Below are 50,804 nucleotides of genomic sequence, written 5' to 3' on the forward strand. Positions count from 1 at the left end.
AAGTTATTAAAGGAATAATCCTGGCGGCGATAGAGCGGTGGTCCCACCTGACCCCATACCGAACTCAGAAGTGAAACGCCGATGCGCCGATGGTAGTGTGGGGCTTCCCCATGTGAGAGTAGGACACCGCCAGGTACTGAATGTGAACCCCGAGCTGAATGGCTTGGGGTTTTTGTTTTTATATTTGATTTTAATAAAGTAAAAGTGCGGTCAAAATCAGAATAGTTTTATTAAAGATGTTTAAATCTTTTAATGAGAAAATATAGGTGGAATGGTACAATCACCAAAATTTTTTATAGGATAAATAACACAAATGGCTCGTAAAAAGAAAAGTCGTAAAATTAGCGATATTATGCCAATTCGTAAATCGGATAAGAAACCTGAAGCACCAAAGCTATCAGGTAAGAAATTAACACGTTATGAATTAGACGCTAAAGCAAGAGAAGATAAGAAAAAACGTAAACATAAAGGTTTAGCATCCGGTTCTCGTCATAGTAACGCTGAACAAAATAAAAATAATCAAGTCGTTGAACAAAAAGATCCGCGTATTGGTAGCCGTAAAAAGGTTCCACTGATTGTTGAATTTGTGAATAAGCCTGAGAAAGGGATGACAATTCCAGCCGTAAAAGAACCGAAAAAACTTGCGCCTGAAGTTGAGTTAGAACGTTTAGAAAATAATGAAATTCTAAATGAATTGTTGGATGCCTTAGATGAAGGCAAAACGATTAGTAAAGCTGATCAACAATTTGTGGATGAATGCTTAGATCGTATTGCTCAGTTAATGGAAGAATTAGGTATTCAAGATGAAGAAGAGACAGAGGATGACCTCTATCGAACCTTCGAGAAAATTGATATCAACCAATTCAGATAATTGTCATGTGGCCGATTATTTTAAGTATTATTGCTTTGGGAATTATTGCTGGGGTATCATTTTATGCTTTCAAATTACTGAGGAAGTTACGCGAGCAAAACACTCTCATTAAGCAGGCTAAAATAGCACGTACAAAACGCCTAAAAGAGAGTATGGTAATTATCGCTAAAGCGATGCAAAATGGAGATTGCAACCATTCAGAAGGGGTGATTCGTTTATCAATGCTTTTACTCCCTTTGGGACTCTCTTTGCAACCATATCAAGCGATGTATGCACTTTATAACATTGTGAAAGAAATGCCTACGCATGAAGCTAGAAAAGCCTTATTAAAAAAAGAAAGAATGAAACTCGATCTTGAGCGAGAAAGTGCAGAAGCAAAATTTGAAGAAGAAATTATGTTGGAGTTACGTCAGTTTTTAAATGACGTAGATAAATTTGGGGAAGCTTAATGTCTGAAATTATTTGGGATCTTGCGTTAATTCAAAAATATAACCAATCAGGACCTCGTTATACATCTTATCCAACTGCATTAGAATTTAATGAAAGTTACACAAACAAAGATTTTATTGCAGCGGCTAATCGTTATCCGGAAAGACCACTTTCCCTTTACGTACACATTCCGTTTTGTCACAAACTTTGCTACTTCTGTGGCTGTAATAAGGTGATTACTCGTCATCAACATAAGGCGGATATTTATCTTGATTACCTTGAAAAAGAAATCAAAGCGCGTTCAGAATTATTCAAAAATCGTGTTGCGACTCAAGTGCATTGGGGCGGTGGTACACCGACTTATTTGACAGAAGAGCAATCTGCTCGTTTGATGAAGATGCTTAAAGATCATTTTACGATTGCGGATAATGCAGAAGTTAGTATTGAGATGGACCCACGCGAAATTGAGCTCGACATGCTTGATCATTTACGCAATATTGGTTTTAACCGAATTAGCATGGGTGTACAAGATTTCAATAAAGCGGTTCAAAAAGCGGTAAACCGTGAACAAGATGAAGAGTTTGTGAATGCGTTACTTGTTCGTGCTCGTGAGTTAGGTTTTCAATCGACGAACCTTGATTTAATTTATGGATTGCCACTTCAAAACGTCGAAAGCTTTATGTTTACATTAAATAAAGTGATTGAATTAAATCCAGATCGTTTAAGTATCTTTAACTATGCCCATTTGCCAAGTCGATTTGCGGGACAAGCAAAAATTAAAGAAGAACAATTACCGCCACCGGAAACTAAATTAGAGATCTTACAGAAAACTATCGAAACTTTGGGCAATGCAGGCTATAAGTTTATCGGTATGGATCATTTTGCTAAACCAGATGATGAATTAGCGATTGCTCAAGAGAAAGGTGTTCTACATCGAAATTTCCAAGGCTATACTACTCAGGAAGAATGTGATTTGCTTGGTTTAGGTGTGTCAGCTATTAGTTTATTGGGTGATACGTATGCTCAAAACCAAAAAGAATTAAAACATTATTATCATGATGTGGAAAATTCAGGAATCGCATTACATAAAGGTTTAGCGATGACAGAAGAGGATTGCTTACGCCGTGATGTGATTAAGCAGTTGATTTGTAACTTTAAGCTTGATTTTGCACCAATTGAAAAACAATATAATATTGATTTCAAAAAGCACTTTGCTGAAGATTTACAGTTATTAAAACCATTACTTGAAGATGGATTAATTTCTGAGATGGAAACGGGCTTACAAGTTTCGCCTAAAGGTCGATTATTAATTCGTAATATTTGCTTATGCTTTGACACCTATTCAAGAGCTGCAGCAAAACGACAACAATTCTCTCGAATTATTTAGTTATATAAAAAACGGTCAAGATATAAGTCTTGACCGTTTTTATTTATTTAGCGATGCTTTCTAGTGCCCATAATTCGCTGAGATTTTCTCTGCGACGAATTAAGTGAGCTTTGTTTCTATCCACTAACACTTCAGCCGTGCGTGGACGAGAATTGTAGTTTGAGGACATGCTTGCACCATAAGCTCCTGCAGAACGTTGAGCAATATAATCCCCTTCAGCAATAGCGAGCTCACGCTGTTTACCTAAGAAATCAGAGGTTTCGCATACTGGGCCAACAACATCATAAATGGCTTTTTCACGCCCTAAAGTGCGGTCAATTTCAATGATGTTCATATAAGCTTCATAGAGTGCTGGACGAATCATATCGTTCATGCCGGTATCGGTAATCGCAAAGTTTCGGCTTTCATTACTTTTTAAGTATTGAACTTTAGCCACTAAAATTCCCGCATTCGCCGCGATCGCTCGACCTGGTTCTAAAATAATTTCGAGATCTTCATAATCTTTTAATTTATTCAGTAGCGCAGTCGCATAATCACTTGGATGAGGTGGCGTTTCATCAGTATAAGTTACGCCTAAACCGCCACCGAGATCTAAATGTTTTAACGTAATACCATCTTCTTTTAACTGTTCTATTAAACGAATGAGGCGATCCGCTGCATCTAAGAAGGGTTGTAATTCGGTAAGCTGAGAGCCAATATGGCAATCCATACCGGTAATTTTCACATGAGGTAAGGTTGCAGCTAATTTATAGACTTCTCGCGCTTCATCTACGCTCACACCAAATTTATTTTCTTTTAATCCAGTGGAGATGTAAGGGTGGGTATGGGCATCAACATCGGGATTCACGCGTAAAGAAATAGGCGCAACTTTGCCCATTTCACCGGCAATTTGATTGATATGATGTAATTCCGCAATAGATTCCACATTAAAACAACGAATGCCTACTTCTAACGCTCGCATAATTTCGGCATGAGATTTTGCTACACCAGAAAAGACGACTTTTGAAGCCTCTCCGCCAGCTGCTAAGACGCGTTCTAATTCGCCCTGTGAAACAATATCAAAGCCTGAACCTAATTTTGCCATTACATTCAATATACCAATATTGGAATTGGCTTTAACGGCATAACAAATTAAGTGTGGATGCTTTCCTAAAGCAGAATCAAAGGCATGCCAATGGCGTTCAAGTGTGGCACGAGAATAAATATAAAGCGGAGTGCCGAATTCTTCAGCGAGTTGTTTGACGGGCAAATCTTCAACATAAAGTTGCTCGTTTTTATATTGGAAAAAATCCATGACGAATCCTTTAAGTGCGGTCAGTTTTTATTGTGTTTTTTGTGTGTTTTGAGGCTGTTCTTTTTCAGGAAAATATAATGGCCCTTTTACACCACAACCTGTAGCCAAAGTACAGAATGCACTGAGTAATAAAATAGAAAGTAATTTTTTCATTTTTCAATCTCTCTAATAAGTAAAATCTGCCTTTGCCAACGAGGCGAAAGGCTTTATAATTCACGGCATTCTATCAGATTTAATCGGAAAATTTTATGAATGTTGCAGAATTTCACCAAAATATTGAACAGGTTTGGCAAAAAATTGAAGAAGCGTTAGAGAATCAAGATTGTGATGTGGATTGCGAAACGCAAGGTTCGGTATTTACCATTACATTTGATGATCGTTCACAAATTGTTATCAATAAGCAAGAACCACTTCTTGAACTTTGGCTTGCGAGCCGTTTGGGTGGATTCCATTTTGCCTATAAAAATAATGATTGGGTGGCAAATGATGGCAAACGCTTTTGGGATTGTTTAACCGAGGCGGTTGCTGCTCACGGAGAAACGGTAACATTCTAATGGCCGAACTCGCGGAACATACCCCGCAAAAAACAGATTTAAAAACGACCGCACTTAATACGTTGCGGTCTGTTTTTGGTTACCAATCTTTCCGCAAAGGGCAGGAAGAAGTGATTCACGCTGCGTTAAGCGGTCAGGATGCCTTAGTGGTGATGGCCACAGGAAATGGCAAATCCTTGTGTTATCAAATTCCAGCACTTTGTTTTCCTGGTCTCACATTAGTGATTTCACCTTTGATTTCTTTAATGAAAGATCAGGTGGATCAACTACAAGCAAACGGTATTGAAGCCGATTTTCTAAACTCTAGTCAGACGCCAGAACAACAACAGCAAGTTGAAAATAAGCTGATTTCAGGACAATTAAAATTATTATATGTTTCGCCTGAAAAAGTGATGACAAACAGCTTTTTTCAGCTGATTTCTTATGCCCAAATTTCCTTTATCGCTATTGATGAAGCACATTGTATTTCACAGTGGGGGCATGATTTTCGTCCTGAATATACCCAACTTGGTGGCTTAAAAGCGGCGTTTCCAAATGCGCCAATTATGGCATTAACGGCGACAGCGGATTACGCGACGAGACAGGATATTCTCACTCATCTTAAATTAGACAATCCTCACAAATACATTGGAAGTTTTGACCGCCCGAATATTCGTTATACGTTGGAAGAAAAGTTTAAGCCGATGGAACAGCTTACGCGTTTTGTGTTAGCTCAAAAAGGCAAAAGTGGCATTGTATATTGTAATAGTCGTTCGAAGGTGGAACGTATAGCAGAAACCTTACGAAATAAAGGCGTGTCGGCTGCGGCGTATCATGCGGGAATGGAAACTGCACTACGCGAACGTGTCCAACAAGATTTCCAACGAGATAATGTTCAAGTTGTGGTTGCGACGATAGCGTTTGGCATGGGCATTAATAAATCCAATGTGCGTTTTGTCGCCCATTTTGATTTGCCGAGAAGCATTGAATCATATTATCAAGAGACCGGTCGTGCGGGGCGAGATGATTTACCTGCGGAAGCGGTGCTGTTCTACGAACCGGCTGATTATGCTTGGTTACAGAAGATTCTGCTTGAAAAGCCAGAGACGCCACAACGTCAAATTGAGCAACATAAATTGGAAGCCATTGGTGAATTTGCCGAAAGTCAGACTTGTCGCCGCTTGGTATTACTCAATTATTTTGGCGAACATCGTCAAACACCTTGTCAAAATTGCGATATTTGTCTTGATCCGCCAAAGAAATATGATGGCTTAATTGATGCACAAAAAGTGATGTCGACGATTTATCGTGTGGGGCAATGTTTCGGCGTGCAATATGTGATTGCGGTATTGCGAGGGATGCATAACCAAAAAATTGTAGAACGCCAACATGATAAGTTAAGTGTTTATGGCATTGGTAAAGATAAAAGCAAAGAACATTGGCAATCCGTGATTCGCCAGCTTATCCACCTTGGTTTTATTCAACAAGTGATCGGTGAGTTTAATAGTGCAACGCTTCAGCTCACAGAAAGCGCTCGCTCTGTTTTAAAAGGCGAAGTGCCGCTTGAATTGGCAATGCCGCGCATTTCATCCATTAATAAAATTGTGCATACATCCCATAAAAATACAGTGGTAAATTACGATAAAGATCTGTTTGCGCGTTTGCGTTTCCTACGGAAGCAGCTAGCGGATAAGGAAAATATTCCACCTTATATTGTCTTTAATGATGCGACGTTACAAGAAATGGCGCAATATATGCCAACAAGTAATATTGAAATGCTACAAATTAATGGAGTCGGGGCGATCAAATTAGAACGCTTTGGGCAGCCGTTTATGGCATTGATTCGAGAACATAAAGCAATTTTAGAAAAGGCAGAAAAAGAATAAGTGCGGTCAAAAAACAGAAGATTTTTCGACCGCACTTTTTTCTAGCTTGCACTTACATCTTGTTCATCTCGTAATTGACGGTCAAAGACTTGTGCACAATCATCGGTACCAGACCCATACCAAGTAGTATCACGTAATGCCACTTCACCTTTACGGTATTTTTCCACTTCGCTTTTCTTCACCAAATAACCCGTTACACGAATCAAATCGGTATTTTTAAGGTAAGTGGTGATATAGCGGTAACCTTGTGAAAATGAACCATCAATAATATCGACGACGGCATCTAAATGATCCACATAGGTTTGGTCAAAGGCAAACAAATCTCCCGTACCTGATGGGAAGTACTTATGGAATGGCGCCGATTGTTTTAAATGGGCCAGTAATGTAGGTTCTTCACCTACACGAATGCGATGTGCAGGCGCATTACGTTTATCTTCTTCATGATTGCTTGCGCCTACTTGAGCATGTAATAAATAACGATTGCCCGTGCGTTCAGCATACACGCCTTCATGGTTATCCGTGACTTCTTTTAATTTATCCATAATCAAGGTCGCAATTTCATCACCGCGTTGGCTTTTACCAAAGGTTTCGTTTAAGCCTTCTTGTTGCAATAAATGATTTGCCGCATCTGCGAGACCAACAATGGCAAACATTCCCGTAAAATTAGTACGTTTGATAAAACCTTCTTTTTCGAGGAATGAGGTATTGAAGAAGTTGCTTTCTTCCACTACAAATTTATGGCGTTTATCCATTGTGGAAAGTGCACATTTTGCTACACGAGGTAAGAGCTCATTGATCATTTCATCCACGGTTTTACAGGCGCGCGCGATAGTCCCTAAACGCAAACGAGTGAGAGTATAAGCCCCGCCACATTCAGGTAATGCGTTATAGCAGCTTGCAATGCCATATTGTTCGCCTAAGTCAGAAATGTAGTAAGCATCATTGGCAAAAGAGGGTTTAGAAACCAATAAGCACGCTTTTGCCGCTAATTCTGCAAATTCACGACTTGTTTTGCTCTTATCGTAACGAATGGTCATATTGGGTGTTGGCGCTTCCAATTCAATCACCGCTTTTAAAATCAAACGCCCTGCTTTGGTGTCATAAGGTCCAATATTGGCATGACAGAATGAATCCGGCACAGTTTTATCCACATGATTTAAGAAACGTTTAATTTTGATGTAGTCTTGTTCCTCATCGGTAATAAACGGATCAAGTAGCACGTCTAAGCACCCAATGTAAACTGGGAATGTGGTGATGGAGGGTACGTGGGAATATAAAATCAATAAGCCATCTAATGCTTCATCAAGATCTTTTGGCGGCGGTAATTCAAGGAATTCACAGCCTTTTTTAATATACACATTGTAATCCGGCAAAATATAGCGAGGACGATAAATCGCGTAGCCTTCATTTAAATCACAGATCATTTGATTTTGAAGGAATTGCCATTCTTCATCTGTGTAGCCTAATAATTCCCGAGGATCAAATAATCGCTCGGCAATATTGCCTAAACACATGAGTTTTTGTTGATAGGTGAGTGTGTTGGATTTTACGGTATCCAAAATATCTTGAAGAGATGCAAGCATAATCATGTCCTAATTTAGAAGGGTAGCCTATTTTAAGTCAGTGGCTGAGTGATGACAATTTTGACAATGTGATCTACATCACATTTATGATATTTATCAGTCAATTCGGTTATATCATATGACGTTAAAATGTTTTGGTTTTATGGGGTTTCCCATTATGATGTAAGTGTTAAATATACATGGGAATAATATGAAAAAAGCACGGGTGATTCCTCACACCAGTTGGGCCGCAAAATCGCTATGGTCAGTCGAAGGTAAAACGATGTCGATGCTATTATTTGCATTGGCAATACTGGGCATTGGAGATGGCTTAATTGTGCTCGCTAATTTGGGTTCCTCACCTTGGACCGTACTTTCTCAAGGTGTGGCATTACAAGCTGATGTTAGTATTGGTTGGGCATCATTTTGGATTAGCTGTTTGGTGATGTTAGCTTGGATTCCCCTTAAGTTGAGATTTGGGCTTGGTACGATTTTGAATATTATCGTGATTGCTTTTTTTCTTGGTTTAACTGTGAAAATGATGCCTGAACCAACCGCACTTTTTAGCCAAATTTTATTCGGCGGCATTGGGCTTTTGCTTTATGGGTTAGGAACGGCATTGTATTTAACCTGTCATCAGGGGGCGGGGCCTCGAGATGGTTTAATGGTAGGACTTTGTCAACGCTTTCATTTAAAAGTAGGGATTGTAAGAACAAGCCTTGAAGTGTCGGTTTGTGTGTTGGGTTATATTCTCGGCGGCACAGTCGGAATAGGTACTGTTGTTTTTGCCGCCGCAATAGGTTGGATTGTACAGCTATGCTTAAACTCAATTGCTCGCTTGCCACATCTTCCGCACGAAGGGGATAATCTCCATTAAGGCATCATCAATCGAAATTAAGCCTAAATTCATTTCGTCTTTCCCTTTTGGCGGGCAGAAAGCAAGGTGTTTATCTGCATCATTAATTGGTTTCCAACGACGAGGCTGAGATGAGCGACTATTTGGATAGAATCCGATCGTTGGCACATTGAATGCACTGCTTAAATGCAATGGTCCAGTAGAGCCTGCAATGAATAAATCCGCACAAGCCAGAGAATGTGCAAAATCAATCAATCCTTTATTCTTATCGTAAACAATCACATTTTGACTATCGACTTTTGCCGCTAGCTCATGGGCTTTTTCACTTTCACCTGGTCCTGCCGTTAAGATAATCTGACAGTCAAATTCGTTTAATAAACCTTGTATCAATTGAGCATATTGCGACAATGAAAGGCTTGTTGCTGAGCCACCTGTTCCACTATGCACAAAGACCCATTTTTTATCCGCCGATAAACCGAATTGTTCTTGAAGAAAAACACGTTGATTTTTAACCGCACTTTCAGGAAATGAAAGGTAAGGTGGTTTAGGTTCTACAATCGGCATGTTGTGTTTCTTTAAGAACGCCCGAGCCAGATCTTGATTGTATTCTGCTTCCGATTTTTCTGAACGTGAACGTCGTTGTGTTAAACGATGGTTATAAAGGATTTGCACCCATTTTGTCGCGGGTGCAAGACGATAAGGAATCCCACTTTTCCACGCTAATTTACCGTTATGAGTATTGGAAAAGAAGCTAATCATGCCATCAAATTGCTGCTCTTTGATTTCTTTAACAAGACGACTGAAATCCGCTTTGTCGTTCTTGGTACTATCAATGATGACATCATCTAAATAGGGACAAATTTGAGCCAATGGGGCTGTATAAGCAGGCACAAGTGCGGTTAGTTTTAGCTCGGGATTTGAGGCTTTCAACATCGCAAAAGCCGGAAACGCCTGAACAAAATCACCCAGTTTATCGTTACGAATGACTAAAATTTTTTTCATGTTTTCTCTTGTTAAATAAAAAAACCGCACTAGAAAGTGCGGTCTTATTTTAGTCTATTTTTATGGATTATAAAACATCAACGCAGTTTAAGTCTTCGAAAGATTGTTCTAAACGTTTAGACATTGATTCTTCCATTTTACGTAACCAAACACGTGGGTCGTAGTATTTTTTGTTCGGTGCATCAGGACCTTCAGGGTTACCTAATTGACCTTGAAGATAAGCTTCATTTGCTTTATAGAAGTTTAAAATACCATTCCATGCAGCCCATTGAGTATCAGTATCGATATTCATTTTGATTGCACCATAGCTAATTGCTTCGCGGATTTCTTCGCGGCTAGAACCTGAACCACCGTGGAAAACGAAGTTGATTGGTTTAGCAGGAAGATTGCGTTCTTTTGCCACGAACTCTTGTGATGCACCTAAAATAGATGGTTTTAATTTTACGTTACCTGGTTTGTAAACACCGTGTACGTTACCGAATGCAGCAGCAACGGTAAAGTTAGGGCTTACTGGGTTTAATTGGTCGTAAACGTAAAGCACATCAGATGGTTGGGTATATAAACGAGATTCATCTACATCAGAGTTATCCACGCCATCTTCTTCACCACCGGTGATACCGATTTCGATTTCAAGGGTCATGCCTAATTTATCCATACGAGCAAGGTATTCACGGCAGATTGCCATGTTTTCTTCCATTGGCTCTTCAGATAAGTCAAGCATGTGAGAAGAGAATAATGGACGACCAGTTTCTGCAAAGTGTTTTTCACCCGCTTCAAGTAAGCCATCGATCCATGGAAGTAATTTTTTCGCTGCGTGGTCGGTGTGAAGAATAACTGGCACACCGTATTCTTTGGCTAAAGTATGAACGTGTTTCGCCCCTGCGATCGCACCTAAAACGTCTGGACGTGCACCGCTTGTTGGTTTGATACCTTTACCTGCGTAGAAAGCTGCACCACCGTTTGAGAATTGGATAATTACTGGTGCTTTCACACGAGCAGCGGTTTCCAATACTGCGTTTACGGAGTCTGAACCCACGCAGTTTACTGCAGGGATCGCGAAGTTGTTTGCTTTGGCATAAGCAAAGATTTTTTGTACATCTTCACCTGTTACTACGCCAGGTTTTACGATATCTAATAATTTAGCCATAGTTGTGTTTCCTTTTGTTTTGGAGGATTTATCCTCCGTTTGAAGAATCAATATTTATCCCCTCTGTGCAGAGGGGATAGAAGTCATTTAATTAACCGTTCGCACGTTTTTCAAGAATTTCTACTGCTGGTAATACTTTACCTTCAACGAATTCTAAGAATGCGCCACCACCGGTAGAGATGTAAGAGATTTTATCTGCAATACCGAATAAATCGATAGCTGCTAAAGTATCACCACCACCTGCGATAGAGAATGCATCGCTGTTTGCAATCGCGTGAGAAATGATTTCAGTACCTTTACGGAAGTTAGGGAACTCAAACACGCCAACTGGACCATTCCATAAAACGGTTTTTGCATTTTTGATGATTTCAGCTAATTGTTCTGCAGATTTATCACCGATATCGAAGATAGATTCATCGTCTTTCACTTCGGTTACTGATTTTTCTGTTGCAGGTGCAGTTTCAGAGAATTCAGTACCAACACGTACATCAACTGGAACTGGAATATCCGTGCTTGCTGCTAATTCTTTTGCTACAGGGATTAAATCTGCTTCATATAATGATTTACCTACATTGTGGCCTGCTGCTGCGATGAAAGTATTCGCAATACCGCCACCCACGATGATTTGGTCAGCAATTTTTGAAAGAGAGTTTAATACTTCTAATTTAGTGGAAACTTTAGAACCGCCTACGATCGCAACCATCGGACGAGCAGGTTCTTTTAATGCTTTACCTAATGCCTCTAATTCTGCTGCAAGTAATGGACCTGCACAGGCAACTGGTGCAAATTCCGCTACGCCGTAAGTTGATGATTGTGCACGGTGAGCGGTACCGAATGCATCCATTACGAAGACATCGCAAAGTGCGGCATATTTTTTACCTAATTCAGGATCGTTTTTCTTCTCACCTTTGTTTACACGTACGTTTTCTAAAACAACGATTTCGCCTTCTTTAACATCCACACCGTTTAAGTAGTCTTGCACTAAACGCACATTGAAACCTGCGTCTTTTAAGTAATCAACAACCGGTTGTAAAGAGTCTTCAGGTTTTAATTCACCTTCAGTTGGACGACCTAAGTGAGAGGTAACCATCACTTTTGCGCCTTTCTCTAAAGCCAGTTTTAACGTCGGGATAGTCGCACGAATACGCGCATCAGATGTCACTTTGCCATCTTTTACCGGTACGTTTAAGTCCGCGCGAATAAATACACGTTTACCTTTTAAATCTAAGTCGGTCATTTTGATTACTGACATAAGCTTTCCTCTTGGGTTAGTTAAAATTAAACTGGGACATTATACCTAGATCTTACTAGGTTGTAACGATGTAGATCAAATAAAAAAGCGAATTATGCTTATTTCGGGCAATCGATCACTTGCCATTGGCGATCATAGCAAATGAATAATTCATTATGGTTCGCGCCTAAATAAACGCCTTTTAGTTGTGGATTATTCTGCTTCATCCATTGAAATAATTCTTTACGGCTTAATTGTTCGTTTGGCAAGGAGAGTGATTCAAATAATGCTTTCTCTTGTTTGAAATAAGCTTCCGCTGAATCAAACGCACAGCTGCCGTGTTTTTCCCATTCGCCTTGCAATAATTTTGCACCTGGCGAGATTGAAAGATAAGGTTCGAGGGTTTCAACTGGAAGCGGTGCTAAATCACCCTTACAAAAACGTGGATGATCCGTAACAGAACGTGCATTCGCATTTTGTGGCCATAAGCCATGCACCACCCAGCCAAATTGATTTTTTGTACTACATTGATATTGCGCTGAATCAGGTAAATTATTGCCATATTGCGCACGTTGTTTTTCACAAAATGCAGGCGACCAAGATAAGGCCAACATATAGTAATCAACAGGGGCATTTTTATTTTGTCCAATGGCATCATCGCGCATGACGACATCATAATTACCAAAATCTTTGGTATTTTTGACCGCACTTTGGCTTTGTTGCTGTGTGGTTGTTGGGGCGGGTTTGGTGTCTTTTTTGTGTTCAGTGAAATATTGCCAAATGCTAAATGCGGCAAGGGCAATAAGGGAAAGAGTAGAAACCTGTTTTTTCATAAAAATCCTGTTTAAATTTTGTCAATTTTGCTTTTGTCGGCTATAATTCGCCGCTTTCTCATATAAAGGAATGGTATGGCGTTACTGATCACAAACAAATGCACAAACTGCGATATGTGTCTCCCTGAATGCCCGAATGAAGCAATTTCAATCGGCGAGGAGATCTATGTGATCGATCCTGTCCTTTGTACGGAATGTGTTGGTCATTATGACACGCCAACTTGCCAAAAAGTTTGCCCGATTACAAACTGCATTAAGCCAGATCCTGAGCATCAAGAAAGCGAAGAGCAGCTTTGGGAACGTTTTGTGATGATTCACCATTCGGATAAGTTGTAGAATTTACCTGATCTTTTTCTTTTCGTCCAATGACTATGAATAAAACAAAGTTAATTAAAATCGCCATCATTCTGATTTATTTGTTCAGTCCGATTGATATTTTGCCTGAAGCGGTGCTTGGCCCATTAGGTTTGGTGGATGATGCGGCAGCCATTGCCTTATTAATTCGAATTTTATTGAAAAAATAAAAACTTGAATAAAATCAACCGCACTTTGCTTTTCTCATTCTTGCAAAATTCCGTCAATTTCTCTAAACTAGGCGTCGGAAAATTTCTTTCCTCATCATTTCACTTTAAACGCTACCCGTGAGTAGCAAAAGGGACCTCAATCATGACAAACGTCAATCAATATGGCTGGAAAGCCTTGATTGGATCAGCTGTCGGCTACGCGATGGATGGATTCGATCTTCTTATTCTTGGATTTATGCTTAGTGCCATTTCGGCCGATCTTAATTTAACCCCCGCACAATCTGGCTCATTAGTTACCTGGACACTTATTGGTGCTGTGGTGGGCGGTATTGTATTTGGTGCATTAAGCGATCGTTATGGACGTGTACGCGTACTGACTTGGACAATCGTCCTCTTCGCCGTATTTACCGGTTTATGTGCAATCGCACAAGGCTATTGGGATTTATTAATTTATCGCACCATCGCGGGTATCGGTTTAGGCGGTGAATTTGGTATCGGTATGGCATTAGCCATTGAAGCTTGGCCTGCAAAACACCGTGCAAAAGCAGCGTCTTATGTGGCATTAGGTTGGCAAGTGGGTGTGTTAGCGGCTGCGTTACTCACCCCAGTATTGCTTTCACATATCGGCTGGCGCGGTATGTTCGTTGTCGGTATCTTCCCGGCATTTGTGGCTTGGTATTTACGAGTTCGCTTACATGAACCTGAAATTTTCTCACAAAAACAGACCGAACTTTCAGCACAAAAAATATCAAAGCTGGAATCTTTTAAACTTTTAGTGAAAGATAGCGCAACCACAAAAGTGAGCCTTGGCATAGTGGTTTTAACGTCTGTACAAAACTTCGGTTACTACGGCATTATGATTTGGATGCCAAACTTCTTATCTAAACAACTTGGCTTTAGTTTAACGAAATCGGGTTTATGGACTGCCGTTACTGTATGCGGCATGATGGCGGGGATTTGGATTTTTGGTCGCTTAGCCGATAAAATCGGACGTAAACCAAGTTTCTTATTATTCCAACTAGGTGCTGTGATTAGCATCATCACTTACTCTCAATTAACTGATCCAACTGCGATGTTGGTGGCTGGCGCATTCTTAGGGATGTTTGTCAATGGCATGATGGGCGGTTATGGGGCGTTAATGGCAGAAGCCTATCCGACAGAAGCGCGAGCAACAGCACAAAATGTGTTGTTTAACTTAGGTCGTGCCGTAGGTGGTTTTGGACCGGTTGTTGTTGGCGCGATTGTATCCGCGTACTCATTCAGTATTGCGATTGCTTTCTTAGCAGTGATTTATGTGATCGACATGGTGGCGACAGTCTTCTTAGTGCCAGAATTAAAAGGCAAAGAATTAAGCTAAGTGCGGTCAAAAAAATTAATGTTTTTGAAAACATCGGGGTTAAAGCCGATGTTTTTTATTTATGAAAAATCAGCCAATTTCAACCGCACTTTATGCTAAACTATGGACACTTTCCCCAATGTTGAAGAATTATCGTGTACGCTAAACGTTCAGTTTCTACCCGTATTGCTAAATATTTATTTGTGGTCATTATCTTCATGGGCATTATTAGCTCATTGAGTTTGCTCGTGATGGCCAGTAATAAATCGGATGCGGAAGCCATTAATATCTCCGGTTCTTTGCGTATGCAAAGTTATCGACTATTAACAGAAATGGAACGTTCGCCGGATACGGTTGAACAGAATCTGGTGCGTTATCAACGAAGCCTCAATGCTGAGGCCTTGCTTTCTGTGCAGAATCAGCTTTTTGCACCTTCAGGGGTGAGAGAATCCTATCAAAAAATTCTACAACGCTGGGCGGTGATGTCTGATTTCGCCCGTGCGCATCAAATCGAAAAATATCATGCAGAACTGAAAAGTTATGTACAAGATGTCGACGATTTCGTGTTGGAATTACAACGCTTTGCTGAACAAAAATGGATTAGTGCGGTTTCAGTGCTATGCGTGTCGATGTTGTTAATTTTGGCCATGGTGTCTTATGTCATTTGGTATCTAAAGCGCGAAGTAGTGAAGCCTTTAGAGCTGATGACCAAAGCCAGTATGCAAGTGCAAATGGGGCAGTTTAAACATATCCAGCTTGATACAGAAAGTGGTAATGAGCTTGGTGTCTTGGCGAAAGTGTTTACGCAAATGTCCTCGGAATTAGGGCGACTTTATTCACGTTTAGAAGATGCCGTTAATGAGAAAACGCAAAAGTTGCGCCAAACTAACCGCTCTTTAACCACACTTTATCAAAGCTCGCAGTTGCTTACGCCCACAAAGATTAATGATAAAATTCTCAGCCAAGTGCTCAATCATATTCGTGTCAGCGAACATTTACGCTATATTGAGTTAGAAATTTTCGGCTCAGAACATTGGGAAATTTCTTTTGGTCAAAAAGATCCTAAACAATCACTTCAAGTCGAAGAACTTTCTATTGAAAATGAAAACTTGGCTGTGCTCTCATGGCAAGCCGGTTTGCCTTGTCCTGATCCACGCATGATGAAAAACTTAGGGCAAATGGTGGCAAAAGCGTTGTATTCGCACAAAACGCAACGCCAGCAAGAGCAACTCTTATTGATGGAAGAGCGGTCCATTATTGCACGGGAATTACATGACTCGTTGGCACAAGTGCTGTCTTTCTTACAAATTCAATTAACGCTGTTAAAGCATAATTTGAAGAAAGAAGACGAGGAATCAAAAGAGAAAAGCATTGCGATCATTGGCGAATTTGAACAAGCCTTATCAGATGGGTATTCTCAATTACGAGAATTATTAGCGACTTTCCGTTTAACGGTACAAGAAGCCAATCTACAGGTTGCCTTGGAGCAAGTTATCGAAAGTTTACGTTCGCAAACGAAGATGCAAATGACCGTGGACTGCAGTTTGCCATCACAAAGTTTAAATCCACAAGAATTAGTGCACGTTCTACAAATTGTGCGTGAAGCAACGCTGAATGCGATTAAACACTCAAAAGGTACGTTGATTGAGGTAAAAGCACACATCAATGCAGAAGGGGAATACGAAATTCTTGTGCAAGATAATGGCGTAGGGATTCCGACGTTAGACGAGCCAGAAGGGCATTATGGTTTAAATATCATGACTGAACGCAGTCGCCAATTAAATGCTCAGCTTACAATTTTAAAAGGGGAGCAAGGTGGTACGATGGTGAAAATCACGCTCCCTCACACGTTTTTTTAAGGAAAGTTAATGCAAAGTTTACAACCGTTTCACACCTTCAATATTCCAGCAAATGCACGTGAAATTATTGAAGCCACATCGATTGAACAAATCCAACAAGCTTGGCAAAAGGCGAAAGCTGAAAAGCTACCAGTCTTATTTTTAGGTCAAGGCAGCAATATGCTGTTTTTAGAAGATTTCCAAGGTGTTGTAATTGTTAACCGTTTATCGGGTATTCAACATACAGAAGATAGCGATTACCATTATTTGCATGTTAATGGTGGCGAAAATTGGCATCAGTTGGTGGAATGGTCGCTTTCACAAAGAATTAATGGTTTAGAAAATCTTGCACTCATTCCAGGCTGTGCCGGCTCCGCACCAATTCAAAATATCGGTGCGTATGGCGTAGAGTTTAAAGATGTGTGCGATTATGTGGATGTGTTGAATCTTAACACGGGCGAACAATTCCGTTTGCAGGCGAGCGAATGTGAATTTGGTTACCGTGAAAGTATTTTCAAACATCGCTATGCGCAGGGTTATGTGATAACGGCTGTTGGATTGAAATTAGCGAAAAATTGGCAACCGATTTTAAAATATGGCTCATTAGTGAATTTTGATCCTCAAACGGTAACGGCAAAACAAGTGTTTGATGAAGTGTGCCATATTCGCCGTAGCAAATTACCCGATCCAAAAGAATTTGGTAATGCGGGCAGTTTCTTCAAAAATCCTGTGGTGAGTGCAGAACAATTTGTGAAAATCCAAAAACAGGTCGAAAATCTACCGCACTTTCCACAACCGGATGGCTCTGTGAAACTTGCTGCGGGTTGGTTAATCGATCAATGCCATTTAAAAGGTTTTCAAATCGGTGGCGCGGCCGTTCATCAACAACAAGCTTTAGTGCTCATTAATAAAGGCAATGCTACGGGACAGGATGTTGTTAAGCTTGCACATCATATCCGTCAAACCGTAGCAGATAAATTTGGTGTGTATTTACAGCCCGAAGTGCGCTTTATGGGGGGGAATGGCGAAGTAAATTCAGAGCAAGTAATTTCTTAAGCGATGTTTAAAAGATATTCTAATTTAGGGCTGCTACTTTGTCTTTTGACCTTATTCTCACTCTTCGTCGGGGTGCTATGGGGATTAATTTATCTTACTGATACACATTATATACACTCGTATAGTAATCGTACCCTATATTGGTGTATTTTTGTTGCTTATTGTATTGGTATTCCAATAATTCTTTGGTCGAATTCTGATGATTATTATGAATATAGAACCTTGAAATCTTCCATTCGATATAGCTCAGATAAAACAGGGAGATTTTCATGGATTAGAGTAGCATTAGAGTTGATATTAACTCCACCCGTAATAGCTTTTATCTTTCTAGAACCGCTGTTTATGATATGTTACTCAACAGTATTTGGAGAGGAAAAAACTTCTGAAGTTATTATTACGAAATTAGAGTACGAAAAAGGTGGGTATAGACAAAGGCCAAAATATTATGTTTATGTAACCTCAAAAGAATATGGTGATGAGTTATTTAACTCAAAAATAGTTTATCAACAATCGTATCCAAGCATTATTTTAGTTGTGAAGAGGAAAGTATCGAAATTTGGGTACATTGTAAATTATAATGATATAACAGTTAAAAAGTATGTAGGAAAGCAATCATGAACTTTAAAGACATTTTAGAGACTTTACCAAGCATTGATCATCTAACAGGTTTAGACGTATTAAACGGTGAAACGGTGATTCATCATATTCCCGCTGCGCCAGGTAAGTTAGGTTCGCTTCGTCTTTATCATGCGTTAGCAGAAAAATTTAATGGGAAATTAGACCACACTTCTGCACAACAAGGCATTGAGTGGTTTGCTGAACACGTTGAAGATGCGAAGAAAAATCCTGGCAAACACCCGAATATTGATTTATTGTTTAAGGTAACGGCGGAGGATGTCATTTATTCGCTTGTGCCATTAAAATAATTTGAAAATTTTTAGTGATTAATCTGAACTTTCAATCGTTAAAAACTGTCAAATAAAACAAATTGAGGTATAATGACAACAGTTGTTATACAATAACAAATAAGTAATGAGTCGGGGCGTCGCTCCGCATGCTGTGAGGAGAAGAATGAATAAAGAAACTCAAATGATGTTAGTACCTCAAGGTAGCATCGAAGGTTATATTCGAGCAGCAAACGAATATCCGATGCTCACTGCAGAGGAAGAAAAAAGCTTAGCAGAACGTTTGTATTATGACGGTGATATTGAAGCAGCGAAAAAATTAGTTTTATCACACTTACGTTTTGTTATTCATGTTGCGCGTGGTTATTCTGGTTATGGATTGCCACAAGCAGATTTAATTCAAGAAGGTAATATCGGATTAATGAAAGCGGTAAAACGTTTTAATCCGGAAGTAGGCGTTCGCCTTGTATCTTTTGCGGTGCACTGGATCAAAGCTGAAATCCACGAATATGTCCTTCGTAACTGGCGTATTGTGAAAGTCGCGACCACAAAAGCACAACGTAAATTGTTCTTTAACCTACGTAAAACCAAACAACGTTTAGGTTGGTTCAATGAAAACGAAGTGGATATGGTGGCGAATGAGCTTGGCGTGTCAAAAGAAGATGTCATCGAAATGGAATCCCGTATGACAGGGGCTGATGTCGGCTTTGATTTGCCAACAGACGATGACGATGAGGCTTATGTACCTTCTTTATATTTAGAAGATAAAAGCTCAAACTTTGCGGCAGAACTTGAAAGTGAAAACTTTGAAGAACAAGCCACAGAAAAATTAGGTACAGCGTTAGCTAATCTTGATGAACGTAGCCAAGAGATTATCAAAGCACGTTGGTTAGATGATGATAAAGCCACCCTTCACGATCTTGCAGCAAAATATAATGTGTCTGCAGAACGTATTCGTCAGCTTGAAGCCAACGCACTGAAAAAACTTAAAAGTGCGGTTGATTTCTAAGCCGTTTTGATAAAAAGAAAACCTGTCGATAATCGACAGGTTTTTTTATTTATTTCTTTTTAGATTTTCCCCACATTTTATCTTCTTGGCCTCGCCATAAGCGTTGAATATTGTCGTGGTGGCGATAAATTAGTAAGCAACAAACTAAGGCAACGGGGAAGGTAAATTCAGGTTTAAGCCACCAAACATAAAACGGTACAAGAAGTGCAGTGATAACCGCACTTAATGAGGAATAACGGCTAATTAGGAATACTAGCAACCAAGTGCCTAGCGTTGAACCGGCGACGCCCCAAGAGATGGGCGCAATCGCACCGAATGCGGTCGCGACACCTTTCCCGCCTTTAAACTGAAAGAAAATAGGGAAAATATGGCCTAAACATGCGCCTAATGCCACCATGCCTAATTCAAATTGCGTGAGCCCTAAATAATACCCCGCCCAAACCGGTAACATCCCTTTTAAAATATCGCAAATTAATACTGTGAGAGCCGCCCAACGTCCGCCAATACGCAATACATTTGTCGCACCTGGGTTATGAGATCCATTTTTTCGTGGGTCAGGCAAACCTGCTACCTTACAAATCAAAATTGCACTGGAAATCGAACCCAGTAAATAAGCAAAAATCATATAAAAAAGGGCAAATAGGCTCATTTTGTGCTCCATAATCTTGATTGTATTTGAAAAACTTGTTCGTTATTTTAACCAAACTTGGTAGCATAAGCCCACTATATTTTTACAGGAATGAGAGATGGATCGTATTTTTATTGAAGAATTAGTCGTCTTCGCACAAATTGGCGTGTATGACTGGGAACAACAAATTAAACAAAAGATCGTTTTTGATTTGGAAATGGCATGGGATTGTCAAAAAGCCGCAGAAACGGATGATGTGCAATACTGCCTCAATTATGCAGAAGTGAGCCAATTTATTTTAGATTATGTTCAAGCTAAGCCATTTTTATTGATTGAGCGAGTGGCTTATGAAGTGGCAGACCAATTACAACAACGTTTTGGTATTTCATGGTTACGTCTTAAATTAAGCAAACCCAAAGCAGTTGCTCAAGCAAATCATGTCGGAATTATTGTAGAACGAGGCGAGTTGAAATAATCGCTGAAAATTGACCGCACTTTGTTAATCTCAAAACAAAGTGCGGTTCATTTTTTAGATGTTTTTAAGCGCCAAACGGAATGTGCCAATCCCACTTTTTAATACCAGTACACTTAGTATTATACTTGCTAGCGGATCAACCCATAACCATCCAAGTAAATAGGTGCTTAGCCCCGAAAGAATAGCAATAATGGAACCGAATAAATCGGTGAGTACATGTAGATACGCCGCTTTGATGTTGAGATTATCATGATCGCTGTTCAACATTATCTTTGCAACGAAAAGATTCACCAATAACCCGAGAGATGCCACCCCAAGCATCGGTAATGCCATCATCTCGATGGGATTTTGCCAGCGTTGAATGGCTTCAAATAAAATCATCAATGCCACGACAATCAATGAACCGCTATTAAGTAGGGCAATGTATCGTTGCTTTTGAGCAGATAGAAATAACGCCAACAAGGCTAAAAATAACGATAAGCTATCATTTGCCATGTGCCCCGCATCAGCCATGAGTGCCAAACTGTTAAACCAATAGCCTCCAACAAATTCGACAACCATAAAGCCCGTAATGATGGCAAAACTGAGTGCTAAGATTTTTTTATCTTGTGGAATATGCTCATGAGATGAATGATCATGATGTTCATGAGAATGATGGCCGGACATACTGCTCCTCATTGTGTCTTTGATTAACTTAGGATAAAGTATAAAGTCCGTAGCAACTACAAGGTCAAGGCTTGATTTTAAAAAAATGAAAATTAACGAACTCAGCAAACAAAGCGGTATTCATTTAGAAACCATTCGTTATTATGAAAAAATGGGCTTGATGCCGGAGCCTAAACGTCTTGCAAATGGTTATCGAGATTATGATGAAGCCAGTTTGAAGCAATTAAAGTTTATTAAAACCTGCCGAGCGTTAGATTTTAGCTTGGCCGAAATTAAATATTTTAATGCGTTGAAAACGCAGCAATCTCAACATTGCGAAGTCGACAGTATGTTGGCTAAGCATTTGGTTTCAGTCGAAGAAAAAATTGCCGAACTGACCGAAATTAAACATTTCCTGCAAAGTTTAATTACCGAAGATGATCATCAAACCGCAGATTGTAAAGCCATGGCACAATTAAAAGCCTATTAAGTGCGGTCTAAAAAATATCAAAAATCCGCCCGTTGATGTGCGGATTGGTCATTTATTCAGGATCATCCGTAAAGGCATTGTTTCGGAATATCGGCACAAAGGTTGCGAGATATAGCACAAACACGATGGCAATTAAAATAGCGGGAATCGTGATAAAAAATAGCTCGTCCACATACATCAAACAGGCTCGGGAAAGTGCCGCCGTGAAAAGGCAAAGCACGGCAAGGCGACAGAGTTTTGGGTAATCCAGTTTCGTAAAACCACTATGCCATAATCCCGCGGTGAGCCAAATCATCATCATACTGCCAAGAATGCCACCGAGTGTCACCATGTGTAATGGATCGGCAGTAGGTTCATCAAGTAATTTATTTATTCCAATCCACAAATAGCCAATCGCGGCGAACAGTTGAAGGAAATAATAAGTGCGTACATAATGTTTACGTAGCAGTTCGTGATGATGTAATTCGCGTAACTTGGCAAGCAAGATAAAGCCAACGGCAAAGGCTGTAAAAGCGGCTGTTTGTGTAGGCAACCAAAGCTCTGCTGCGGTATGAAGTAATAAAAATGTAATTGCGATATTTTTATACACGACATTCGGGATAAATACAGGATCTTTCAATGTACTTTCTTTCAGTGCCTCTGCGCCTAATAGAATGCTGACTCGAATTGATACAAACATTACCGCCGCCATATTCAAATGCACCTGTGCCCGCAATAATTTCAGACTATCAGTCATGGCGTAAGCCGTCTGACAAACAGTAAATGCAGCAAGTAACATCAGTAAAGTAAAATTGTCGGTATTGCGATCCAACCAAAACAGCCAAGCACAAAAGAGTAACAATGCGAGCCAATAAGCTGCCACTAAAAACGAGGCGGTTTGCGGGGAAAATGGCAATAACACCAATCCCGAAAGCAAGAGCACTGCTAATATTGTCGCAATAGGTTTTAAATTGCCTTTGTAATTTGTCCATTCGAGCATGGAAGCCGTTAGAAAGCCACCGTATGCAGCTGGCAGCATAAATTCTAAGAAAATTTTGCGGTGTAGGATGAGATCATCGGGGCTGATGAAAAAGCTCAAGGCACCAACAATCGCAAGAATGGCTGCACCAACAAAAAAGGGTCGCATCGGATGGGTAAAGAAATTATTCATAATAATGGATTCCTTGAAATTCGCGTGCGACTACGGTTTCTTCAAAGGCTGAATTGCGTTCGGATAATGGCGTAGGCAAGGTAATCACATTTTGCACATCCATCCCTTTTGGTGAAAGCTGCATAATCTCTCGGCTTAATCGAGCCGCTTCAAAACGATCGTGCGTCACTAAAATGCAAGCCATGCCTTGTTGCTCAATTTTTTCTACTAATATGGCGGCTAAAATATCCCGTAAATCACGATCCAAACCGACAAAAGGCTCGTCCAATAAGGCTAAATCACAGCCACATAGTAATAGACGCAAAAATGCCACGCGTTTTGCCATACCGCCGGATAATTCGGTTGGGTATTTATTCAAATCACCCGAAGAAAGTCCGATCTTTTCTGCCAGCGCGATGATTTCATTTTCATTAGGATTATCCATAAAAATGGCAATATTCTGCATGGCAGTGAGATTTTCTAATAGGCGATTTTCTTGAAACAGAAAGCCCGTTTTACGGAATGTATTATTGATTTCGCCCGATTTTGGCGTTTCTAAACCTGAAATTAAACGCAGCACAGTCGTTTTGCCACAGCCACTAGGACCGAATAAAGTTTTCACTTCGCCCGTTTGTAAATCCATACTGAAATCGCGCACGATGGGATCGCGGAGAATTTCAAAACGCACATTCTTTAAACTCAGCATTATCTTCTCCACGGCATAAATAGTATTTCCAATGGCTTGGTAATTAAATATTCAAAGAGGGAAACAAACACAATCACCAACAACACATAAGCCATGACCGTTGATGTATCTAACATGGCTCTGGCATCGGCAATCTGTGCCCCCACACCCTCATTGGCTCCCAAAAGCTCAGCCATAATCACGACTTTCACGCCCATAGCCACCGCGACGCCAATGCTGGAAATGACATAGCCTGTGAGATGGGGAATATACAAATAGCGGATTTTTTTCCACAATCCGAGTTTGTACGCATCAAACAATTCTTCATGTTGTTTGTTTACACTTGCCATCCCCATAGCAGCACTGGCAAAGGTCAGCGGGGCGACTAATACGATAATGGTAAATAGCACACTTGGATTACCAAAACCAAACCAAAATAACGCCATCACGACCCAAATAATTGGCGGCATGGCTAATAAAATCGTAATGACGGGTTTGAGCAATGCCATAGCGGTTTTAAAGCTCCCCGCAATCAGCCCTGCCGCTAAGCCTGCGACTAATGCAATGGTAATACCCACCACAGAACGCCATAACGAAATACTGATTTCGTTTTGTTGGAAATGATCGAGCAGCTCAAGGGCTTTTTGAAAAACATCCGAAGGAGCAGGCAGCATAAATTCACCAAATATCGCACTGCCCCAAGCCCACAAGGCAACTACCATCATCGCCACACTCAAGCCGGTAAAACCGCTCCAGAGATAGTCGATGATGTAAAACAGGACAGGTTGTGGTTTACGGATTTTGTCAGTTTTAATCATGTGTTGTGATTCAGTTTCAAATTAAGCCAAGAAGAATTTGTCATCTGGCAATTTACCACCTAAGAGTTTTGGATTGAACGCCATCAAGGTTTCGTAGAATTGCATGATTTCATTCTTCAGTTCACTGGCTTTGGTCACCGTTAAGCGCGCACCGTCTAAACCCATTTCAATAGCGGCTTCTGGTGCTGGCAGATAATTGGCGCCAATTTCAGCCGCACTTTTACGGTTAGCCATAACCCAGTTTAACGCATCACTTAAATCTTGGTGAAGTAGATCAAACTCCGCCTTGTGTGCGTGGAAATATTCTTCGTTAGCAATAATGCCCGCCATTGGAATAAGTGGTTTTGTGCTAAACGCTTGTCCCCATTCTTTCACTAAATCGAAGCCACGTACAATCTCTGTACCGACAATTTTAGCTTTTTGCACAACGGCGCTCGCCATCGGTTCCGGCAGGATGGCCGCATGGAAATCTTTCAGTAGGAACAAACCAATCGCTTCAGTTGGTGTTGCCGCATAGGTGATATCCACTTTATTAATATCAATATTTAGTTTTTTCAGTAAAGCTTGTAATACGATGTCTGGCATATCGTTTTTAAATGGCACAAGGATTTTTTTACCCACCAATTCTTGCGGTGAAGTAATAGCACCACCTTTACACATCAACTGCGTAATCCCATTGGTGAGAATATTCACCATGCCAACTTGTTGCCCTTGATTACGTAAATTCACGCCCACATTACTTGGGCTCATCATCACTTTAAATTGCCCACTTGCTACACCCGCACGCAATTGATCTGGCGAACGCCAAATCTCTAATGCGACATCCGCTTGTTTGGCCAATTTACCTTGTGCTGCCGCCACCGCAATGGTCACACTTGGCATCGCGGGTGCGCCATAAATGGTAAATTGCTCTTTTGTTGCCGCAAAGAGAGAAGGCGACATGCCCGCTGCGGTAAGTGCTGCGCTTATTCTTAAAAAATCACGTCTATTCATTGCCATGGTTATCTCCTTATGATGAAACAAGTCTAATGCCTATATTTTGATAATAGTTTTCATTAATTATCTTACTGGAGATGACTAAAGTAAAGAAAGACCGTCTGAAAATTGAATTCCAGACGGTCTTTGCCTTAGTCTTAAAACAGCACACATATAAGTGCGGTCGTTTTTTGAGTGTTTTTCTTACTCAGTCACGTAGAAAACTTGTTTTTCAAATTCGTGTTTACCGATTTTGACAGTCAGTACATATTTGCCGATTGGATCTCTACGGTCGAATGTCCAGCAGTTCATCATGTATTTGCCATTTTCTAATGTTGGTCTGGTATAAGTGATGGTATGGAGTTTTTTATTTGGTGAAGACACCACTTTCGCATTTTCAATCGAACTGGCGAATTCACTTTGGGCTTGAGCTTTAAAGGTTTCACTTACCGTTGCTTTTTTACCAAAATGACCTGTTGCGAGCCAGCATACTTTCTCGTTTTTACTGGAACGAGAGGTTTCTTTTTTATTTAAATCAGGTGATGGCTCCTGAGTTCTATCGAACACAGAGAGATAAATAGTGGGCTCATTTGCCATATCTTTAGCTGCGTCTTTTGATTCTGGTGATGCAGCAAATGTGGTGGTTGAAAATAGGCTCGCAATTAAAGCGAATGTTGAGATTTTTTTCATGTTAGATTCCTTTTTATATCATTATTTTATTGAACGATCATTATACCAAGGCACCCCATATCTGCCAGCATTAAATTGGATGAGCCAAATAAGAAGGGATGAGTATTTGACGAAGGTTGTTCAAATTTTACTAAAATTTGTACTTTCTTTTTCACCCAAACTGTGTCTTTCCAAGCAAGTTCCGACGCATCGACCTTGACATCATCTTGGCTTTCAATCACAAATTTTGCGCCTTGAATGGTGAAACCCACTGGCAGTGAGCTGTTGATGATCCAACGTTCGACAGTACCTACTTTAACCGAAACATCAATACGGCGTGGGTCAAAGCGTTGTTTGTTGATTAGACCATTCGTGACATCCAGTTCAAAGGTGCGTTCTTGCGCGATTTTACTTTCGAGCATAGCCGTGGCATCAGTATTGAATGACTCATTCATTTTTTTGCTGAATGCAGAGATTTCACCTTGTGGGCGAAGTTCTAAAACGGTGTTATCTGCAAAATCATTACCTGAACTGAACACATTTTTGATTTTGTCGAAGAAACCACGTTTAGCCCCAGAGATGAGCGATACACCTTCTCCTTCGCTTAAATTGACTAACACTTCTGCACGTTCACCTGGTGCAAGAATAAGAGAATTAATCGCTTTACCTTGTGGTAAAAAACCTAAATCTCTCGCAACAAGCAACATGTCTTGTTCGTTATCTAAACGGAGATCATAGGCTCTTGCCAATGAGGCATTAAGTAAGCGTAAACGTACCCAACCGCGAGGGGCGTCAAGATAAGGCGCTTCTTGTCCATTCACAAGAAGACGATTACCGACAAAGTGCGGTTGATTTTGCTTAAATAATTGTAATCCGTCACCGTTAAATTCCATGTCTTGTAAGATTAATGGAATATCGTCCACGCCGTATTTATGAGGTAGCTGAGATTTTAAGCTTTGATCATCTTCAATTAACCACATCCCGACGATGCCGCGATAGGTTTGATAAGCCGAGTTAGCCAAGGTCGCTGAACGATACCAGCAAGTCGAGGCAGGTTGGTCTATTGGGATAATCGGTGCCCAAGATTCCCCTTTTTTTAGGACTTTTGCCGCACCACCAAATAATTCGCCACTGGCTTGCAGTCCTTGAATGGAGAGGGCAATGCTTTGTGGCAAATTGTTGTGATAATTGAGTTTTGCAAAGGAACCCGATTTGATACGAATAGTGGGGCCAAGATAATTGCCGTTAAAGCCCCAGACACTGACACTATGGGAGCCATCTAACTTATAGCCAGTTTCTTCCATATTAAGGATAATTGGGCGACCACGTTTTGCTTCCATCAATGGAGGAATGGTTAATTTTTCACGGGATGCCGCTAATACCGATTGAGGTGTGGCAGCAAGTGCGGTTGAAATTGCGGTAGTTTTTAATAATTGGCGACGAGAAAGACGCAACATATTATTTTCCTTGTGCAATTTCAGCATCGAGTTCAGCGATGCGTTTTTCCATCAAATCGTGACAGTAAGTAGCAAGTTCGCGAACATTGTCTTTTGTGTATGATGACACATCAATTGGATCCATCATTTCACAAATCACTTTACCGTTATCCCAACGATTCAAATCAATTTTGTTATGCGTCGTCGAGCACACAACGGGCACGATTGGTACGCCAGCCGCAATTGCAGCATGGAATGCACCTGTTTTGAATGGCAATAAACCACGACCACGGCTACGTGTGCCTTCAGGGAACATCCAAATTGACAGGTTGTCTTTATTGATACGGCGAGCAAGTTCTGTCATGGTGCTGTGTGCTTTAGAGCGATTTTCACGATCCAAGAAAATATTGCCGGTTACCCAATATAAAATGCCAAAGAAAGGGATCCAAATCAGGCTTTTTTTACCTACACTTACTGTGCGAGGGAGTACCATGTAAGAGATGGTCACCATATCGAAATTATTTTGGTGGTTACCGATGTAAATACAACGTGGCATATTCTCTTTATTTTGTGGAAAACGGTGTTCTACTTTTAAGCCAAATAAAGGGTATAAACGACCAAACCAGCGAGCCATAACGCCCACATTGCTTGGGTTTTTGAAACGAATAAAGGAATAGATCGTACCGAGCACACAAATTAAAATACAACAAAGTGCAACGATGAGAATTCTGGCGATTTTTAACATAGAAAATACCTAATTAAAATTTTTGGAAAGTATAGCAAATTACACAAAAATGTGTGCTAATCTAATGAAAAAAATGACGGAATAGTTATGAAACCCATTTATTTTATTGCAGATCTTCATTTAAGCGAAACGCATCCGGAATTAACCGCACTTTTTAGCGATTTTATGCAAAATCAAGCACAAGAATCGCAAGCGGTTTATATTTTGGGAGATCTTTTTGATTTTTGGATTGGTGACGATGAAACTTCACCTTTAATCTCACAAGTAAAACAGTTGATAAAAAAACTGACAGAAAAGGGTATAGCTTGCTATTTCATTCATGGTAATCGAGATTTCTTGGTAGGGAAAAAATTTGCACAAGATTGTGGTTTAACGTTATTGCCTGACTATCATTGTGTTGATCTTTATGGTGTGAAAACCTTAATTTGTCATGGTGATACCTTATGTATTGATGATGTGAAATATCAACAATTTCGCCGAAAGGTGCATCAAAAATGGCGACAAAGATTGTTTTTATGCTTGCCATTAAAAGTGCGGTTAAAAATTGCAGAGAAAATTCGCGCGAAGAGTAAACAAGATAAGCAATATAAGTCACTGGATATAATGGATGTGAATTTAGCGTTTACGGCACAAACTGTAAAAGAATTTGGCGTAAATCGATTAATTCACGGTCATACGCATCGAGAAGCCATCCATCAGGAAAAAGGGTACACGCGAATTGTGTTAGGCGATTGGCGAAAGGATTATGCCTCAATTCTGGAAGTAACAGAGAACGGTTATCGGTTTATTTAAACAAAAAGCACAGGATTAAACCTGTGCTTTTTTGCATTAAAACGTGCTGATTTCCAACCGCACTTTATTCTACGGTTACCGATTTCGCTAAGTTACGAGGTTGATCCACGTCGGTTCCTTTAATTAATGCCACATGGTATGACAATAATTGCATCGGAACGGTGTAGAAAATTGGCGCAATAATTTCATTCACTTTTGGCATAGTGATAATTTTCATACCTTCGCTTGGTGTGAAGCCTGCTTCTTTATCAGCGAACACATAAAGCTGACCACCACGCGCACGTACCTCTTCAATGTTTGATTTCACTTTTTCAAGTAATTCATTGTTTGGTGCGACCACGATAACCGGCATATCTGCATCGATTAAGGCTAATGGACCGTGTTTTAATTCACCTGCCGCATAAGCTTCAGCATGAATATAAGAAATTTCTTTTAATTTCAATGAAGCTTCCATTGCGATAGGGTAAAACTCACCACGACCTAAGAATAGTGCATGGTTTTTCTCTGCGAAGTCTTCTGCTAATGCTTCGATATCTTTATCAAATGCAAGGGCTTTTTCAACTTCAGCCGGAAGTGATTGTAACGCTTTTACAATTTCCACTTCTTGTTCGTTTGAGATATTGCCTTTTACTTTACCAATTGCAGTGACTAACATTAATAATGCGGCCAACTGAGTGGTAAACGCTTTAGTTGATGCCACACCGACTTCAACGCCTGCACGAGTCATGAAGGCAAGATCGGATTCACGCACTAAAGATGAACTTGATACGTTACAGATCGTTAAGGCTGCCATGTAACCTTTTTCTTTTGCAAGACGAAGTGCTGCAAGGGTATCCGCTGTTTCACCTGATTGAGAAATCGTCACTAACAAGCTATTTGGGCGAGTCACAAATTTGCGATAGCGGAATTCAGATGCGATTTCGACATCACAGCTCACGCCAGCAAGTGCTTCAAACCAGTAACGAGCAGTCATCCCTGCATTATAAGAAGTACCACAAGCCACGATTTGAATGTGTTCAACTTTTTCTAAAATTTCAGCTGCGCCATTACCAATAGCATCCACAATCACGTTGTTGTGAAGGATACGTCCTTCCATTGTGTTGATTAATGCATTTGGTTGCTCATAGATTTCTTTTTGCATGAAATGGCGGAATTTGCCTTTTTCTGCAGCGTCATTTTCAAGGTTAGACTCGTGTACTTCACGTTCTACTTTTTGACCATTCGCATCGTAAATATCCACGGTACGACGTGTGATTTCTGCGATATCGCCTTCCTCTAAATAGATGAAACGACGAGTTACGCTTAATAGCGCAAGTTGGTCAGATGCCAGGAAGTTTTCACCAATTCCTAAACCAATTACTAATGGGCTACCTGAACGCGCTGCCACTAAATGTTCTGGATGCTCACGATCTAGTACAACCATACCGTATGCACCAGTAAGTTGTTTTACGGTTTTTTGGACAGCTTCAAGAAGATTTGAGGCTGTACGCATTTCCCAATTAACAAGGTGAGCAATTACTTCGGTATCAGTTTGAGAATTAAACACATAGCCACGTGATTTAAGTAATTCACGTAATTCTTCGTGATTTTCGATGATACCGTTATGGACGACAGCAAAGTTGCCCGAAGTATGCGGGTGAGCATTAGCTTCAGACGGTTCACCATGAGTTGCCCAACGGGTGTGAGCGATCCCTGTACCACCGATTAATGGTTTTACAGCAGCAGCTTCATCAAGGGCTTTTACTTTACCCAAGCAGCGTACGCGGTGTAATTCATGGTTTGGATCCACAACGGCAACACCCGCTGAGTCGTAACCACGATACTCTAAGCGGTGTAAACCATTAATTAAAATTTCTGCTACATCACGTTGTGCTACCGCACCAACAATACCACACATAGTTTTTCCTTATTTAATAAAATTAAAAGTCTTGTTTTTCTGACCGCATTTTATGCCACATCCACACAAATTACTTCTACGCCTTGCGCCATTATGGCTTCTTTGTCAGCCTGAGATAATTTGTTATCGGTAATCAGCACATCAATTTGCTGCCAGGTTAATTCCACATTTGGCATTTTTCTGCCAATTTTTTGTGATTCCACCATTACAATCACTTCACGAGATACTTCAGCCATCACTTGGCTTAAGCGAACCAACTCATTAAATGTTGTTGTACCACGTTCTAAATCAATGCCATCGGCACCAATAAATAATTGGTCAAAGTCATAAGAACGTAGCACTTGTTCGGCAATATTGCCTTGGAAGGATTCAGAACGCGTGTCCCAAGTGCCTCCCGTCATTAAGAGTGTCGGTTCATTTTCGAGTGAACGTAATGCTGTGGCCACCGAAAGCGAATTCGTCATCACAACCAAGCCTTGCTTGCGATTAAGCTGTTTAATCAATGCGGCGGTTGTGCTGCCACTATCCACAATAATTCGATTGTGATCACGAATACGTTCTGCAGCTGCCTTTGCTAAGACTAACTTTCGTTGCGAAAGTTCATCATCTTGTTCTTCTTCGATGATTTCTTGTGGCATTAAAATGGCGCCACCATATTTTCGAAGAAGGAAACCATTACTTTCCAATGCAGTGAGATCTTTTCGAATCGTCACTTCAGAGGTGTCAAATAACTGTACGAGTTGTTCAACACTGACTTCACCTTGTTCTTGCAGAAGTTGCATGATGGCATGTCTGCGTTGTTGGGTATTTCGGTGTTGAATGTTTCGTTTCATTATTTATATCCCGTAATAAGTTTCGGTTCGGAATTATATCGGCAAAATGATGATTGTAAAGTTAAAATTTAGGCAACAAAAAACCCTGACAAAGCAGGGTTCAATTAAAATTCGTTTTAAGACTAATTATTTGATTGCGTCTTTTAATGCTTTACCAGATACGAATGCTGGAACTTTAGATGCTGCGATTTTGATTTCAGCACCAGTTTGTGGGTTACGGCCAGTACGTGCAGCACGTTTGTTTACTTTGAATGTACCGAAACCGATTAATTGAACAGGTTCACCTTTTTTAAGGCTACCAGTGATAGCTGCTAAAGTCGCTTCTAATGCAGCTTTAGCTTGTTTTTTGTTTAATTCAGCTGCACTTGCAATTGCATCGATTAAATCTGTTTTGTTCATAAATTTGTACCTTCTGTTAAATTAAAATTGACTCTATTCAAATAAGCGTAGCTTTTAACTGCTACGGCTTGGGCAAGTCTAATCGAACTTGGGGGGAAATAAAAGCCCGATTTGCAAAAATTGTGACAAATCTCACGTTATTGCTCAATTTTTATACCAATATTGGAGATTCCCTCCTGCTTTATCTCGTTTCGGAGGGATAAAATCAAGTCTATATCGCGTTTTTCACAGTCTTTAAGTAAGCGATAGATTTGCCATTGAAGGTCAAGTTCTTCTTCAATTTCTTCACGGCTTTTCAGTTCAGTTTCAGAAAGATCTCGATCTTCTTGTGTTTCTAACAAAGAACAAACCGTGCCTAATGAAATTTGGCTGATTTGAATTGCTTTTTCAAGTGTCTCGCCCGCGATAATCGCATGCAACAATTCACCTAGCGCTTCACAAGCATCGAGAGCAGGTACCACACCAAAGAAGTCATAATCATTCACATCAGGAATAATTTCTTCAAGTTTCTCTAATTGGTTCTCGAAATTAATCTTTGCCTCTTTAACCGTTAGAAATTCCCACACTAAGTTTAAAATGTTGTGATAGGTTTTGTCTGCAGGCTTTTGTTCCGTCATTTGGCAGAATAGGGCAAAGTTAGGTGCCATACGCTCGCATAAGCAAGCCATAAAGGTCAGATGTTGCCAGCTTTCGAGATTTTCGAGACGCTTGTGAATCGGATTTCGCATTTTTTTCTCGCTTATTTATGATAGGCTTTAGAGAACTCATGAATCGCATCCACGAAGATTTTTGGCGCACTTTCCGGCACATCTTGGTGAATACCATGACCTAAATTAAACACGTGTCCGCTACCTTGGCCAAAATCAGCTAAAATTGACCGCACTTCTTGCTCAATACGTTCTGCCGGGGCATATAACACGCTTGGATCCATATTGCCTTGTAGTGCCACTTTATGGCCTACTTGTGCTTTCGCATCAGCCAAATTAACGGTCCAGTCTAATCCGAGCGCATCACATCCTGTATTTGCCATGGCTTCTAACCATAACCCGCCGCCTTTAGTAAATAAAGTCACCGGTACTTTACGGCCATCGTGTTCACGAATTAAACCATCGACGATTTTGTGCATATATTGCAGAGAGAAGTCTAAATATTCACGATGACCTAACACACCGCCCCAAGTATCAAATACCATGACCGCTTGTGCACCTGCTTTGATTTGCGCGTTTAAGTATAAAATCACGGAATCCGCTACTTTATCTAATAAAAGATGCAAAGTTTGCGGTTCGGCATACATCATTTTTTTGATTTTATTGAAGGTCTTGCTGCTACCACCTTCAACCATATAAGTCGCCAGTGTCCACGGGCTACCAGAGAAACCAATCAGTGGCACTTCGCCTTTTAGTTCGCGACGAATTGTGCGAACAGCATTCATCACATATTGAAGTTCGCCTTCAGGGTCAGGAATCGGTAAATTTTCGACCGCACTTTTGTTTTCAATTGGATGAGCAAATTTCGGGCCTTCACCTGCACCAAAACTTAATCCTAAGCCCATCGCATCAGGAATAGTCAGAATATCTGAAAATAAAATAGCCGCATCTAAAGCATAGCGACGAAGTGGCTGTAAGGTGACTTCACAAGCTAAATCCGCATTGCGGCAAAGAGACATAAAATCGCCCGCTTCTGCGCGTGTTGCTTTATATTCAGGCAAATAGCGTCCCGCTTGGCGCATCATCCATACGGGTGTCATATCCACTGGTTCACGTAATAAGGCTTTTAAATAACGATCATTTTTTAATTCAGACATGGGCTTTCCTTTATTTATTTTGTTCCGCTTTGCAAAGCTCAAGCGTAGCATTAATTAATTTGAGTGCGATAGTACCTGTTGGCGGTAATTCTGGCAAGGGGGCAGCGCTAGAAAACCATTGTGCATCATGCAGTTCTGTTTCTTGCAGTTGAATTTCTCCACTGTCGTAATCGGCTAAAAAGCCCACCATTTGTGAATTCGGGAATGCCCAAGGTTGACTACCGAAATAGCGAATATTTTTAATGCGAATACCCGTTTCTTCAAAGACTTCGCGACGAACGGCATCTTCAAAGGTTTCACCCACTTCCACAAAACCGGCTAGCGTGGTGTAAATACCTGCTTTGCCAGGCGTGTAATGGCGTTTATGGTTGGCTAATAAAATCTCTGTACCACGACGAACAGCGACAATAATCGAAGGGCAAATAACCGGATAAATACGATAACCGCAACTTGTGCATTGAACCGCAAGCTCATCGTGAGTTTGTTCCGCTTTTTGACCGCATTTTCCGCAGAATTGGTGAGTTTTCAAAAAATGATTGATTTCCACACCTCGGCTTAATAAATGAAAATCTTCAGTCGGTAATGACAACAAACTCCGTAAGGAAAGGTATTCTCGTTCATCTTGATCATTTTCTGCCACAAGCCATAAAGGTTGTGATTTCCATTTCCCGAGCAACATCGCTTTTTGCGTCGTGAGGCCGAGTTCCTTTGCTGTTCCAAAAGGCAGATCATTTTCCTGCCAATAAAGTGTCGATCCTTTGGTGAACAGCCAATATCCCTGATCTTCAGGCTGAATTGCTTTCATATTTTTCTCTTTTTGTTTCAAAAGTGCGGTCATTATAAAAGGGATTTTTCGGAAAAACGAATTTAATTTCTGTGATAAAAATAGCTAGTCAGTTTTCGTTGTGCTACAGTAGCAACCTGTTTTTCTCTTTAAAATTAGGAATGACAAATGTCTTTTTTCTCTTTTGCTTTTTTAGAAAATGCGATGTCTTTTGAAGGTTATTTTAAATATATCGCCATTTTTGTCTCGTTAGGTGCATTGCTTGTGGTGACAAGCTTATATTTACGTCATCGGTTACAAACCAAATATCGCGATCTCAGTATTATCTTTCTTTTATTAATTATTTTCTTGCTCGGTGTGCAATATAAGCAATATGAGCAAAATGAAGTCTATGCAGCTGATATCTCTAGCGTGGTGACATTTTTAAATTCGGTGAAAGATAGTCAAAATTTACAGAAAGAAGATATTCGTACCAATAGCCGTACATTAATGAACGGCATGATTTTAAATATTCGGGATCAGTATTTCGAAGTCCATTTTAATAATGATTTTTCAGCGTATACCTTATCCCCAATTAACTTAGTAAACCCTAATGTTACTGTGATTGATAAGGAGGATAAATAATGGATGGCTACACATTATTAGGCTTGAAATTGGCCATGGGTATTATTGGACTGGTACTCCAAATTAACTTAATGGGAAAAGGTAACCTTGCACCGACTTCCGCGATGGATCAGGTACAAAACTATGTGCTAGGTGGCATTATTGGTGGTGTGATTTATAGCGATAGTATTGGGGTATTCCAGTTCTCTCTCGTGCTCGTGCTTTGGACATTATTGGTTTTTACCCTCCGTTTTATCAAAAATCATAACAAATTAGTTAAATCTTTGATTGATGGTAAACCTGTTTGGGTGATTTCAAACGGTAAGGTTAAAACCGCTGAATGTATGAAACACAGTATTACTGCTAATGACCTCATGTTTAAGTTACGTGCTGCCGGTATTTATGAAATCAAAACGGTTAAACGTGCGGTATTCGAACAAAATGGGCAACTCTCGATTATTCAATACGGCGATGATAACTTACGTTATCCATTAATTGTTGATGGACAATTAGATGATGATGTTTTAGACATTATTGATCGTGATGAAGAATGGGTTAAAGCTGAGTTAGAAAAACAGAACATAACGATTGAGCAAGTGTATATTGGCGAATACTTGAATGGTCAGTTAGTGGCACATGTATATGAAAACAAATAAAAGAGACCGCACCTTAAAAGTGCGGTCTTTTTTTCGCTCATTTTAACCGACAACAAAAGGTAAATAACCCGCTCGGATGGCAAAAGGAATTGAAGTAATAATCACCCCAAGCACCAATACAAGTACTAACAATGCTTTACCGCCCCACACTCTGTATGGCAAGTTAGGATGAATCGCACGTGCTTTCCAAACTAATGCTACCGGTAAAACCACTGCGTAGAACGCGAACATTTGACCAGCATAACCCAGAGCGAGAATAAAACCTTCCGGATAGAAAAGGGAGAAAAGCACTGGGGGAATAAAGGTCATTAAACCTAATGAAATACGCCCTGCATGAATATTAAAAGATTGTTTGAGCAAGTCTTCGATACATTCTAATAAGCCTAATGCCACGCCTAAGAATGAGGTTACTAAAGCCAAAGTGGAGAAGATTTTTACTGCATTCGCAATAATTGGGCTTTGGGTGATTTCTAAGGTTGCTTTCACCAAACCATTTAACGTGGCGTCTTCACGTAAAATTTGTAAAAACTCATTTTGGCTGAGTAAGCCGTGCGTAGAAAGCTGCCATAAAAAGTAAGCAAATAACGTGATGCCAGAACCCACTAAAATTGCAATGCGTAAGGATTTTACATTACCGCCTAAGTATTTATTTAAACTTGGAATGGAACCATGGAAACCAAATGCCGTGAAAAATACAGGGCTTGCAGAAATAATTAAAGCGTTATCAATTGGCATCGCCATTAAGTTATCAAATTTGATGTTTGGTAGCATTAATGCGAGCACTAAGATAAAAGCAGCAATCATCACAAAGAATAACACGCGATTGATTTTATCCACACTGTGCGTACCAATCACAATAAAACTGCCGAAGAAAATGGTGAATACAAGCACCGCGATTTTATTCATGGTGTCTTTATCGCCCATGGTTGGGAGTAAATCCATTAATAGGGAACCACCACCACTTACATAAGCAGCAATTAAGGCATATAAAAAGACAATTAAAACAGCAGTGGAAATAATTCGCCCCGCTTTACCAAAATATTGTGCAGCAAGTGTGCCGATCCCTGCATCACTGTCAGCGGTTTGATACAGTTCCACGAATAAAAGTGCAGTGAAAGTGAGCACTGACCACAAGCCAATTAATAAGAAAACCGTCGCCGTTAAGCCAATCCCTGCTGAGGTGAGCGGCATTGCCAACATCCCTGCACCAATCATGGTTCCTGCAACAAGCAAGGTACTTCCCACAGTCTTGTTCATTTTACTATCCTTTGGTTGTAATAATAAATTTACGATAATTGTATTTTAATCTTTACACTGTGTAAAGTAGGGAAGACAAAATTCTTCTACAAAATGTACGGTAGAAATGACCGCACTTTCCCGATAAAATAGCCGGCAAATCAATTAAGACGAGAGACAATAGTGGGAGAGCGCTTATGATTTATAGTATGACAGCCTTTGCACGCCTTGAAATTAAGAAAGAGTGGGGCGATGCAGTTTGGGAAATTCGTTCGGTTAATCAACGTTATTTGGAAAACTTTTTCCGTTTGCCAGAGCAATTCCGTGGTTTGGAAAATGCTTTGCGTGAGAAACTTCGTCAAAATCTCACTCGCGGTAAAATTGAATGTTCATTGCGTATTGATAGCAAAAAACAAGCAGCGGCTGAGCTCAATTTAAATAAAGAATTAGCGAATCAAGTGATTCAATCTTTACAATGGATTAAGTCACAAGCAGGTGAGGGCGAAATCAATTTAGCGGACGTATTGCGTTATCCTGGCGTGGTGGAAGCGGCTGAGCAAGATTTAGATGCGATCAGTCAAGATTTGTTGACAGCTTTTGATGAATTGTTGGTGGAATTTATTGCAATGCGTGGACGTGAAGGCGAAAAATTGCAAGCCATTATTCAACAACGTCTTGATGGTATTACCGTGGAAGCCGAAAAAGTGCGGTCACAAATGCCGGCGGTTTTACAATGGCAGCGTGAGCGTTTATTGCAACGTTTTGAAGAAGCGAAGATTCAACTTGATCCTCAACGTGTCGAACAAGAAATGATTTTATTGGCGCAACGTGTGGATGTGGCGGAAGAATTAGATCGTTTGCAAATGCACGTGAAAGAAACCAACAACATCCTGAAAAAAGGTGGGGCAGTGGGCCGTAAACTGGATTTTATGATGCAAGAGCTTAATCGCGAATCTAACACGTTGGCATCGAAATCCATTAATGCTGATATCACCGCTTCTGCTGTGGAATTAAAAGTATTAATCGAACAAATGCGTGAGCAAATTCAAAACCTTGAATAGGAAAAATCATGGCAACATTTATTTCATTAAACCACTATGATTTGGTGGAAGTGGCGGGCGTAGATGCGGAGAAATATCTGCAAGGCCAATTAACTTGTGATGTGATGCATTTGGCAGCAGGCGCTTCAACGCTTACAGCACATTGTGATCCTAAAGGCAAAATGAACTCGTTGTTTCGCTTAATTAAGCTTTCATCCGAACAGTTTTTGATTTTAATGCCGAAAAATTTATTTACTCCACTTGAGCATTTAAAAAAATACGCCGTGTTTTCAAAAGTGACTTTTCAAGTGTTAGATTGGCAAATTGTTGGCTTGATTGGTGAAAAGTGCGGTCGAATTCAAGCACAAATTACCTTGGATATTGATGATAATCGCGCAATTTTGATTAATCCTACACCGTTAGATGTCACCTTTAATGGCGATGAAAAGCAATGGCTTTGTGCGGATATTCAAGCGGGCTTACCAAGCTTGAGTGCGGAAACGCAAAATGAATTTATCCCGCAGGCATTAAATCTGCAAGCCATTGAACAAGCAATTTCTTTTACGAAAGGCTGTTATATCGGGCAAGAAACTGTTGCGCGTGCCAAGTATCGTGGCGCCAATAAACGTGCGATGTATGTGCTTTCGGGGGAAACCACGGTTATACCGAAAATCGGCAGTGAAATTGAAATGCAGTTAGAAACAGCTTGGCGTAAAACCGGTACGATTGTAAGTGCGGTCAATTTTGACGGCGTTTTATGGTTGCAAGTCGTGATGAATAACGATTTAGAAGAAGGGACGCATTTCCGTTTACCTGAAGATGGATCCGTTCTGAAAATTGAACCGTTACCTTATTCTATCAATAGCTAAAAAACGATTTAGTCATTGATGACTTATAAGAATTATAAATGATGAAAAGAGAGAACTGCAATGTTCTCTCTTTTTTTATTTTTTTAAAATCCGCTATAATTCTGAAAAACTCACGAATTGAATATTATGACTTATTATCTTGGCATTATGTCCGGCACCAGCCTTGATGGGGTGGACATTGCGCTTACTGACATCCAATCTAATCAAACCAAATTAATTGCGGCTGATTTTACGCCGATGCCAGCAAATTTACGCGAAAAAGTGACCGCACTTATTCAATCGGGCGAAACCTCGTTACAAGCTTTGGGTGAACTCGATCACCAATTTGGCTTACTTTATGCGGATTGTGTAAATGCCTTTTTACGTAAACACCAATTAAAACCAGAACAGACTGAAGCCATTGGCTGCCATGGCCAAACAGTGTGGCATTCCCCAAAAGGTCAATTTCCGTTTACCATGCAAATCGGTGATATGAATTTATTAGCCGCTAAAACAGGTATTACGGTCGTTGGTGATTTGCGCCGTAAAGATATGGCGTTTGGTGGACAAGGCGCGCCTTTGGTACCCGCTTTTCACCAAGCGGTATTTTTTGATCCTAACTGGGCAACAGTGGTGCTTAATATTGGCGGTATTAGTAATGTATCCTTATTGATACCTGAACAGCCTGTCATTGGCTTTGATACAGGAACCGGTAATACCTTGCTCGACCAATGGATCGAAAAACGTCAAGGCAAAGCTTACGACAAAAATGGTGAATGGGCGGCTTCTGGCCAAGTAAATACAGACTTGTTAGCGGCATTATTAGATGAAGATTTCTTTCAATTGCCACCACCGAAAAGCACAGGGCGTGAATTATTTAATTTGGCTTGGCTAGAGAATAAAATTCAAAAAATAGCAGGCAAAATGACCGCACTTTTACCACAAGATGTGCAAGCCACCTTGGCTGAATTTACCGTACAAAGTATTGTTTTAGCCCTTAACAATATTCAGACGACATTACCATGCAGATTACTTGTTTGTGGCGGAGGTGCTAAAAATCAGGCGATCATGAATGGCTTAAAACAAGCATTGCCAAGTTGGCGTATTCAACTGACGACAGAATTAGATCTTGATATCGATTATGTGGAAGCGGCAGCTTTTGCTTGGTTGGCTTATCGTCGCATGCATAATTTGCCCGCTAATTTACCGAGTGTAACAGGCGCCACAAGTACGGTCAGTTTAGGGGCGATTTTTCCAAAGGAATAAACCATGGCAGAAAATTTATTACAAACCCTTTCAACTTTAATTACTGAACAACGGAATCCCAATTCTATGCATGTAGATAGCTTGTCTGCATTGGAAATTGTTCAGTTAATGAATGATGAAGATAAACAAGTGCCTGTGGCAATTGAAAAATGTTTATCTCAAATTGCTCAAGCAGTCGAATGTATTGTTGCTGCATTTCAACAAGGCGGTCGATTAGTCTATATTGGCGCCGGAACCAGTGGTCGATTAGGCGTGCTCGATGCATCAGAATGCCCGCCAACTTTTGGTGTATCACCTGAAATGGTAAAAGGTATTATTGCAGGCGGTGAGCGCGCATTACGTCATCCAATTGAAGGTGCCGAAGACAGCAAAACGCAAGCCGTGGTTGATTTACAAACCATTCAATTTTCCTCACAAGATGTGTTGGTGGGTATTGCCGCCAGTGGCCGAACCCCTTATGTAATCGGTGCATTGGAATATGCGAAAAGTTTAGGTTCAGTGACCGTTTCGATTGCAAGTAATCCGAATTCAGCGATGGCAAATATTGTGGATATTGCCATTGATACGGTAGTGGGACCAGAAGTGCTAACTGGCTCGAGCCGCTTAAAATCAGGTACTGCACAAAAATTAGTACTGAATATGCTGACGACAGCTTCCATGATCTTAATGGGCAAATGCTATCAAAACTTAATGGTGGATGTGCAGGCAAGTAATGAAAAGCTGAAAGCTCGTGCCATTCGTATCGTCATGCAAGCCACGGATTGCGATAAGGCTCTCGCAGAAGAGACATTAAAGCAGGCAGATCAAAATGCGAAATTAGCGATTATGATGATTCTGAGTGGATTAGATCGTGCTCAAGCAGAGGCTTTATTAGAAAAACATCAGGGCAAGTTACAACTTGCATTGAAATAAGCAAAAATAAAACGCTAGGCATCAAACCTAGCGTTTTTTATTATTTAATAGTTTGCTCAATTAGCAATCTTGTTTGCCGTAAGCATCTTGACGAAGGATTTGACGAACGCCTTCATCAAATTGTGCTAAAACTTGATCCGCGTCTTTTGGATCTTTACCGCGAGCATCAAGATAGAACTTGATTTTTGGTTCAGTACCAGATGGACGAACGATTAAACGACTACCGTTTTCTAATACGAATACGAGGATGTCGCTTTGGCGATCAGTTTTAGTGTGGTCGATGAATTGTACCACTTTAACACCACCCACTTCAGCTGGAGGCGTGTTACGAAGTGCAGTCATTAATTTACCAATTTCAGATAAATCGCTTACACGAATAGAAATTTGACCACTTACATAAGCACCGAATTCTTGCGTGAAGTCATTGGCGTAATCCGCTAAGGTTTTGCCTTGTGCTTTTAAGTGACGCACTAAATCTAAGAACACGATCGCTGCAGAAATACCGTCTTTATCACGTACTTTATCTGGGTCAACTAAGTAGCCAAGTGCTTCTTCGAAACCGAATAATAAGCCTTGAACTTTACCGATGTATTTGAAACCGGTTAATGTTTCTTCTGATTGGAAACCGTATTTTTTCGCAATTTCAGCAAGTGCAGGAGAAGACACTAAAGAACACGCCAATACGCCTTTTTCACCTTTTGCATGATATTGTTTTGCTAAATACCAACCTAAGAAACAACCGACTACGTTACCATGTAAAGGTTTCCAGTTACCTTGTGCATCTGGAACTGCCACCGCTAAACGGTCTGCATCTGGGTCATTGGCAATAATGAATTCTGCATTGTGTTCTTTTGCTACTTTAATAGCTAAATCTAATGCACCTTTTTCTTCTGGGTTAGGGAAGTTTACTGTTGGGAATGTGCCGTCCGGCCATACTTGTTCCGCCACAATATGAGGTTGTGGAAGACCCGCTTTGGTTAAGGTTTTGCTTAATACTTCATAGCCTACACCGTGCATTGCAGTATAAACGTAGTTAATGTCTGCTTGAGGTTCTTTAGCAAGAGATGCCGTTTTTTCAATATAAGCGTTAACCACTTCATCATCTAACACAACATAATCTTGGCTACGTGGTAAATCTTTTACATTACCCGCTGCCACTTTGTCGATTAATGCCGCGATATCTTTGTCAGCAGGAGAAACGATTTGGCCACCGCCGTTCCCTTTGCCTAAATACACTTTATAACCGTTATCTTCTGGTGGGTTGTGACTTGCTGTCACCATCACACCTGCGGTGGTATCAAAATATTGGATTGCGTAAGCTAATACTGGCGTTGGTAATTTACGTGGAAGTAAATAAGCTTTCACGCCTGCACCTGCCATGATTTCAGCAGTATCACGTGCGAAAACATCAGAGTTTTTACGACCATCATAACCAATCACGATGGAAGGTTGCTTGTCGTAATCTTTTAAATAATCCGCTAAACCGCCCGCAGCTTGTGCTACTAATACACGGTTCATCCCCATAGGGCCAGCTTGTAATGGTCCACGAAGTCCCGCCGTACCAAATTGTAAACGTCCACTAAAGCGAGCTTGTAATTCTGCTTGTGCTTTTTCATCACCATTTTTCGCCGCCGTTAAAAGTGCGGTTAATTCTGCGTGAGTTTCTGCATCAGGATCTTGGTTTAACCAGTTTTGTGCAATATCAAAAAGCGTTGTCATGATGTTTTCTCCTTGTAAAAACTAATTCTTGTTAGACTAGCTGAAAATGACTTTAATTTAAATGACTATTTTGCTTTTTTACTGAAAATTTAAGCTTTTTTTGATCGCAACCGTTTTCTCAGATATAAAAACGGCGTAAAAATATTTACGCCGTGAGAGTGATATAAATTTATATAAAATAATAAAAATTAGAGAAGAAGGGCAGAACCCCATTTAATAATATCAAAGAAGAATTTGTTTTGATTGGTGGCAATACCATCACCCGTTTTCTTCAATGTGCCGTCATCATTTTTCGTTTCATCTACCATGCCATTTACATACTGGCCTTTCACCACATCTAAGTCTTCTTTTGCCTGAGTACGTAAGATTTGGCAAGCTTTTGGCTCTAATGCATCGACATCACCAAGTTCTGCGCGGAATTTCTTAAATTGATAGGTCGCATAATTCATCGATTTTTCATCTTTTTGAATCATTTTTACATAATCTTCACCGATGATTTTTTCTAACGGATAGAAAAAGACATATTGGGAATGAATATAGCTATCTTCTTTTGCAAAATGTTGTTGCTGAATACGAGTTAAATTCGGATAGATACATTGCTCAGCTTGTTTACTTGCTACAGCCCATGTTTTTGCATTGGCATCAGATAGGAGATAGTCTGCTTGTGCGAATTCAGCAGGAATAGTTGATTGTGATGAACCAAATAAACTACAAGCATTCAATAACATGATGCTGCTTAAAAAAATAATTTTTTTCACTTAAATTTCCTTACTAAAGTTGGAATGGCGGAATTTTAACAATAACGACATAATTGTAAAGTCTTCAGTAGTTGATTTTCTTTCCTGAAGTAAGAAACTTCCGCTATAATGACCGCACTTTTTACACTTATAAAGGAAAGAACAATGCAAAATCCAAAAGATGATGTTTTATATGCACCAGTTGAGTGGGTTGATCATAGCGAAGGTTATACCGATATTCGTTTCCACAAATCGACAGACGGTATTGCAAAAATCACCATTAACCGTCCTGAAGTGCGCAATGCATTTCGTCCGCAAACAGTTAAAGAAATGATCCATGCATTTTCTAACGCTCGTTTCGATGAAAAAATTGGCGTGATTGTGTTAACCGGTGAAGGCGAAAAAGCATTCTGTTCTGGTGGTGACCAAAAAATTCGTGGTGACTACGGCGGTTACAAAGATGAAAGTGGTGTGCATCATTTAAATGTATTGGATTTCCAACGTGATATTCGGACTTGTCCAAAACCAGTTGTAGCAATGGTGGCAGGTTACGCAATTGGTGGCGGCCACGTACTTCATATGTTATGTGATTTAACCATTGCAGCAGAGAATGCGATTTTTGGTCAAACGGGTCCTAAAGTAGGTTCATTTGACGGTGGTTGGGGTGCAAGCTATATGGCGCGTTTAGTTGGTCAGAAAAAAGCACGCGAAATTTGGTTCTTATGCCGTCAATATAATGCGCAAGAAGCATTAGATATGGGCTTAGTGAACACTGTCGTGCCTTATGCTGATTTAGAAAAAGAAACTGTGCGTTGGTGTCGTGAAATGTTACGTAACAGCCCAATTGCATTACGTTGCTTGAAAGCCGCATTAAATGCAGACTGTGATGGTCAATCAGGCTTACAAGAACTCGCGGGTAATGCAACCATGTTGTTCTATATGACTGAAGAAGGGCAAGAAGGTCGTAACGCGTTCAACGAAAAACGCGCACCAGACTTCAGCAAATTCAGACGCAATCCTTAATTTTAATCATAAGAAGTGCGGTTAGAAATCAGTGTGTTTTTAACCGCCTTGTCGTGATATATCTCGATCCTTATTCATATTTTAGAATTATTTTATGTCCCGTGTGAAACAACATAATTATGTGATTAGCTTAACCAGAGAAACAAAACGTCGCAAACATATTGAACAAGAATTTGGTCGGCAAAATATCCTTTTTTCATTTTTTGATGCAGTGACACCAGATTATATTGAGGATGTTGCAAAGAAATTTAATATTATTTTAGATCGCTCTTCAGAAGCTAAATTATGGGATGGGGAAATCGGTTGTGCGTTAAGTCATATCTCACTATGGGATTTAGCGTTAGAAAATAACTTAGACTATATCAATATTTTTGAAGATGATATTCACTTAGGTGAGAATGCAAAAGAGCTGTTAGAAGTGGATTATTTACCTAATGACATTGATGTACTAAAACTTGAAGCGAACGGTAAAATGTTCTTTAAAGATCCTCATAAGGCAAAGTGTAGTCGACATATTTATCCAATAACATTTAAACAATCAGGTTGTGCTGGTTATACGGTAACGGCAAAAGGTGCTAAATACCTTCTCGAACAAGTAAAAAATAAACCGCTTGAGGTCGCAATTGATTCTCTTGTTTTTGAGAATTTTTTAAATCTAAAAGATTACAAAGTTGTGCAACTTTCACCAGGAGTTTGCGTTCAAGATTTCGTATTGCATCCAGATAAGCCTTTTGAAAGTAGTTTACAAAAAGGTAGAGAATTGGTTTATGAAAATCAAACGAAATTTTCAGTATTTGAAAGAATCATAAATGAATTCATGAGATTAAAACGTAAATTATTTATGAAACAAGTGCCTTTTAAATAGGATGCAAGTGGTTAAAAATCAGTGTGTTTTTAACCGTACTTTTGTCATCAAGGAGAATAAGATGGAAATCAAATCATTTAATCTTTATCGTTATTCTATTCCCGTCGACAGCCAATTGATTTTACGTGGACGTTTTTTAAAACGCCGTGAAGGCTTAATTGTGCGTGTTGCTTGCAGCCGTGATGGTTGGGGGGAAATTGCACCTTTACCTGGGTTTAGCGAAGAAACTATCGAACAAGCGCAAGAGCAAGCCATTGAATGGCTGACGAATTGGTGTCATGCAAGCTGCGAAGCGCCAAGAGTCCCCCTTGATGGTTGTTATCCTTCCGTTGCTTTTGGTATTAGCACGGCGATGGATGAGATGAAACGTTATTTAAATGAGGAAGGTAATTATCACACTGCACCTTTGTGCTATGGCGATCCTGATGAGTTATATGCAGAGCTTAATCAAATGCCAGGTGACAAAGTGGCTAAAATTAAGGTCGGTATGTATGAAGCGAATCGTGATGGCTTGATTACGGATATGTTTCTTGAAGCTATTCCTGACTTGCAATTACGTCTAGATGCGAATCGTCAATGGACCTTGGAAAAGTCATTAAAATTTGCGGAGAAAGTAAAACTACAACATCGTTCTCGCATTCAATTTTTGGAAGAACCTTGTAAAACCCGTGAAGAAAGCCGCCAGTTTGCCGCTCAAACAGGTATTAATATTGCTTGGGATGAAAGTGTGCGAGAGCCAGATTTTCTTTTAGAAAAAGAACCGCACTTAAGCGCCATTGTGATTAAACCAACATTGATTGGCTCGCTGCAAGATTGTCAAAAGCTGATTGCACAAGCGCATAGCTTAGGCATAAAAGCGGTGATCAGCTCGAGTATTGAAAGTAGCCTTGGATTGACGCAACTCGCTCGTATCGCTGCGCAATATACGCCTAACGTGATGCCTGGATTAGATACATTGAATTTGATGCAACATCAGGTATTACGCGCATGGCCAGGCTCAGATTTACCGCTAATTGATCTAAATTCAGAATTTATAACCAAAATCGTATAGAGATACGACCACCATTACATAAAAAATCGCTATAATTCGCACAAGTTAAAGGATGTGAAAATGTCAAAAAAATTCAATATTTTGCTGTTAAATGGCCCGAATTTGAATATGTTGGGCGCAAGGGAACCAAAACATTATGGTTCACTTTCATTATCTGCCATTGAAGAAAATGTGGGTAAACTTGCTGAGCAGCATGATGTGAATTTGGAGTGTTTCCAAGCAAATAGCGAAGAAAAGTTAATTAATAAGATTCATCAAAGTTTTCAGAAAGTGGATTTTATTTTAATTAACCCTGCAGCTTATACGCATACCAGTGTTGCATTGCGCGATGCGTTGCTTGCGGTGTCAATTCCTTTTGTCGAAATTCATTTGTCTAATGTACATAAACGTGAGCCATTCCGTCATCATTCTTACTTTAGTGATGTGGCTGAAGGTGTGATTTGTGGCTTAGGTGCAAAAGGCTATGAGTTTGCTCTCCAATTTGCGTTAGATTTTTTCAATAAAAAAGCATAAAATTTCACAAAATTTACAGATTTTCGCAGAAATTTATCGCAAAGTTCATGATTTTGCGGTAATCTTGCCGACACAAAAAACAGGTTTCAAAATGACCGCACTTTGGAAATCAATTCTGAAAGTGCGGTTAACAATTCATTATTATTTTTAGGAAGAACGTATGGACATTCGTAAAATCAAAAAACTGATTGAATTAGTAGAAGAATCGGGCATCACTGAATTAGAAGTGCAAGAAGAAGAAGGTACAGTACGTATTAGTCGTGCGGCACCAGTTGCTGCACCTGCTGCAATTCAATATGCAGCGGCGCCAGTCGCACCGGTTGCGGCTCCGGCAGCAGCGCCAGCACCTGCAGCGGCAGCACCTGCGGAAGCGCCTGCAGCTGAAGTGTCTGGTCACCAAGTACGCTCACCAATGGTGGGTACATTCTATCGTAGTCCAAGCCCAGAAGCGAAAGCTTTCGTGGAAGTGGGACAAACAGTCAAAGTAGGCGATGCACTTTGTATCGTTGAAGCAATGAAAATGATGAACCGTATTGAAGCTGATAAAGCCGGTGTGGTTAAAGCAATCTTAGTAAATGATGGCGAAGCGGTTGAATTTGATCAACCATTGATCGTTATCGAATAATCCCTATCAATCTGAAATGGCGAGCTTTCTCGCCATTTTTTCACCCAAGTGGAAATTGTTATGTTAGAAAAAGTTGTGATTGCTAACCGTGGTGAAATTGCACTGCGTATTTTGCGTGCCTGTAAAGAATTAGGCATTAAAACTGTGGCGGTTCACTCTACCGCTGACCGTGATTTAAAACACGTATTACTTGCAGATGAAACAGTTTGTATCGGACCTGCGCCATCTGTAAAAAGTTATTTAAATATTCCTGCGATTATTGCTGCTGCAGAAGTAACCGGTGCGGATGCGATTCACCCTGGTTATGGTTTCCTTTCTGAAAACGCGGATTTTGCAGAGCAAGTTGAGCGTTCTGGTTTTATCTTTATTGGTCCAACTGCAGACGTTATTCGTTTGATGGGGGATAAAGTTTCTGCGATTAAAGCAATGAAAAAAGCGGGCGTGCCTTGTGTACCGGGTTCAGATGGCCCAGTAGGTAGCGATATCGCGAAAAATAAAGAAATTGCAAAACGTATTGGCTATCCAATTATTATCAAGGCATCTGGCGGCGGCGGTGGTCGTGGTATGCGCGTGGTACGTAGCGAGGATGCACTTGAAGAATCTATTGCGATGACAAAGGCAGAAGCAAAAGCAGCGTTTAACAATGATATGGTTTACATGGAAAAATATTTAGAAAATCCACGCCATATTGAAATCCAAGTTTTAGCGGATACACACGGTAACGCAATCTATCTTGCAGAGCGTGATTGTTCTATGCAGCGCCGTCACCAAAAAGTAGTGGAAGAAGCACCCGCACCAGGTATTACCGAAGAAGTTCGTCGTGATATTGGTTCTCGTTGTGCGAAGGCTTGTGTTGAAATTGGCTATCGCGGTGCAGGTACATTTGAATTCTTATATGAAAATGGTGAGTTCTATTTCATCGAAATGAATACTCGTATTCAAGTAGAACACCCAGTAACAGAAATGATTACTGGTGTGGATTTGGTGAAAGAACAATTGCGTATTGCGGCTGGTTTACCACTTTCTTATAAACAAGAAGATATTAAAGTGAAAGGTCATGCAATTGAATGTCGTATCAATGCAGAAGATCCAAAAACATTCTTACCATCTCCAGGTAAAGTGGTACATTTGCACTCACCAGGTGGCTTAGGTGTTCGCTGGGATTCACATGTGTATGGTGGTTATACCGTTCCACCACACTACGATTCTATGATCGCAAAATTAATCACATACGGTGATACTCGTGATGTAGCAATCCGTCGTATGCAAAATGCATTATCAGAGACGATCATTGACGGTATCAAAACAAATATCCCACTTCATGAACTCATTCTTGAAGATGAAAACTTCCAAAAAGGTGGCGCAAACATCCACTATTTAGAGAAGAAATTAGGGATGTATGATTAATTTATAAATTATTAAGGTAAAGACAAATATTGTCTTTACCTTATTTTTTATATAGGTATATATAATATTATTAATTTTATGATAAGATGCAAATATACATAAATTTATTTTATGTCTATCAATTAATTAATTAATTAATTAATTGTGTTTTGTTAAAAATCTAAGAGGTAAATTATGAAAAATACTATTTTAAAGTTTAGTTTAACAACTTTAGCTGCATTAACATTAGCTGCTTGTGGAAGTAGTGGCGGTGGTGATTCTGCTACTGATAATGGGCAAAACCAAATCAATTCAGCAACACCAAGTAACAATAATCCAGTTCAAGTTTCTTCTAATGGAACTGGAGCAGCATTAGTAGCTACAGGTGAAGATAACAATGCTAATGTTAAACGTGCAAATTTGATGGATTATAATTTAGAAACATTATCTATTGATGGAAAAACTGTTCGTATTGCACCTCCATCTAATGGGGGGACTATTTTTTCTGGTGGTTGGACAGAATATGGTGCAGGTGTAACATTTAATGGCTATAAATTCCCTAATACTGTTTCCGTGTGCTGTGGCAAATATACAGATGTTCGTATAGGCGCTATTGGCAGTACTGGACCTGGTCAAGAAGATATCCTCTTTTATAATGGAAACCCTACAAATTCAATGCCTTCATCTGGTGTAGCATCCTATGCTGGAGATAGTATTATTGCAGCGGATACTGATAAATTACCGGATGAAGATTATGTAAAAGGTTCTTCAACCTTTACTGCTGATTTTGGTAATAAAAAATTAACAGGGACGATTAGCGCTGGTAATGTTGATATTGTGAAAGTTGATGCAAATATTTCAGGAAATAGTTTTGCTGGAACGGCTAAGTCTGATCTTTTGAATTCTCAAGGTACAGCTGAAGGAAAATTCTACGGTGAAAATGCAAAAGAATTAGGTGGTGTGGTTAATGCTAATGATAACTCTTGGGGAGCGGCTTTTGCGGCTAAGAAATAGCTTGTCTATTTTAAACTACTATTGATAAAGTTAAATTCGCATTTCGTTTGCAATATCTCATTTTTAAAAGGTGATAGAGGGTATCTATATTTAGGTGAGAGACAAAGCTAAGGATGCGTGATAAAATTGAGCGGACAACGCAAGTTAGTCCGCTTTTTTGTTAGAAGTGTTTAGTTTTTATATAATCTACAATTAATAAATTTTTGAAAAAATTTTAAATCTATTTATAACTTAAATTTACTTTTTACCAGAGGAAAATAATGAAATTTAATTTCTCCAAACTAAGCTTAATTATTCTGACGAGTGTAACATTAGCAGGTTGTGGTAGTAGCAATACTCAACCAGTTGAGCAACCTGAACCAGTTGAGCAACCTAAACCAGTTGAGCAACCTAAACCAGTTGAGCAA

General features: G+C 40.0%; 54 protein-coding genes and 1 rRNA gene. 30 read left to right on the forward strand and 25 right to left on the reverse strand.

The window, feature by feature from the left end; genetic code table 11:
* The first annotated feature begins 19 nt into the window (after window positions 1–19).
* The 4 genes from rrf (at window position 20) to hemN (ending at window position 2,687) form a co-directional block, all read left to right on the forward strand.
* Window positions 20–135: ribosomal RNA gene (rrf, locus tag AC979_RS06885) — 5S ribosomal RNA — on the forward strand.
* Between the two features lie 178 nt (window positions 136–313).
* Window positions 314–871: a Der GTPase-activating protein YihI gene (gene yihI, locus AC979_RS06890; protein WP_049373492.1), complete on the forward strand. Its 558-nt coding sequence runs from the start codon at window positions 314–316 to the stop codon at window positions 869–871.
* A 5-nt stretch (window positions 872–876) separates the two neighbouring features.
* On the forward strand, window positions 877–1,320 hold the full coding sequence (locus AC979_RS06895) for a DUF2489 domain-containing protein (protein ID WP_049373493.1): 444 nt from the start codon (window positions 877–879) through the stop codon (window positions 1,318–1,320).
* Window positions 1,320–2,687 (forward strand): oxygen-independent coproporphyrinogen III oxidase, encoded by a 1,368-nt coding sequence (gene hemN / locus AC979_RS06900; protein WP_049373494.1) that lies wholly within the window; start codon window positions 1,320–1,322, stop codon window positions 2,685–2,687. Before AC979_RS06895 ends, hemN begins: the two co-directional genes overlap by 1 nt.
* A 43-nt stretch (window positions 2,688–2,730) precedes the next feature.
* On the opposite strand, the gene lysA is transcribed toward hemN, so the two are convergent.
* Both lysA and lptM read right to left on the reverse strand, forming a co-directional pair.
* The gene (gene lysA / locus AC979_RS06905; protein ID WP_049373495.1) at window positions 2,731–3,981 is read right to left on the reverse strand and encodes a diaminopimelate decarboxylase; all 1,251 of its coding nucleotides are present in this window, start codon (window positions 3,979–3,981) and stop codon (window positions 2,731–2,733) included.
* A 27-nt stretch (window positions 3,982–4,008) separates the two neighbouring features.
* Window positions 4,009–4,134, reverse strand: a complete 126-nt coding sequence (lptM, locus tag AC979_RS10575; RefSeq protein ID WP_005697346.1) for an LPS translocon maturation chaperone LptM — start codon at window positions 4,132–4,134, stop codon at window positions 4,009–4,011.
* A 95-nt stretch (window positions 4,135–4,229) separates the two neighbouring features.
* On the opposite strand from lptM, the gene cyaY reads away from it, so the two are divergent.
* Both cyaY and recQ read left to right on the forward strand, forming a co-directional pair.
* Entirely contained in the window at window positions 4,230–4,535 is a 306-nt protein-coding gene (gene cyaY / locus AC979_RS06910; protein ID WP_014064685.1) for an iron donor protein CyaY, read from the forward strand.
* The gene (recQ, locus tag AC979_RS06915) at window positions 4,535–6,400 is read left to right on the forward strand and encodes a DNA helicase RecQ (RefSeq protein ID WP_049373496.1); all 1,866 of its coding nucleotides are present in this window, start codon (window positions 4,535–4,537) and stop codon (window positions 6,398–6,400) included. Before cyaY ends, recQ begins: the two co-directional genes overlap by 1 nt.
* 41 nt (window positions 6,401–6,441) lie before the next feature.
* On the opposite strand, the gene AC979_RS06920 is transcribed toward recQ, so the two are convergent.
* Complete coding sequence (locus AC979_RS06920) at window positions 6,442–7,983, reverse strand: YjjI family glycine radical enzyme (protein ID WP_049373497.1); 1,542 nt, start codon at window positions 7,981–7,983, stop codon at window positions 6,442–6,444.
* Window positions 7,984–8,173: 190 nt separating this feature from the next.
* On the opposite strand from AC979_RS06920, the gene AC979_RS06925 reads away from it, so the two are divergent.
* Window positions 8,174–8,839 carry a YczE/YyaS/YitT family protein gene (locus AC979_RS06925; RefSeq protein ID WP_049373498.1) on the forward strand — a complete coding sequence of 222 codons (666 nt, stop codon included), beginning with the start codon at window positions 8,174–8,176 and terminating at the stop codon, window positions 8,837–8,839.
* Here the strand turns inward: AC979_RS06925 and AC979_RS06930 are convergent.
* The 4 genes from AC979_RS06930 to AC979_RS06945 form a co-directional block, all read right to left on the reverse strand.
* Window positions 8,789–9,820, reverse strand: a complete 1,032-nt coding sequence (locus AC979_RS06930) for a glycosyltransferase family 9 protein (protein ID WP_049373500.1) — start codon at window positions 9,818–9,820, stop codon at window positions 8,789–8,791. The two genes, AC979_RS06925 and AC979_RS06930, sit on opposite strands and share 51 nt — an antisense overlap.
* Before the next feature lie 67 nt (window positions 9,821–9,887).
* The gene (fbaA, locus tag AC979_RS06935; protein ID WP_005699675.1) at window positions 9,888–10,967 is read right to left on the reverse strand and encodes a class II fructose-bisphosphate aldolase; all 1,080 of its coding nucleotides are present in this window, start codon (window positions 10,965–10,967) and stop codon (window positions 9,888–9,890) included.
* Window positions 10,968–11,058: 91 nt separating this feature from the next.
* Complete coding sequence (pgk, locus tag AC979_RS06940; RefSeq protein ID WP_049373502.1) at window positions 11,059–12,219, reverse strand: phosphoglycerate kinase; 1,161 nt, start codon at window positions 12,217–12,219, stop codon at window positions 11,059–11,061.
* Between the two features lie 98 nt (window positions 12,220–12,317).
* A complete protein-coding gene (locus AC979_RS06945; RefSeq protein WP_049373504.1) occupies window positions 12,318–13,031 on the reverse strand; it encodes a ribonuclease T2 family protein in 714 nt (237 codons plus the stop codon).
* 75 nt (window positions 13,032–13,106) lie between these two features.
* Here AC979_RS06945 and AC979_RS06950 point away from each other — a divergent pair, with 75 nt between their 5' ends.
* The 7 genes from AC979_RS06950 (at window position 13,107) to rpoH (ending at window position 19,699) form a co-directional block, all read left to right on the forward strand.
* Window positions 13,107–13,367: a YfhL family 4Fe-4S dicluster ferredoxin gene (locus tag AC979_RS06950; RefSeq protein WP_014064693.1), complete on the forward strand. Its 261-nt coding sequence runs from the start codon at window positions 13,107–13,109 to the stop codon at window positions 13,365–13,367.
* A gap of 35 nt (window positions 13,368–13,402) precedes the next feature.
* Window positions 13,403–13,555: a DUF1232 domain-containing protein gene (locus tag AC979_RS10165; protein WP_005696968.1), complete on the forward strand. Its 153-nt coding sequence runs from the start codon at window positions 13,403–13,405 to the stop codon at window positions 13,553–13,555.
* A 142-nt stretch (window positions 13,556–13,697) separates the two neighbouring features.
* The gene (locus AC979_RS06955; protein ID WP_049373506.1) at window positions 13,698–14,912 is read left to right on the forward strand and encodes an MFS transporter; all 1,215 of its coding nucleotides are present in this window, start codon (window positions 13,698–13,700) and stop codon (window positions 14,910–14,912) included.
* 134 nt (window positions 14,913–15,046) lie between these two features.
* The gene (gene narQ / locus AC979_RS06960) at window positions 15,047–16,750 is read left to right on the forward strand and encodes a nitrate/nitrite two-component system sensor histidine kinase NarQ (RefSeq protein WP_049373508.1); all 1,704 of its coding nucleotides are present in this window, start codon (window positions 15,047–15,049) and stop codon (window positions 16,748–16,750) included.
* A gap of 9 nt (window positions 16,751–16,759) precedes the next feature.
* Window positions 16,760–17,785, forward strand: a complete 1,026-nt coding sequence (murB, locus tag AC979_RS06965) for a UDP-N-acetylmuramate dehydrogenase (RefSeq protein WP_049373511.1) — start codon at window positions 16,760–16,762, stop codon at window positions 17,783–17,785.
* Window positions 17,786–18,399: 614 nt separating this feature from the next.
* A complete protein-coding gene (locus AC979_RS06975; RefSeq protein WP_049373514.1) occupies window positions 18,400–18,711 on the forward strand; it encodes a DUF2322 family protein in 312 nt (103 codons plus the stop codon).
* Window positions 18,712–18,856: 145 nt separating this feature from the next.
* Window positions 18,857–19,699, forward strand: a complete 843-nt coding sequence (gene rpoH, locus AC979_RS06980) for an RNA polymerase sigma factor RpoH (protein WP_049373516.1) — start codon at window positions 18,857–18,859, stop codon at window positions 19,697–19,699.
* A 49-nt stretch (window positions 19,700–19,748) separates the two neighbouring features.
* Here rpoH and plsY read toward each other — a convergent pair whose 3' ends face one another.
* The gene (plsY, locus tag AC979_RS06985) at window positions 19,749–20,348 is read right to left on the reverse strand and encodes a glycerol-3-phosphate 1-O-acyltransferase PlsY (RefSeq protein WP_049373518.1); all 600 of its coding nucleotides are present in this window, start codon (window positions 20,346–20,348) and stop codon (window positions 19,749–19,751) included.
* Window positions 20,349–20,445: 97 nt separating this feature from the next.
* On the opposite strand from plsY, the gene folB reads away from it, so the two are divergent.
* Window positions 20,446–20,802, forward strand: a complete 357-nt coding sequence (gene folB / locus AC979_RS06990) for a dihydroneopterin aldolase (RefSeq protein WP_049373520.1) — start codon at window positions 20,446–20,448, stop codon at window positions 20,800–20,802.
* Between the two features lie 54 nt (window positions 20,803–20,856).
* Here the strand turns inward: folB and AC979_RS06995 are convergent, their stop codons facing one another.
* Window positions 20,857–21,468 (reverse strand): cation diffusion facilitator family transporter, encoded by a 612-nt coding sequence (locus AC979_RS06995; protein WP_049373522.1) that lies wholly within the window; start codon window positions 21,466–21,468, stop codon window positions 20,857–20,859.
* An 85-nt stretch (window positions 21,469–21,553) separates the two neighbouring features.
* Here AC979_RS06995 and AC979_RS07000 point away from each other — a divergent pair, with 85 nt between their 5' ends.
* Window positions 21,554–21,937 carry a MerR family transcriptional regulator gene (locus AC979_RS07000; RefSeq protein WP_049373524.1) on the forward strand — a complete coding sequence of 128 codons (384 nt, stop codon included), beginning with the start codon at window positions 21,554–21,556 and terminating at the stop codon, window positions 21,935–21,937.
* Between the two features lie 52 nt (window positions 21,938–21,989).
* On the opposite strand, the gene AC979_RS07005 is transcribed toward AC979_RS07000, so the two are convergent.
* The 7 genes from AC979_RS07005 to AC979_RS07035 all read right to left on the reverse strand — a co-directional run bounded on the left by AC979_RS07005 (window position 21,990) and on the right by AC979_RS07035 (window position 28,394).
* Window positions 21,990–23,087: an NnrS family protein gene (locus tag AC979_RS07005; protein ID WP_049373526.1), complete on the reverse strand. Its 1,098-nt coding sequence runs from the start codon at window positions 23,085–23,087 to the stop codon at window positions 21,990–21,992.
* The gene (locus AC979_RS07010; protein ID WP_193387054.1) at window positions 23,080–23,772 is read right to left on the reverse strand and encodes an ATP-binding cassette domain-containing protein; all 693 of its coding nucleotides are present in this window, start codon (window positions 23,770–23,772) and stop codon (window positions 23,080–23,082) included. Before AC979_RS07010 ends, AC979_RS07005 begins: the two co-directional genes overlap by 8 nt.
* Window positions 23,772–24,569: an ABC transporter permease gene (locus tag AC979_RS07015; protein WP_049373528.1), complete on the reverse strand. Its 798-nt coding sequence runs from the start codon at window positions 24,567–24,569 to the stop codon at window positions 23,772–23,774. The genes AC979_RS07010 and AC979_RS07015 overlap by 1 nt, the downstream gene beginning before the upstream one ends.
* A gap of 21 nt (window positions 24,570–24,590) precedes the next feature.
* On the reverse strand, window positions 24,591–25,568 hold the full coding sequence (locus tag AC979_RS07020) for an ABC transporter substrate-binding protein (RefSeq protein ID WP_049373530.1): 978 nt from the start codon (window positions 25,566–25,568) through the stop codon (window positions 24,591–24,593).
* Window positions 25,569–25,748: 180 nt separating this feature from the next.
* Window positions 25,749–26,234: a hypothetical protein gene (locus AC979_RS07025; protein ID WP_049373532.1), complete on the reverse strand. Its 486-nt coding sequence runs from the start codon at window positions 26,232–26,234 to the stop codon at window positions 25,749–25,751.
* Between the two features lie 26 nt (window positions 26,235–26,260).
* Window positions 26,261–27,670 (reverse strand): multicopper oxidase domain-containing protein, encoded by a 1,410-nt coding sequence (locus AC979_RS07030; RefSeq protein WP_049373533.1) that lies wholly within the window; start codon window positions 27,668–27,670, stop codon window positions 26,261–26,263.
* A 1-nt stretch (window position 27,671) separates the two neighbouring features.
* Window positions 27,672–28,394, reverse strand: a complete 723-nt coding sequence (locus AC979_RS07035) for a 1-acylglycerol-3-phosphate O-acyltransferase (protein WP_049373535.1) — start codon at window positions 28,392–28,394, stop codon at window positions 27,672–27,674.
* 87 nt (window positions 28,395–28,481) lie between these two features.
* On the opposite strand from AC979_RS07035, the gene lpxH reads away from it, so the two are divergent.
* Window positions 28,482–29,186, forward strand: a complete 705-nt coding sequence (gene lpxH, locus AC979_RS07040; protein ID WP_049373537.1) for a UDP-2,3-diacylglucosamine diphosphatase — start codon at window positions 28,482–28,484, stop codon at window positions 29,184–29,186.
* Window positions 29,187–29,250: 64 nt separating this feature from the next.
* On the opposite strand, the gene glmS is transcribed toward lpxH, so the two are convergent.
* The 6 genes from glmS to nudC form a co-directional block, all read right to left on the reverse strand.
* On the reverse strand, window positions 29,251–31,083 hold the full coding sequence (gene glmS, locus AC979_RS07045) for a glutamine--fructose-6-phosphate transaminase (isomerizing) (RefSeq protein ID WP_049373539.1): 1,833 nt from the start codon (window positions 31,081–31,083) through the stop codon (window positions 29,251–29,253).
* 50 nt (window positions 31,084–31,133) lie between these two features.
* Window positions 31,134–31,916 (reverse strand): DeoR/GlpR family DNA-binding transcription regulator, encoded by a 783-nt coding sequence (locus AC979_RS07050; RefSeq protein WP_049368683.1) that lies wholly within the window; start codon window positions 31,914–31,916, stop codon window positions 31,134–31,136.
* Window positions 31,917–32,042: 126 nt separating this feature from the next.
* Entirely contained in the window at window positions 32,043–32,315 is a 273-nt protein-coding gene (locus tag AC979_RS07055) for an HU family DNA-binding protein (protein WP_005696943.1), read from the reverse strand.
* A 137-nt stretch (window positions 32,316–32,452) separates the two neighbouring features.
* The gene (locus tag AC979_RS07060) at window positions 32,453–33,043 is read right to left on the reverse strand and encodes a YjaG family protein (RefSeq protein WP_049373541.1); all 591 of its coding nucleotides are present in this window, start codon (window positions 33,041–33,043) and stop codon (window positions 32,453–32,455) included.
* An 11-nt stretch (window positions 33,044–33,054) separates the two neighbouring features.
* Window positions 33,055–34,119: a uroporphyrinogen decarboxylase gene (gene hemE / locus AC979_RS07065; RefSeq protein WP_049373543.1), complete on the reverse strand. Its 1,065-nt coding sequence runs from the start codon at window positions 34,117–34,119 to the stop codon at window positions 33,055–33,057.
* A gap of 10 nt (window positions 34,120–34,129) precedes the next feature.
* Window positions 34,130–34,924 carry an NAD(+) diphosphatase gene (gene nudC, locus AC979_RS07070; RefSeq protein ID WP_049373544.1) on the reverse strand — a complete coding sequence of 265 codons (795 nt, stop codon included), beginning with the start codon at window positions 34,922–34,924 and terminating at the stop codon, window positions 34,130–34,132.
* Between the two features lie 147 nt (window positions 34,925–35,071).
* Between nudC and AC979_RS07075 the strand changes: the two genes are divergently transcribed.
* Together AC979_RS07075 and AC979_RS07080 are read left to right on the forward strand one after the other, a co-directional pair.
* A complete protein-coding gene (locus AC979_RS07075; protein ID WP_049365274.1) occupies window positions 35,072–35,527 on the forward strand; it encodes a DUF3290 family protein in 456 nt (151 codons plus the stop codon).
* Complete coding sequence (locus AC979_RS07080) at window positions 35,527–36,162, forward strand: DUF421 domain-containing protein (RefSeq protein ID WP_049365275.1); 636 nt, start codon at window positions 35,527–35,529, stop codon at window positions 36,160–36,162. Before AC979_RS07075 ends, AC979_RS07080 begins: the two co-directional genes overlap by 1 nt.
* Before the next feature lie 42 nt (window positions 36,163–36,204).
* Here AC979_RS07080 and AC979_RS07085 read toward each other — a convergent pair whose 3' ends face one another.
* On the reverse strand, window positions 36,205–37,419 hold the full coding sequence (locus AC979_RS07085; RefSeq protein ID WP_049373545.1) for an aromatic amino acid transporter: 1,215 nt from the start codon (window positions 37,417–37,419) through the stop codon (window positions 36,205–36,207).
* Window positions 37,420–37,595: 176 nt separating this feature from the next.
* Between AC979_RS07085 and AC979_RS07090 the strand changes: the two genes are divergently transcribed.
* From AC979_RS07090 to murQ, 4 genes are all read left to right on the forward strand, one after another.
* On the forward strand, window positions 37,596–38,459 hold the full coding sequence (locus AC979_RS07090; protein WP_049373547.1) for a YicC/YloC family endoribonuclease: 864 nt from the start codon (window positions 37,596–37,598) through the stop codon (window positions 38,457–38,459).
* A gap of 8 nt (window positions 38,460–38,467) precedes the next feature.
* The gene (locus AC979_RS07095; RefSeq protein ID WP_049373549.1) at window positions 38,468–39,307 is read left to right on the forward strand and encodes a folate-binding protein YgfZ; all 840 of its coding nucleotides are present in this window, start codon (window positions 38,468–38,470) and stop codon (window positions 39,305–39,307) included.
* A 126-nt stretch (window positions 39,308–39,433) separates the two neighbouring features.
* On the forward strand, window positions 39,434–40,552 hold the full coding sequence (locus AC979_RS07100) for an anhydro-N-acetylmuramic acid kinase (RefSeq protein ID WP_049373551.1): 1,119 nt from the start codon (window positions 39,434–39,436) through the stop codon (window positions 40,550–40,552).
* Window positions 40,553–40,555: 3 nt separating this feature from the next.
* Window positions 40,556–41,464 (forward strand): N-acetylmuramic acid 6-phosphate etherase, encoded by a 909-nt coding sequence (murQ, locus tag AC979_RS07105; protein WP_049373553.1) that lies wholly within the window; start codon window positions 40,556–40,558, stop codon window positions 41,462–41,464.
* 60 nt (window positions 41,465–41,524) lie between these two features.
* On the opposite strand, the gene AC979_RS07110 is transcribed toward murQ, so the two are convergent.
* Both AC979_RS07110 and AC979_RS07115 read right to left on the reverse strand, forming a co-directional pair.
* Complete coding sequence (locus AC979_RS07110) at window positions 41,525–43,183, reverse strand: phospho-sugar mutase (RefSeq protein WP_049373555.1); 1,659 nt, start codon at window positions 43,181–43,183, stop codon at window positions 41,525–41,527.
* Between the two features lie 188 nt (window positions 43,184–43,371).
* Window positions 43,372–43,941, reverse strand: coding sequence for a DUF5358 domain-containing protein (locus AC979_RS07115; protein ID WP_080970247.1), 570 nt, complete (start codon window positions 43,939–43,941; stop codon window positions 43,372–43,374).
* A 144-nt stretch (window positions 43,942–44,085) separates the two neighbouring features.
* Between AC979_RS07115 and menB the strand changes: the two genes are divergently transcribed.
* From menB to AC979_RS10095, 7 genes are all read left to right on the forward strand, one after another.
* On the forward strand, window positions 44,086–44,943 hold the full coding sequence (menB, locus tag AC979_RS07120) for a 1,4-dihydroxy-2-naphthoyl-CoA synthase (protein ID WP_014064726.1): 858 nt from the start codon (window positions 44,086–44,088) through the stop codon (window positions 44,941–44,943).
* Window positions 44,944–45,037: 94 nt separating this feature from the next.
* Window positions 45,038–45,808 carry a glycosyltransferase family 25 protein gene (locus tag AC979_RS07125; protein ID WP_049373557.1) on the forward strand — a complete coding sequence of 257 codons (771 nt, stop codon included), beginning with the start codon at window positions 45,038–45,040 and terminating at the stop codon, window positions 45,806–45,808.
* Between the two features lie 61 nt (window positions 45,809–45,869).
* Window positions 45,870–46,859 (forward strand): o-succinylbenzoate synthase, encoded by a 990-nt coding sequence (menC, locus tag AC979_RS07130; protein WP_049373559.1) that lies wholly within the window; start codon window positions 45,870–45,872, stop codon window positions 46,857–46,859.
* Window positions 46,860–46,919: 60 nt separating this feature from the next.
* The gene (aroQ, locus tag AC979_RS07135; protein ID WP_049373560.1) at window positions 46,920–47,372 is read left to right on the forward strand and encodes a type II 3-dehydroquinate dehydratase; all 453 of its coding nucleotides are present in this window, start codon (window positions 46,920–46,922) and stop codon (window positions 47,370–47,372) included.
* 160 nt (window positions 47,373–47,532) lie between these two features.
* Entirely contained in the window at window positions 47,533–47,997 is a 465-nt protein-coding gene (gene accB, locus AC979_RS07140) for an acetyl-CoA carboxylase biotin carboxyl carrier protein (protein ID WP_049373562.1), read from the forward strand.
* A gap of 60 nt (window positions 47,998–48,057) precedes the next feature.
* Window positions 48,058–49,404, forward strand: coding sequence for an acetyl-CoA carboxylase biotin carboxylase subunit (accC, locus tag AC979_RS07145; RefSeq protein WP_049368242.1), 1,347 nt, complete (start codon window positions 48,058–48,060; stop codon window positions 49,402–49,404).
* A gap of 174 nt (window positions 49,405–49,578) precedes the next feature.
* Window positions 49,579–50,397: a Slam-dependent surface lipoprotein gene (locus AC979_RS10095; RefSeq protein ID WP_053085713.1), complete on the forward strand. Its 819-nt coding sequence runs from the start codon at window positions 49,579–49,581 to the stop codon at window positions 50,395–50,397.
* Window positions 50,398–50,804 lie beyond the last annotated feature (407 nt).

The sequence above is a fragment of the Parahaemophilus parainfluenzae genome, assembly GCF_001053575.1.
Classification (GTDB): domain Bacteria; phylum Pseudomonadota; class Gammaproteobacteria; order Enterobacterales; family Pasteurellaceae; genus Haemophilus_D; species Haemophilus_D parainfluenzae_S.

What these genes read in the sequence shown, in the direction of transcription:
- yihI (WP_049373492.1), top strand. Translation starts at nt 314, where the DNA reads ATGGCTCGTAAAAAGAAAAGTCGTAAAATTAGCGATATTATGCCAATT.
- AC979_RS06895 (WP_049373493.1), top strand. Translation starts at nt 877, where the DNA reads ATGTGGCCGATTATTTTAAGTATTATTGCTTTGGGAATTATTGCTGGG.
- hemN (WP_049373494.1), top strand. Translation starts at nt 1,320, where the DNA reads ATGTCTGAAATTATTTGGGATCTTGCGTTAATTCAAAAATATAACCAA.
- lysA (WP_049373495.1), bottom strand. Translation starts at nt 3,981, where the DNA reads ATGGATTTTTTCCAATATAAAAACGAGCAACTTTATGTTGAAGATTTG.
- lptM (WP_005697346.1), bottom strand. Translation starts at nt 4,134, where the DNA reads ATGAAAAAATTACTTTCTATTTTATTACTCAGTGCATTCTGTACTTTG.
- cyaY (WP_014064685.1), top strand. Translation starts at nt 4,230, where the DNA reads ATGAATGTTGCAGAATTTCACCAAAATATTGAACAGGTTTGGCAAAAA.
- recQ (WP_049373496.1), top strand. Translation starts at nt 4,535, where the DNA reads ATGGCCGAACTCGCGGAACATACCCCGCAAAAAACAGATTTAAAAACG.
- AC979_RS06920 (WP_049373497.1), bottom strand. Translation starts at nt 7,983, where the DNA reads ATGCTTGCATCTCTTCAAGATATTTTGGATACCGTAAAATCCAACACA.
- AC979_RS06925 (WP_049373498.1), top strand. Translation starts at nt 8,174, where the DNA reads ATGAAAAAAGCACGGGTGATTCCTCACACCAGTTGGGCCGCAAAATCG.
- AC979_RS06930 (WP_049373500.1), bottom strand. Translation starts at nt 9,820, where the DNA reads ATGAAAAAAATTTTAGTCATTCGTAACGATAAACTGGGTGATTTTGTT.
- fbaA (WP_005699675.1), bottom strand. Translation starts at nt 10,967, where the DNA reads ATGGCTAAATTATTAGATATCGTAAAACCTGGCGTAGTAACAGGTGAA.
- pgk (WP_049373502.1), bottom strand. Translation starts at nt 12,219, where the DNA reads ATGTCAGTAATCAAAATGACCGACTTAGATTTAAAAGGTAAACGTGTA.
- AC979_RS06945 (WP_049373504.1), bottom strand. Translation starts at nt 13,031, where the DNA reads ATGAAAAAACAGGTTTCTACTCTTTCCCTTATTGCCCTTGCCGCATTT.
- AC979_RS06950 (WP_014064693.1), top strand. Translation starts at nt 13,107, where the DNA reads ATGGCGTTACTGATCACAAACAAATGCACAAACTGCGATATGTGTCTC.
- AC979_RS10165 (WP_005696968.1), top strand. Translation starts at nt 13,403, where the DNA reads ATGAATAAAACAAAGTTAATTAAAATCGCCATCATTCTGATTTATTTG.
- AC979_RS06955 (WP_049373506.1), top strand. Translation starts at nt 13,698, where the DNA reads ATGACAAACGTCAATCAATATGGCTGGAAAGCCTTGATTGGATCAGCT.
- murB (WP_049373511.1), top strand. Translation starts at nt 16,760, where the DNA reads ATGCAAAGTTTACAACCGTTTCACACCTTCAATATTCCAGCAAATGCA.
- AC979_RS06975 (WP_049373514.1), top strand. Translation starts at nt 18,400, where the DNA reads ATGAACTTTAAAGACATTTTAGAGACTTTACCAAGCATTGATCATCTA.
- rpoH (WP_049373516.1), top strand. Translation starts at nt 18,857, where the DNA reads ATGAATAAAGAAACTCAAATGATGTTAGTACCTCAAGGTAGCATCGAA.
- plsY (WP_049373518.1), bottom strand. Translation starts at nt 20,348, where the DNA reads ATGAGCCTATTTGCCCTTTTTTATATGATTTTTGCTTATTTACTGGGT.
- folB (WP_049373520.1), top strand. Translation starts at nt 20,446, where the DNA reads ATGGATCGTATTTTTATTGAAGAATTAGTCGTCTTCGCACAAATTGGC.
- AC979_RS06995 (WP_049373522.1), bottom strand. Translation starts at nt 21,468, where the DNA reads ATGTCCGGCCATCATTCTCATGAACATCATGATCATTCATCTCATGAG.
- AC979_RS07000 (WP_049373524.1), top strand. Translation starts at nt 21,554, where the DNA reads ATGAAAATTAACGAACTCAGCAAACAAAGCGGTATTCATTTAGAAACC.
- AC979_RS07005 (WP_049373526.1), bottom strand. Translation starts at nt 23,087, where the DNA reads ATGAATAATTTCTTTACCCATCCGATGCGACCCTTTTTTGTTGGTGCA.
- AC979_RS07010 (WP_193387054.1), bottom strand. Translation starts at nt 23,772, where the DNA reads ATGCTGAGTTTAAAGAATGTGCGTTTTGAAATTCTCCGCGATCCCATC.
- AC979_RS07015 (WP_049373528.1), bottom strand. Translation starts at nt 24,569, where the DNA reads ATGATTAAAACTGACAAAATCCGTAAACCACAACCTGTCCTGTTTTAC.
- AC979_RS07020 (WP_049373530.1), bottom strand. Translation starts at nt 25,568, where the DNA reads ATGGCAATGAATAGACGTGATTTTTTAAGAATAAGCGCAGCACTTACC.
- AC979_RS07025 (WP_049373532.1), bottom strand. Translation starts at nt 26,234, where the DNA reads ATGAAAAAAATCTCAACATTCGCTTTAATTGCGAGCCTATTTTCAACC.
- AC979_RS07030 (WP_049373533.1), bottom strand. Translation starts at nt 27,670, where the DNA reads ATGTTGCGTCTTTCTCGTCGCCAATTATTAAAAACTACCGCAATTTCA.
- AC979_RS07035 (WP_049373535.1), bottom strand. Translation starts at nt 28,394, where the DNA reads ATGTTAAAAATCGCCAGAATTCTCATCGTTGCACTTTGTTGTATTTTA.
- lpxH (WP_049373537.1), top strand. Translation starts at nt 28,482, where the DNA reads ATGAAACCCATTTATTTTATTGCAGATCTTCATTTAAGCGAAACGCAT.
- glmS (WP_049373539.1), bottom strand. Translation starts at nt 31,083, where the DNA reads ATGTGTGGTATTGTTGGTGCGGTAGCACAACGTGATGTAGCAGAAATT.
- AC979_RS07050 (WP_049368683.1), bottom strand. Translation starts at nt 31,916, where the DNA reads ATGAAACGAAACATTCAACACCGAAATACCCAACAACGCAGACATGCC.
- AC979_RS07055 (WP_005696943.1), bottom strand. Translation starts at nt 32,315, where the DNA reads ATGAACAAAACAGATTTAATCGATGCAATTGCAAGTGCAGCTGAATTA.
- AC979_RS07060 (WP_049373541.1), bottom strand. Translation starts at nt 33,043, where the DNA reads ATGCGAAATCCGATTCACAAGCGTCTCGAAAATCTCGAAAGCTGGCAA.
- hemE (WP_049373543.1), bottom strand. Translation starts at nt 34,119, where the DNA reads ATGTCTGAATTAAAAAATGATCGTTATTTAAAAGCCTTATTACGTGAA.
- nudC (WP_049373544.1), bottom strand. Translation starts at nt 34,924, where the DNA reads ATGAAAGCAATTCAGCCTGAAGATCAGGGATATTGGCTGTTCACCAAA.
- AC979_RS07075 (WP_049365274.1), top strand. Translation starts at nt 35,072, where the DNA reads ATGTCTTTTTTCTCTTTTGCTTTTTTAGAAAATGCGATGTCTTTTGAA.
- AC979_RS07080 (WP_049365275.1), top strand. Translation starts at nt 35,527, where the DNA reads ATGGATGGCTACACATTATTAGGCTTGAAATTGGCCATGGGTATTATT.
- AC979_RS07085 (WP_049373545.1), bottom strand. Translation starts at nt 37,419, where the DNA reads ATGAACAAGACTGTGGGAAGTACCTTGCTTGTTGCAGGAACCATGATT.
- AC979_RS07090 (WP_049373547.1), top strand. Translation starts at nt 37,596, where the DNA reads ATGATTTATAGTATGACAGCCTTTGCACGCCTTGAAATTAAGAAAGAG.
- AC979_RS07095 (WP_049373549.1), top strand. Translation starts at nt 38,468, where the DNA reads ATGGCAACATTTATTTCATTAAACCACTATGATTTGGTGGAAGTGGCG.
- AC979_RS07100 (WP_049373551.1), top strand. Translation starts at nt 39,434, where the DNA reads ATGACTTATTATCTTGGCATTATGTCCGGCACCAGCCTTGATGGGGTG.
- murQ (WP_049373553.1), top strand. Translation starts at nt 40,556, where the DNA reads ATGGCAGAAAATTTATTACAAACCCTTTCAACTTTAATTACTGAACAA.
- AC979_RS07110 (WP_049373555.1), bottom strand. Translation starts at nt 43,183, where the DNA reads ATGACAACGCTTTTTGATATTGCACAAAACTGGTTAAACCAAGATCCT.
- menB (WP_014064726.1), top strand. Translation starts at nt 44,086, where the DNA reads ATGCAAAATCCAAAAGATGATGTTTTATATGCACCAGTTGAGTGGGTT.
- AC979_RS07125 (WP_049373557.1), top strand. Translation starts at nt 45,038, where the DNA reads ATGTCCCGTGTGAAACAACATAATTATGTGATTAGCTTAACCAGAGAA.
- menC (WP_049373559.1), top strand. Translation starts at nt 45,870, where the DNA reads ATGGAAATCAAATCATTTAATCTTTATCGTTATTCTATTCCCGTCGAC.
- aroQ (WP_049373560.1), top strand. Translation starts at nt 46,920, where the DNA reads ATGTCAAAAAAATTCAATATTTTGCTGTTAAATGGCCCGAATTTGAAT.
- accB (WP_049373562.1), top strand. Translation starts at nt 47,533, where the DNA reads ATGGACATTCGTAAAATCAAAAAACTGATTGAATTAGTAGAAGAATCG.
- accC (WP_049368242.1), top strand. Translation starts at nt 48,058, where the DNA reads ATGTTAGAAAAAGTTGTGATTGCTAACCGTGGTGAAATTGCACTGCGT.
- AC979_RS10095 (WP_053085713.1), top strand. Translation starts at nt 49,579, where the DNA reads ATGAAAAATACTATTTTAAAGTTTAGTTTAACAACTTTAGCTGCATTA.